Source organism: uncultured Pontibacter sp. (assembly GCF_947502515.1).
Taxonomy (GTDB): domain Bacteria; phylum Bacteroidota; class Bacteroidia; order Cytophagales; family Hymenobacteraceae; genus Pontibacter.
In genome coordinates, this window is sequence record NZ_CANNAI010000001.1 from 972,323 (window position 1) to 1,015,359 (window position 43,037).

At 49.1% G+C, this 43,037-nt stretch carries 38 protein-coding genes (1 of these 38 cut by a window edge); 18 read left to right on the forward strand and 20 right to left on the reverse strand.

What is annotated here, in order from left to right:
• The 4 genes from Q1A54_RS04575 to Q1A54_RS04590 form a co-directional block, all read left to right on the forward strand.
• Window positions 1-815, forward strand: partial view of a hypothetical protein gene (locus tag Q1A54_RS04575; RefSeq protein ID WP_299985377.1) — the 3' portion only. Its footprint begins 529 nt before the window's first position; only the last 815 of its 1,344 coding nucleotides appear in the window; the start codon falls outside the window, past its left edge; its stop codon occupies window positions 813-815.
• Window positions 816-855: 40 nt separating this feature from the next.
• A complete protein-coding gene (locus Q1A54_RS04580; RefSeq protein WP_299985378.1) occupies window positions 856-1,491 on the forward strand; it encodes a NeuD/PglB/VioB family sugar acetyltransferase in 636 nt (211 codons plus the stop codon).
• A gap of 262 nt (window positions 1,492-1,753) precedes the next feature.
• The gene (locus Q1A54_RS04585) at window positions 1,754-2,719 is read left to right on the forward strand and encodes a rhodanese-related sulfurtransferase (protein ID WP_299985379.1); all 966 of its coding nucleotides are present in this window, start codon (window positions 1,754-1,756) and stop codon (window positions 2,717-2,719) included.
• Between the two features lie 212 nt (window positions 2,720-2,931).
• Window positions 2,932-3,786 carry a nucleoside phosphorylase gene (locus Q1A54_RS04590; protein WP_299985380.1) on the forward strand — a complete coding sequence of 285 codons (855 nt, stop codon included), beginning with the start codon at window positions 2,932-2,934 and terminating at the stop codon, window positions 3,784-3,786.
• A 131-nt stretch (window positions 3,787-3,917) separates the two neighbouring features.
• On the opposite strand, the gene Q1A54_RS04595 is transcribed toward Q1A54_RS04590, so the two are convergent.
• Together Q1A54_RS04595 and Q1A54_RS04600 are read right to left on the reverse strand one after the other, a co-directional pair.
• Entirely contained in the window at window positions 3,918-4,217 is a 300-nt protein-coding gene (locus Q1A54_RS04595; RefSeq protein WP_299985381.1) for a hypothetical protein, read from the reverse strand.
• Between the two features lie 102 nt (window positions 4,218-4,319).
• Complete coding sequence (locus tag Q1A54_RS04600) at window positions 4,320-5,330, reverse strand: acyl-CoA reductase (protein WP_299985382.1); 1,011 nt, start codon at window positions 5,328-5,330, stop codon at window positions 4,320-4,322.
• Between the two features lie 108 nt (window positions 5,331-5,438).
• Between Q1A54_RS04600 and Q1A54_RS04605 the strand changes: the two genes are divergently transcribed.
• Window positions 5,439-5,789, forward strand: coding sequence for a 4Fe-4S dicluster domain-containing protein (locus Q1A54_RS04605; RefSeq protein ID WP_007652581.1), 351 nt, complete (start codon window positions 5,439-5,441; stop codon window positions 5,787-5,789).
• Window positions 5,790-5,866: 77 nt separating this feature from the next.
• Window positions 5,867-6,439: a pentapeptide repeat-containing protein gene (locus tag Q1A54_RS04610; protein ID WP_299985383.1), complete on the forward strand. Its 573-nt coding sequence runs from the start codon at window positions 5,867-5,869 to the stop codon at window positions 6,437-6,439.
• Window positions 6,440-6,445: 6 nt separating this feature from the next.
• Here the strand turns inward: Q1A54_RS04610 and Q1A54_RS04615 are convergent, their stop codons facing one another.
• Window positions 6,446-7,054, reverse strand: coding sequence for a hypothetical protein (locus tag Q1A54_RS04615; RefSeq protein WP_299985384.1), 609 nt, complete (start codon window positions 7,052-7,054; stop codon window positions 6,446-6,448).
• A 291-nt stretch (window positions 7,055-7,345) separates the two neighbouring features.
• Here Q1A54_RS04615 and Q1A54_RS04620 point away from each other — a divergent pair, with 291 nt between their 5' ends.
• Complete coding sequence (locus Q1A54_RS04620) at window positions 7,346-9,973, forward strand: valine--tRNA ligase (protein WP_299985386.1); 2,628 nt, start codon at window positions 7,346-7,348, stop codon at window positions 9,971-9,973.
• Between the two features lie 58 nt (window positions 9,974-10,031).
• On the opposite strand, the gene Q1A54_RS04625 is transcribed toward Q1A54_RS04620, so the two are convergent.
• The 4 genes from Q1A54_RS04625 to Q1A54_RS04640 form a co-directional block, all read right to left on the reverse strand.
• Window positions 10,032-10,628, reverse strand: coding sequence for a hypothetical protein (locus Q1A54_RS04625; protein WP_299985388.1), 597 nt, complete (start codon window positions 10,626-10,628; stop codon window positions 10,032-10,034).
• A 51-nt stretch (window positions 10,629-10,679) separates the two neighbouring features.
• Window positions 10,680-11,195 (reverse strand): hypothetical protein, encoded by a 516-nt coding sequence (locus Q1A54_RS04630; RefSeq protein WP_299985390.1) that lies wholly within the window; start codon window positions 11,193-11,195, stop codon window positions 10,680-10,682.
• Between the two features lie 176 nt (window positions 11,196-11,371).
• Window positions 11,372-12,742 (reverse strand): dihydrolipoamide acetyltransferase family protein, encoded by a 1,371-nt coding sequence (locus Q1A54_RS04635; protein ID WP_299985392.1) that lies wholly within the window; start codon window positions 12,740-12,742, stop codon window positions 11,372-11,374.
• Window positions 12,743-12,858: 116 nt separating this feature from the next.
• On the reverse strand, window positions 12,859-14,118 hold the full coding sequence (locus tag Q1A54_RS04640) for a competence/damage-inducible protein A (RefSeq protein ID WP_196114536.1): 1,260 nt from the start codon (window positions 14,116-14,118) through the stop codon (window positions 12,859-12,861).
• Between the two features lie 146 nt (window positions 14,119-14,264).
• On the opposite strand from Q1A54_RS04640, the gene Q1A54_RS04645 reads away from it, so the two are divergent.
• Together Q1A54_RS04645 and Q1A54_RS04650 are read left to right on the forward strand one after the other, a co-directional pair.
• Window positions 14,265-14,996, forward strand: a complete 732-nt coding sequence (locus Q1A54_RS04645) for a DUF4197 domain-containing protein (RefSeq protein WP_196114537.1) — start codon at window positions 14,265-14,267, stop codon at window positions 14,994-14,996.
• Between the two features lie 148 nt (window positions 14,997-15,144).
• Window positions 15,145-16,425, forward strand: a complete 1,281-nt coding sequence (locus tag Q1A54_RS04650; protein WP_299985396.1) for an erythromycin esterase family protein — start codon at window positions 15,145-15,147, stop codon at window positions 16,423-16,425.
• Window positions 16,426-16,627: 202 nt separating this feature from the next.
• On the opposite strand, the gene Q1A54_RS04655 is transcribed toward Q1A54_RS04650, so the two are convergent.
• The 7 genes from Q1A54_RS04655 to Q1A54_RS04685 form a co-directional block, all read right to left on the reverse strand.
• Window positions 16,628-17,590: a calcium/sodium antiporter gene (locus Q1A54_RS04655; RefSeq protein ID WP_040574074.1), complete on the reverse strand. Its 963-nt coding sequence runs from the start codon at window positions 17,588-17,590 to the stop codon at window positions 16,628-16,630.
• A gap of 84 nt (window positions 17,591-17,674) precedes the next feature.
• On the reverse strand, window positions 17,675-18,382 hold the full coding sequence (locus Q1A54_RS04660; RefSeq protein WP_007655898.1) for a YebC/PmpR family DNA-binding transcriptional regulator: 708 nt from the start codon (window positions 18,380-18,382) through the stop codon (window positions 17,675-17,677).
• 118 nt (window positions 18,383-18,500) lie between these two features.
• The gene (locus Q1A54_RS04665; RefSeq protein WP_007655897.1) at window positions 18,501-19,151 is read right to left on the reverse strand and encodes an ATP-binding cassette domain-containing protein; all 651 of its coding nucleotides are present in this window, start codon (window positions 19,149-19,151) and stop codon (window positions 18,501-18,503) included.
• Window positions 19,141-19,932: an acyl-ACP--UDP-N-acetylglucosamine O-acyltransferase gene (lpxA, locus tag Q1A54_RS04670; RefSeq protein ID WP_076420337.1), complete on the reverse strand. Its 792-nt coding sequence runs from the start codon at window positions 19,930-19,932 to the stop codon at window positions 19,141-19,143. Before lpxA ends, Q1A54_RS04665 begins: the two co-directional genes overlap by 11 nt.
• Window positions 19,929-21,323, reverse strand: coding sequence for a bifunctional UDP-3-O-[3-hydroxymyristoyl] N-acetylglucosamine deacetylase/3-hydroxyacyl-ACP dehydratase (locus Q1A54_RS04675; RefSeq protein WP_196114539.1), 1,395 nt, complete (start codon window positions 21,321-21,323; stop codon window positions 19,929-19,931). Before Q1A54_RS04675 ends, lpxA begins: the two co-directional genes overlap by 4 nt.
• 160 nt (window positions 21,324-21,483) lie before the next feature.
• On the reverse strand, window positions 21,484-22,506 hold the full coding sequence (lpxD, locus tag Q1A54_RS04680; protein WP_196114540.1) for a UDP-3-O-(3-hydroxymyristoyl)glucosamine N-acyltransferase: 1,023 nt from the start codon (window positions 22,504-22,506) through the stop codon (window positions 21,484-21,486).
• 138 nt (window positions 22,507-22,644) lie between these two features.
• Window positions 22,645-23,877, reverse strand: coding sequence for an HD domain-containing protein (locus tag Q1A54_RS04685; protein ID WP_299985402.1), 1,233 nt, complete (start codon window positions 23,875-23,877; stop codon window positions 22,645-22,647).
• A 168-nt stretch (window positions 23,878-24,045) separates the two neighbouring features.
• Here Q1A54_RS04685 and Q1A54_RS04690 point away from each other — a divergent pair, with 168 nt between their 5' ends.
• From Q1A54_RS04690 to Q1A54_RS04700, 3 genes are read left to right on the forward strand one after another with little or no spacing between them, the layout of a single operon-like run.
• Window positions 24,046-25,608 (forward strand): PglZ domain-containing protein, encoded by a 1,563-nt coding sequence (locus Q1A54_RS04690; protein ID WP_196114542.1) that lies wholly within the window; start codon window positions 24,046-24,048, stop codon window positions 25,606-25,608.
• On the forward strand, window positions 25,601-26,047 hold the full coding sequence (gene tsaE, locus Q1A54_RS04695; protein ID WP_299985404.1) for a tRNA (adenosine(37)-N6)-threonylcarbamoyltransferase complex ATPase subunit type 1 TsaE: 447 nt from the start codon (window positions 25,601-25,603) through the stop codon (window positions 26,045-26,047). Before Q1A54_RS04690 ends, tsaE begins: the two co-directional genes overlap by 8 nt.
• A gap of 2 nt (window positions 26,048-26,049) precedes the next feature.
• Window positions 26,050-27,276, forward strand: coding sequence for an alanine dehydrogenase (locus tag Q1A54_RS04700; RefSeq protein ID WP_196114543.1), 1,227 nt, complete (start codon window positions 26,050-26,052; stop codon window positions 27,274-27,276).
• Between the two features lie 84 nt (window positions 27,277-27,360).
• Here the strand turns inward: Q1A54_RS04700 and Q1A54_RS04705 are convergent, their stop codons facing one another.
• Window positions 27,361-28,677, reverse strand: coding sequence for a M20/M25/M40 family metallo-hydrolase (locus tag Q1A54_RS04705; RefSeq protein ID WP_299985407.1), 1,317 nt, complete (start codon window positions 28,675-28,677; stop codon window positions 27,361-27,363).
• A 111-nt stretch (window positions 28,678-28,788) separates the two neighbouring features.
• Between Q1A54_RS04705 and Q1A54_RS04710 the strand changes: the two genes are divergently transcribed.
• Entirely contained in the window at window positions 28,789-29,892 is a 1,104-nt protein-coding gene (locus Q1A54_RS04710; protein ID WP_299985409.1) for an AI-2E family transporter, read from the forward strand.
• Here Q1A54_RS04710 and Q1A54_RS04715 read toward each other — a convergent pair.
• Entirely contained in the window at window positions 29,858-30,454 is a 597-nt protein-coding gene (locus tag Q1A54_RS04715; RefSeq protein ID WP_299985411.1) for a GNAT family protein, read from the reverse strand. The genes Q1A54_RS04710 and Q1A54_RS04715 overlap by 35 nt on opposite strands.
• 134 nt (window positions 30,455-30,588) lie before the next feature.
• Between Q1A54_RS04715 and Q1A54_RS04720 the strand changes: the two genes are divergently transcribed.
• A complete protein-coding gene (locus tag Q1A54_RS04720; protein WP_299985414.1) occupies window positions 30,589-31,188 on the forward strand; it encodes a porin family protein in 600 nt (199 codons plus the stop codon).
• Between the two features lie 78 nt (window positions 31,189-31,266).
• Here the strand turns inward: Q1A54_RS04720 and Q1A54_RS04725 are convergent, their stop codons facing one another.
• Window positions 31,267-32,097 carry an NYN domain-containing protein gene (locus Q1A54_RS04725; RefSeq protein WP_299985416.1) on the reverse strand — a complete coding sequence of 277 codons (831 nt, stop codon included), beginning with the start codon at window positions 32,095-32,097 and terminating at the stop codon, window positions 31,267-31,269.
• 323 nt (window positions 32,098-32,420) lie between these two features.
• Here Q1A54_RS04725 and Q1A54_RS04730 point away from each other — a divergent pair, with 323 nt between their 5' ends.
• The 3 genes from Q1A54_RS04730 (at window position 32,421) to Q1A54_RS04740 (ending at window position 36,598) form a co-directional block, all read left to right on the forward strand.
• On the forward strand, window positions 32,421-34,007 hold the full coding sequence (locus tag Q1A54_RS04730; protein WP_299985418.1) for a DNA mismatch repair protein MutS: 1,587 nt from the start codon (window positions 32,421-32,423) through the stop codon (window positions 34,005-34,007).
• Window positions 34,008-34,071: 64 nt separating this feature from the next.
• Complete coding sequence (locus Q1A54_RS04735) at window positions 34,072-35,067, forward strand: DUF1028 domain-containing protein (RefSeq protein ID WP_299985420.1); 996 nt, start codon at window positions 34,072-34,074, stop codon at window positions 35,065-35,067.
• 148 nt (window positions 35,068-35,215) lie between these two features.
• A complete protein-coding gene (locus Q1A54_RS04740; protein ID WP_299985459.1) occupies window positions 35,216-36,598 on the forward strand; it encodes a M20/M25/M40 family metallo-hydrolase in 1,383 nt (460 codons plus the stop codon).
• A 129-nt stretch (window positions 36,599-36,727) separates the two neighbouring features.
• On the opposite strand, the gene Q1A54_RS04745 is transcribed toward Q1A54_RS04740, so the two are convergent.
• The 3 genes from Q1A54_RS04745 to Q1A54_RS04755 all read right to left on the reverse strand — a co-directional run bounded on the left by Q1A54_RS04745 (window position 36,728) and on the right by Q1A54_RS04755 (window position 39,121).
• Window positions 36,728-37,942 carry an S-adenosylmethionine:tRNA ribosyltransferase-isomerase gene (locus tag Q1A54_RS04745; RefSeq protein WP_299985422.1) on the reverse strand — a complete coding sequence of 405 codons (1,215 nt, stop codon included), beginning with the start codon at window positions 37,940-37,942 and terminating at the stop codon, window positions 36,728-36,730.
• A 216-nt stretch (window positions 37,943-38,158) separates the two neighbouring features.
• Window positions 38,159-38,560, reverse strand: a complete 402-nt coding sequence (locus Q1A54_RS04750) for a DUF2721 domain-containing protein (protein ID WP_299985424.1) — start codon at window positions 38,558-38,560, stop codon at window positions 38,159-38,161.
• A gap of 21 nt (window positions 38,561-38,581) precedes the next feature.
• The gene (locus tag Q1A54_RS04755; protein WP_299985426.1) at window positions 38,582-39,121 is read right to left on the reverse strand and encodes a hypothetical protein; all 540 of its coding nucleotides are present in this window, start codon (window positions 39,119-39,121) and stop codon (window positions 38,582-38,584) included.
• A gap of 575 nt (window positions 39,122-39,696) precedes the next feature.
• On the opposite strand from Q1A54_RS04755, the gene Q1A54_RS04760 reads away from it, so the two are divergent.
• On the forward strand, window positions 39,697-43,037 hold a 3,341-nt coding region (locus tag Q1A54_RS04760), incomplete at its 3' end, for an SBBP repeat-containing protein (protein WP_299985428.1).

Sequence of the window (43,037 nt, forward strand, 5' to 3'; positions counted from 1 at the left end):
AAGAAAGTGTGCTGATGGGAGGAATGGGGCTGTTGCTGGGTAGCAGTCTATACCTGCTGTTCGGAAAGCTGAAACGCAAACCGGTGCTATACCTTTTGCTGGCCTTACTGGGGCTATACCTGATCTGGCTCGTGAAATACTTTATAGCAGTGGCCCTTGCGCTGACGGTGGCTTTAGCGCTGCTTCTGAAACTGATCTTCTATAACCCGAAACTGGCCCACATCCACTGGCTTATTAAGGGACTTGCCTTGCTGTTGCTGTTCTCAGGTATAGCCTGGCTGGGTACGCAGCTAAATCCGAATCTGAACCTGGAAGGCCTTCCGGATGTGGTTTATGGCAATTACCAGGTCAGCCTGCTGGCCTCGCAGGGCAAACCCCGTATCGATTTCCCGTTTTTGGAGCCTACCTATCTGAGCTTTGCGCTGCACTCACAGTTGGCTTTTATCGGCATGTTGTTCCGGCCCTTTATCTGGGAGGTATATAACGTGCGCACTTTTGCGGCTGCTCTTGAAAATACATTGTTGCTATTGCTGGCCTTTGGTTTTGTCCGCGACTTGTTCGAGGCGGGACGTGTGAAGTGGCGCTATGGTTACTTGCTCACGGCGGTGCTCGTTTATGTATTTGTGATGGGCGTTTTGCTGGCGTACAGTATGCCAAACCTGGGTACGCTCAACAGGTATAGAGTGGTTGTGCTGCCCTTTGTGGTCTACCTGCTGCTACTCTGTAAAACCAATAGCGACCTGCTCCGCTACCTTTTGCCTGTTCGTAAGCGTGAGCAGGAAGAAGACGAGCCTGCACAAATCGCAGCAGATTAGCACTATTCTTTGTACCTTTGCACCTTATTTGAAATAGGCTATGCAAAATCCTGTAATTATACTTGGTGCCCAAAAATTGGGTACAGCAGCTCTCGATATATTCAACAGCAACAATGTGGTAGTTTACTGCTTCCTCGACGACAGCAAGGAACTGCAGCAGCAGGAGCTGAACAACGTGTCGGTGATGAGCAGCACGGAAGACAGTGAATTCCTGAAACTGATCGGCAAAAAATGCGACGTATTTGTGGCCGTGGAGGATTCCGCCGCCCGCAAAGGCCTCATCAAGATGCTGAAAGACGAGTACAAAGTGGTACCTGTGAATGCGATTCATAAGTTCAGCGCTGTATCGGAATTTGCCTGGTTGGGCCACGGCAACATGATCGGGGCGGGTGCCATCGTGAATAACAATGCGAAGATCGGCAACTACAACGTGATCGAATCCCGTGCGCTGGTTGATACCAAAGCCGAGATTGGTGATAACGTGCAGATTGGTGCAGGTGCTGTCATCAATTCCGAAGTGATAATAGAAGACGGTGCCTTCATTGGTACAGGTGCAGTGATCGTGTCAGGCGTGAAGATCGGCAAGAACGCCCGCGTAGGTGCAGGCTCGGTAGTGGTAGCTAACGTACCTGCTAAAGCGACTGTATTCGGCAACCCAGCGGCTCCGGTGAAATAAACTTTTCTGCCTGTATCTGCTGTTTCAAAACTGACATAGGTCATTTTTAGGTATAGCAGCAGGTTGTACCTTTGGATTTTTGAATGAGTGATTGAGTGGGGGAGAGATTGGTTTCTGAATTTCCAGAAATTAATCTTGTTAGCTTGCAGTTAGTGGCCCTCCAAATTAATCCTCAGTACCCAGGTTTAACAATTTAACAATAGCCCCGCAGGGGCAAACAATTAACAATCAAATTTTAACACTTAGCTGAAACTAAGCAGTTATGAACAAGCCATACAGCATATTACTGTACTACTGCTACGCACCGATAGCAGATCCTGAGGGGTTTCGGGAGGAGCACCATTTACTTTGTCTCGAGCTGAATCTGCTCGGCCGTATCATCATCTCTAAGGAAGGACTGAACGGTACCGTGTCGGGTCTGAAAGAAGACTGCGAGAAGTATATGGAGATCGTGAAAGCCGATTCTCGCTTCGCTAAAGTCGACTTTAAAGTAGACGAATCAGACAAGCACGCCTTTGCAAAACTTCATGTGCGCACCAAAGCTGAGATCGTGCACTCTGGCCTGCTACACATCGACCCGAACGTGCGCACTGGTATACACCTGGAGCCGAAAGAATTCAAGGAAATGAAAGACCGCGACGATGTGGTAGTGATGGACATGCGCTCAGATTATGAGTACAGTGTAGGTCGCTTCAAAAACGCCGTGACGCTGGACATCGAGAACTTCCGTGAGTTTCCGGAGAAGATCGACGCCCTGAAAGAGGAGCTGAAAGGCAAGAAAATCCTGACCTACTGTACAGGCGGCATTAAGTGTGAAAAAGCCAGTGCCTTCTTACTGGAGCAGGGCTTTGAAGACGTGTACCAGCTGCATGGCGGTATTATCAAGTATGGCAAAGAGGCTGGCGGCGAGGATTTCGAAGGCAAATGCTATGTATTCGACAACCGTGTGGCAGTGGATGTGAACTCTGTAAACCCTACGGTGATCTCCAAATGCCATGTATGTGGCACTGTGGAAGACCGCATGGTGAACTGCGCCAACCCGGTGTGCAACCTGCATGTGCCGATCTGTGAGAAGTGTGGCTGGGAACTGGAAGGCGCCTGCTCAACGGAGTGCAAAGAACACCCTGAGAAGCGCCCATACGACGGCACAGGCTATTACCAGAAGAACCTGAATGGCTACAATCCACTAAAAGGATTCAACCGTCGCAAGACTTCTAACGTATCTTAATAAGTATTCTCTAAAGCTCAGAAAAGCGTGCGCCCTACAGCCACGCTTTTCTTTGTTTATAATTCCCCTATTTAATTACTTGACAAAGCATAGCTTGATCAAAAGACAAAGGACTTTCGTTAAATCGCTGGTTAGTGGTTTTTCCATCTTTTGTCCATTGGCAAATAGTCTTTCGTCCAGAAGCAGTATTTACTATGCTAAAACCAAAACCTATGGCAATTCCAGAATCAGAACTGATCATCAATAAGAACGGCACGATCTACCACCTCAACCTGCAGCCGGAGCATATCTCAGATACCATTATTACGGTTGGAGATCCGGATCGTGTAGCGATGGTAAGTAAGTATTTCGACGAGATTGAGGTGCAGATCACCAAGCGTGAGTTTGTGACCCACACCGGCTACTACAAAGGCAAGCGCATTACGGTCATCTCAACAGGTATGGGTACTGATAACATTGATATCCTGATGAATGAGTTGGATGCGCTGGTGAACATCGATTTTCAGTCACGTGAGCCGAATGAGGAGAAAATATCGTTGAAGATCGTTCGCATTGGCACTTCCGGTTCTTTGCAGTCTGATATTCCGCTGGGCAGCCATCTTGCCTCGCAACATGGCATTGGCCTGGATTCACTGATGGAGTTCTACCCGCTGGAGCAGGACGAAAATGAGCAAAGCATTACCAAAGCGTTGCAGGAGCAATTAGGTGTAGGTTTCCGACCTTACTGCGTAAATGGCTCTAAGAGTCTGATCGAGAAGATTGCGTTCGATATGATTCCGGGAAATACGCTAACCTGTCCAGGTTTCTATGCGCCACAGGGACGTGTGTTACGTGGTGGACTGCGCAACCCTGACCTGCTGAAGGTTTACCAGGATTTCAAGGTATGCGACTTCCGTATCACCAACTTTGAAATGGAGACAGCCGGCTACTACGCCATGGGCCGTCTGTTGGGTCACGAAATGCTTTCACTCAATGCTATCGTGGCTAACCGCATTTCGCAGGAGTTCGCTACCAATGCCGAAGAGGTGATCGATAGCCTGATTGTGAAAGTGCTGGATAGGATATAGCCCAGCTAGGTATAATAATAGAAATAAAACAGCCCGCAGCGGAGTCTTATCTTCGTGTGCGGGCTGTTACGCTTTTAATGGATTTCGTTTACAGGTAAAGCAGTAAGTCAGGTGAGTAAGTGGATATGCCATTAGCTGTTCTCAATCTTAAGGATGGATTTTAGCGGCAGAAACGTTCCCGATTTCAGCAGCACAAACTTATCGTCATAGCACCAGACAGTGGTCTCTACGCGTTTCATATCGCCATCCTCCGTACAAAAGGTAATAATCGCTTTGTTGTGGTAGGCGTTACCCAGAATGGTGGCGCGATTTGCCTCGTAGTTGCGTATACTACGGGCAGTGGGGTCCTTCAGCACATCCTCCTGGCCGAAATGGAGCATCGGAATGCGCTCCTTCTCAATTAGACTGGCTCTCTTCTCGGTCCTCTTCATAGTTATCAAAATTTAGTGTTGGCAGGTGTATAACTAGAAAACATGCCACACTATTATTTTGGTTCTAGGAAGAAGCCGATTTTAAGAGCCTAATGCTATACCCTACAACTTCTGCAAAAACGCCATCGTATCTACGCCATCAGCATAGTCCCAAGGCATTGGGCATTGGGCATCGCCGAAAGGGATGCTGCCCTCAAGCCAGCCATGCGCGGAAACGACGCACTGTGTCTTTTCCTTTACTGCAGCCAATTTGTGACGCAGGTCAGGCAGGGAAGTAAAGGTCTCGTAAAACAGAACTGAAATAGGGGATACCAGTTGCTCACTTGGCTGCACCAGTAGGAAGCCATTGTCGAAGTGCGGCACACGGTTTACAAGCAGGATCGACTTGTTGTAGTCGTAGTTGTTCTGGTATTTGTGGTGGTCCAGAATGGTTTTGTGGTGCTCGTTAGCCTCATACAGTTTGTCGAAGGTATAGCCCTCAGGTACGTATACCTTGGAGACGTTGCGGCAGCCCAGCCCGTAATACTGGAAAATATCGTTGCCCAGCGCTCGCAGGTCTTCTTCCTCTTCGTGGCCTGTCAGCACGCCAATGCTGGTGCGGTTCTTACGGATGATGTGCGGACGCTTGGCAAAGTAGTACTCGAAGTAGCGAGCCGTATTGTCAGAGCCAGTTGCGATAATGGCATCGGCCTCTTTGAGCATATCTACGAATTCAAACTGGTTAGCAAAGGCTGGTTCTATACCTACCAGCATACTGGCAAGGCGGCGCATCAGTACATCGTCGTCGGAGCTCAGCTTGGCCAGCAGGAAGTGACCGCTCAGCAGCACCGACATAAAATCGTGGAAACCGACCATCGGGATATTGCCGGCCATCACTACGCCAACCTTTTTAGGTGTAACCTGTTTGAGGTGGTAAGGGTAAAGCCATTCACGGAGGTATTGCTCATTGAGCAGGGTGATAACACCCTGAAGAGCGGCAGAAACGCTGGCCTCGTCGAACCAAGGGTTTTTAGCTTGTGCAACAAAAGACAGGGCTTTGCGCTCATCAGGCGTCATGTCCTGCAGTTGTTTCCCTAACTTCACGAAAGCTTCGATTCTGTTCTCTAATGTCATGGCAAACCGCTGTGTTAAAATTTATTTGATACGGATACTTAATGTTCCTAATTTTGTTCGATAAATAAAGCGATACAAAAGTACTAAAAATATACAGGAGATACGATTATGGCGATAATGATCACTGATGAATGTATAAACTGTGGCGCCTGCGAACCAGAATGTCCGAATACTGCCATATACGAAGGCGGAGCGGAGTGGACCTGGGGCGGTGGCACGGAGCTTAAAGAAGTAGAGATCGACGGTGGTGAGATCATCCCCGGCGATGCGGCCCAGCCTCCTATTTCGGACGAGTTCTATTACATTGTGTCAGATAAGTGTACCGAGTGCATGGGCTTCCACGAAGAGCCTCAGTGTGCCGCTGTCTGCCCGGTTGACTGCTGCGTCGATGACCCAGACTACCGCGAGACAGAAGAAGAGCTATTGGCGAAAAAAGATTGGCTGCACCAGGCCAGCTAGGTATAGCCAACACTAATAGCACAAAAAACCTGTCTTTCACGGCAGGTTTTTTTATTTCATCTTAACAAGCTATACCTATGGAAGAGCAACTACATCAGGATAAAACATTCGAAAAGATCACATACCCAGGCAAAGCCATCAAAGGGCGTGAGTTTGAGAACTGTGTGTTCCGAAACTGTGAATTCTCTAACAGTGATTTCTCCAACAATCGTTTTACTGACTGCCAGTTTATAGGCTGTAACCTGGCCATGCTGAAACTGAACAACTCAACGCTGAACAACGTGACGTTCAAAGAGTGCAAGCTTACAGGTATAAACTTCAGCGAATGCGAAGAGTTTCTGTTTACGGTGGGGTTTGAAAACTGCCTGATGGACTATACCTCTTTTCTGAGGCGCAAAATGCCGAAAACCAATTTTGTTGATTGTTCCTTAAAGAATGCGGTTTTGGAACAGGCGAACCTCACGAAGGCCAAGTTTGACAATACCGATCTGGCGGGAGCTGTTTTTGAAAGAACGCAGCTCAACGAAGCTGATTTTAGCACTGCCTATAACTACACGATCGACCCTGAACTGAACTCCATCAAGAAAGCCAGGTTTTCGCAGGATGGGCTAGTAGGTTTGCTAACAAGGTATGATATCCGAGTCGCGTAAGGAAGATCACCACGTAATTGGATAGGTAGTCATGGATTCTTCTCGCCCGCTTTCGTAGCGAATGCGCACGGTAAATGTCCGTTCATCGGGGCTAGCGGGCTTTTCCGGAAGCACAAGGGTACCTAATCCCATTTGCATATCATCATAATAGTTAAGCGTATTGATGTTGCTAATGGCTTGCTCAAGTGTCAGGATCTGGTTTCCTAAGTAATGGTAAACCAGCACCTTTTCCGTCAGGGGTTTACCTGCTGCTATAGCATTAAAAGTTTTGTCGCTGTATACTTCCACTTCTGCCACTTTATCTTTTAGAGATGTGAAGTTTGGCTCATTATCGCAACTCCAGGCATAAGAAGCAGAATAGGGCGTAAAAGCACTCCTTAGCTTCGCCTGCAATGCAGTAAATGTAAGTTCGAGAAGCAGGGTGTCGCCCACATAGACTTCGTTGGAGATCAGGTAGGAAGGATTAGGCTGCATACCTCTGTGCATGTAGCCACTTTTGTGAGGAGTTATATGGTAAAGCTTTAGTTGATAAGGTCCGGATGGATTCTCAGGGCAGCAGGCGAAAGGTATAATACCGGTGAGGATAAGCAGTAGGAATACTGTTTTTCGGATCATGAGCATGCAGATTACTTGAGACCAGCGAATTTTACTCAATCTAACGAATATATAGGTATAAAGTGGTGATAGTTTGTTTGTTTGAATGTGAAACTTAGAGGTGCGTAAGATAAACAGCCGATGCAGGAAATGAAGAGCATAACAAGCCTTTGGCAAAACGCTATACCTGATTTGTGTCTGAACAACAATCTTAAAGCTTACTGCATAACAATCTATAATTAGCAACCAACAATTAAATCAAAATCCCTAATTTTGCCAATTAGCGCAAAAAGCAGAAAAAACTAGTCTAAGATGTCGATTTCAACTAAATATAACCCCAGAGAAGTAGAGGAGAAGTGGTACAGCAGCTGGATGCAGCGCGGCTTCTTCCGTTCTACGCCTAACCCGAAAAAGGAACCTTATACCATCGTGATTCCGCCGCCAAACGTAACTGGCGTGTTGCACATGGGGCACATGCTCAATAACACGATTCAGGATGTGCTGATTCGTCGTGCGCGCATGAAGGGCAAAGAGGCTTGCTGGGTGCCGGGCACCGACCACGCTTCCATTGCCACGGAGGCGAAGGTGGTGGCTATGCTGAAAGAAAAAGGCATCAACAAAGCAGACCTGACCCGCGAGGAGTTCCTGGAGCATGCCTGGGAGTGGAAAGAGAAATATGGCGGTATCATTCTGGAGCAGCTGAAGAAACTGGGTGCTTCCTGCGATTGGGACCGTACCCGCTTCACGATGGAAGACGACATGAGCGCTGCCGTGATCGAGGTGTTTGTGGACCTGTACCGCAAAGGCCAGATCTACCGCGGCGTTCGCATGGTAAACTGGGATCCGCAGGGTAAAACGGCTCTTTCTGACGAAGAGGTGGTGCCAAAAGACACCATGGCCAAAATGTATCACTTGAACTACGAAGTAGTAGGTGCTGCAGAGCCAACTTATATCACCGTAGCGACTTCGCGTCCGGAGACGATCATGGCCGACGTAGCCGTGGCGGTAAATCCAACTGACGAGCGTTATACCCACCTGCACGGGAAATCAGTGCGTATTCCGTTGCTGGGCAAAGAAATTCCGGTGATTCTGGATGAGTACGTGTCGATTGATTTTGGTACTGGTGCTCTGAAAGTAACACCGGCGCACGACCTGAATGACTACGAACTAGGTCAAAAGCACCAATTGCCGACCATCGATATCCTGAACGATGACGGTACACTGAATGAAAAAGCACAACTATACGTAGGGCAGGACCGCTTTGCGGCTCGTCGTAACATCGTGAAAGACCTGCAGGAAGCTGGTTTGCTGGTGAAGATAGAGGAGTATGCGAGCGTACTGCAGACTTCTGAGCGAACCGGTGCTGTAATCGAGCCGCGCTTGTCGATGCAGTGGTGGTGCAAAATGGATAAAATGGCGAAGCCGGCACTCGAAGCCGTGATGAACGATGAGATCCGTCTGCACCCACCGAAGTTCAAGAACATGTACCGCTCCTGGATGGAAAACGTGCACGACTGGTGTATCTCGCGCCAGCTGTGGTGGGGACAGCAGATACCTGCTTACTACCTGCCGGATGGCTCGTTTGTGGTGGCTACCAGCGCTGAAGAGGCATTGAACCTGGCCCGCAAGCAGAGCGGCAATGATAACCTGCAGTTGAGCGACCTGCGTCAGGACGAAGACGTGCTGGATACGTGGTTCTCTTCCTGGTTATGGCCAATCTCGGTATTTGATGGTTTCAAAGATCCGGACAACAAAGATATCCTTTACTATTATCCGACTAATGATCTGGTGACCGCCCCTGAGATTCTGTTCTTCTGGGTGGCGCGTATGATCATGGCCGGTTTCGAGTTCCGCAATGAGTCGCCTTTCCGTAATGTATACCTGACTGGTATCGTGCGTGATACACAAGGACGTAAAATGTCGAAGCAGCTGGGTAACTCACCGGATCCGCTCGACCTGATCGACCAGTACGGCGCCGACGGTGTGCGTGCCGGTATGCTCTTCAGTTCACCTGCTGGTAACGACTTGCTATTCGACGAGAAACTGGTAGAGCAAGGCCGTAACTTTAGCAACAAGATTTGGAATGCCTTCCGTCTGATCAAAGGTTGGGAAGTGGACGAAAACCTGCCATGCCCGAATGAAACGGCTATGCAGTGGTTCGACTCCCGCTTCAACGAGGCTTTCGTGCAGATCGAAGATCACTTCACGAAGTTCCGTATTTCGGATGCTTTGCTGGCAGTCTACAAACTGGTTTGGGACGACTTTTGCTCGAGCTACCTCGAGATGATTAAGCCTGCCTATCAGCAGCCAATCGATAAGCAGACGCTGGATACAACAATCGTATACCTGGAGAAGGTGCTGAAAGTGCTCCATCCATTCATGCCGTTCATTACAGAAGAGATCTGGCAGGACCTAAAAGAGCGTAAGGACAAGGACTTCCTGATCGTGGCGGCTTGGCCGAAGCAAGACAAGTTTGACAAGCAGCTGACGGAGAAAATGGAGAGTGTGCTTAAGATTGTAGCCGCGATCCGTAACATCCGTAACTCGAAGAATATATCACCGAACAAGTCGCTTGATTTGGCTATCAAGGTGATGAACCAGGACGGCTACGAGGACTTCATCAGCATCATTCGCAAGCTGGCGAACATTGACGAGATCTCGCTAGTGCAGGAGAATGTGGAAGGCGCTATCAGCTTTGTAGAAGCCGGCGACGAGTTCTTCATCCCGATGGAGGGCAATATCGACGTAGAAGCAGAGCGGGATCGTCTGCAGAAGGAGTTGGAGTATACCAAAGGCTTCCTAAACTCAGTGGTGAAAAAGCTGAGTAACGAGCGTTTCGTAAGCGGTGCACCGGAAGCAGTGATTGCCAATGAGCGCAAAAAGCAAGCAGATGCTGAAGCCAAGATTCACGCGATAGAGCAGAGTTTAGCTTCGCTGTAAGGTATAAGCTTTATTAAAGACAGCGGCCGTTCTCGTGAGGGAACGGCCGCTGTTGTTTTTATTCCTTACTCAGCTCCACCACAAAACGATCCAACTCGTCTTTTACTTTCGGCATGATATCACTTAAGCCTTGTTTCTTCTTCGGGTACATGAGTTCCACGTGGCGGTCGTCGATCTTATACTCGAGTAAGCCTTGCTCATCCTCCGTGAGGTAGTAGAGCTTGATCAGCGCATCTGTAGTAGAAACTGCGTATGTACGAAACTTGAAATTGTTTTGGATGCGCTGCTGGGTGGGGGCTCTGTCTTCCAGATAGCGTTGCGTTACGACTGTGTCAAGTGCCATAGTCGTTTCAATCTGGTGTATAGCTTTGATGTCGCCCTCGCTGAAACGCCAGGTCTGTATATGGTGCTTGCCTTGTTGTCTTGCGCTGTATTTGCTTTGAGATAGGTTGATGCTAGCCATAACATAGAACAGCTCCAGATCACTTTCGATAGTCCGCATGGAGGGGCTCAATGTTGCATTATCGCTGATGAAGACGGAGGTGTTAGCAAGTATCCGAGCGTCCTTGTTAAGATCCTGGCCTAGCTGCAAGTTACTGTCCTGGCTGAGGATGAAGGCGAAGAGTACAGGAAACAGAAAAGAAAGTGGCGTCATAGTGCTTTGGATTTATACCTGTTTTCCTATACTCAAATATCGTGCAGAAGGCTACAAACTGGAGCTATCCACCACTTTCCAGGTGATGTTGCCATTGTTCACTTCATAACGCAATATCATATAACCGCCGATGTGGCCGTCTTCATAATAGGCCATGGCGTAGCGGTCGTTCAGGATACGGCTGTCGCGAATTGTCATCGTACCGCCCACTATGCCCTCTTTAGGTATAAGCTGCCCTTGCTTGCGGCTCAGATCATTCATCAGGTCCACTTCGGGGTTGCGGAGGCCTTTTTTGCGGAGCTTTTGTATGTCGCTTTCGCTCAGGCTGCCCATTTCGTCTACAAATTCCACGCCGCTGGGAGGTACTACACTCATGGTATCAGGAGGCAGCATCATGTCTTCCAGCGAGTCGGCTTCAGCTTCTTCCTGCTCCAGTTGCTGACCGGTCTCGGCCAGTTTGTTGTCAGCTATACGCAGGCGGCTTTCAGCATCATTTTTCTTCCAGTAAAAATACACGGCTGCAAACAGGAAAACGGCAGCCAGAATCCAGGCAATGGCAACTCTCATAGTTTTGGTGATCGGTTATACTTCCACATAAACGGAAGCGAAATAAAACAGATGTATCAATATTAGTAAAAAGGTATATGGAATGCTACACCTACAAAAAAGCCTGCCCCAATTTATTAAGGCAGGCTTTCTGTTTATACCTGAAGTCTTTCGTCGAAAAACTCCTTTGTCAAAAATTAGATCGTCTGGTTTACGTCGAAGTTCTCGAGGTAGTCGGCTACACGGCGCACGAACATGCCACCCAGTGAGCCGTCTACAACACGATGGTCATAAGAATGCGACAGGAACATGAAGTGACGGATACCGATCAGGTCGCCTTCTGGCGTCTCGATTACAGCAGGCTTCTTCTTGATAGCGCCCACGGCCATAATAGCCACTTGCGGCTGCATGATGATCGGTGTGCCCATCACGTTGCCAAATGAACCCACGTTCGAAACGGTATAAGTACCGCCAGACAGATCGTCCGGAGTCAGTTTGTTCATACGGCCACGATTAGCCAGGTCGTTCACCTTCTTAGTCAGACCGTTCAGGTTGAGCTGATCCGCGTTCTTGATGTTCGGCACGATCAGGTTGCCGCTTGGCAGGGCCACGGCCATACCGATGTTGATATCTTTGTGACGGATGATATTGCCACCGTCCACAGACACATTGATCATCGGGAAGTCTTTGATCGCTTTGGCAATCGCGTCGATGAAGATCGGGGTAAAGGTCAGGTTTTCACCTTCACGCTTTTTGTACTCGTTCTTCCACTTGTTACGCCAGTTCACGATGTTCGTCACATCGGCTTCCACGAAAGAAGTCACGTGTGGCGATACGCGCTTGCTGTCTACCATGCGGTCAGCGATCATTTTGCGCATGCGGTCCATCTCGATGATCTCGACGTTTCCGCTGTAAGAGGCTGCTGGCTTAGAAGCGGCAGAGGCAGCCTGTGGCTGTGCGGCTGATGCCGGAGTGGCCTGTGGTTGCGGTGCTGCAGCAGGAGCTTGTGCCTGAGGCTGAGCTTGCGGAGCAGCAGCTTGCTGTGGTGCGTTTTTGCGGCTCTCTACGTAAGTCAGGATGTCTTTTTTAGACACACGGCCTTCTTTGCCGGTACCTGGAACGTACTCCAGTTCCTGCATCGAGATGCCTTCTTCGCGAGCGATGTTAAGCACAAGCGGAGAGTAGAAACGGCCGGAAGCTGGCTGGTCGAGTTTGGCTACAGCAGCGTCAGAAGAGGCGGCTGCAGGCTGTGCATTTGCCTGAGCGGCTGGTGCAGCAGCTGGTGCTTCAGCAGTGGCCGGAGCAGCAGGAGCGGCAGTGTCTTCGCCGTTGGTAGAGATGATAGCGATCGGGGCGCCCACAGCTACCACGTCACCTTCCTGTACCAGTATCTCCTTCAGTATGCCGCCCTGGATGGCAGGTACTTCCGTGTCCACTTTGTCTGTAGCTACTTCCAGCACCGATTCGTCTTGCTCGATGGAGTCACCCACGTTTTTGAGCCATTTCAGAACGGTACCTTCCATGATACTCTCGCCCATCTTGGGCATAACCATTTCTACAAGTGCCATATTTTATTTATTCGTTGTTCTATTAAGGGACAGTTTTTTGGGCCGAAAGACACAGAACAGCAAAGCCACGCTATACCTGGCGACCCGAATTTGCAAACAAAGTTAATGATTTTAGCCTATTCCTCAACCGCTATATTCAAACTTTGGCGTACGAGGTTGAGCACAGCCAAGGCAGTATACTCAATATTGAGCTGACGGTTTTTGTTGTATTGTAAAAGTTTTGCGCGGCTGCCGTGCTGGTCGGCATAGGCAATCCAGATCGTGCCGACGGGCTTTTCGGCTGTGCCGCCGTCGGGCCCGGCGATACCACTGGTGGCCACTCCAATGTCGGTATTTAGCTTCTCGCGCACGTTTTGGGCCATCTCCAGCACCGTGGCTTCGCTCACAGCGCCATGCTGTTGCAGGGTTTCGGACTTCACGCCCAATAGCTGCATTTTCACGCTGTTGTCGTAGGCCACTACACCACCCATAAAATAAGCCGAGCTGCCCGGCACACTCGTGATGCGGTGCGCCAGATAACCACCTGTGCAGCTTTCGGCTGCGGCGATGGTCAGGCCCCGTTCTTTTAGCAAAGCGCCTAAAGCTTCTTCCAAAGGCACTTCGCCATAGGCAAAAATGTGTTTCGGTACGAGAGTCGATAGTTTGCCAACTTCGGTTTTCAGTTCTGTTTCCAGCTGTTCGGCATGGTCGCTGGTACCAGTCAGGCGCAGGCGCACGCCGCCGAGGTGGGGCAGGTAGGCCAGCCGGATGTGCGCAGGCAGGCTCGTTTCCCAGTCTTCCAGCTTCTCCGCGAGCATCGACTCCGGTATACCTACCGTCTGGATGACCTTATGGATGATATGTGGGGTTTTGAAGTAGGCCTTGAGTTGTGGCAGCACCGTGTCCTCCATCATGCGCTTCATCTCAAACGGTACGCCGGGCATCGACACAAACACTTTGCCCGCATCCTCAAACCACATGCCCGGCGCGGTGCCCAGCACGTTGCGTACCGGGGTGCAGGAGGCCGGCAGAAAAGCCTGTTGCCGGTTCAGCTCCGTCAGTTCATAGCCGCGGCTCTTGAATAATTCGGTTACGTCAGCCAGCGATTGCTCGTCTAGCTGGAGCTCGGTATGAAAGTAGTCAGCCAACACGTTTTTGGTAAGATCGTCTTTGGTAGGACCAAGGCCGCCGGTAATCAGGATGATGTCAGCGCGACTGCGGGCATAATCCAGTGCCTGCACAATGTGGCTTGCTTCGTCCGAAATTGAGGTGATCTGCTTCACCCGTACACCTATTTTGGTGAGCTCCGTCCCCATCCACGCAGAGTTGGTGTCCACTATCTGCCCGTACAGGATCTCGTCGCCTACCGTAATGATTTCTGCATATACCGCTTTCATAAAATTAATTTTGGTCTGATTTGTGCGTTGCCAAGTAAAACTCATTCAAGTTAAAGATGTTCGGGCGATTTGGCGCAGGACAAGCATTATTTTCCGTAATTTTAGCCGATGCGCAGGTATAGCCTGACAAACAAAAAGCACAATCCATGAAAAAATTACTCTACACCTCACTCGTAGCCCTCACCCTGGGTGCCTCAGCCTGTACGGTGGCCGACATTCAGCGTACCGTAGATGGCGTAATGGCCGGAACCGGTGGTGGTGCTGTTACCCAGAACGAAGTAGCTTCCGGCCTGAAACAGGCGCTGGAAGTGGGCATTACCAAAGGCTCGAACCAAGCCTCGCAGACGGACGGTTTTTATAAGAACTCCCTGATCCGTATACCTTTCCCTCCGGATGTGCAAAAGGTTGAGAACACGCTTCGTCAGGTAGGTCTAGGCAAAGAAGTGGATCGCTTCGTGATGACGCTGAACCGTGGAGCTGAAGACGCAGCAAAAAGTGCTGTGCCTATCTTTGTGAACGCAATCAAGCAAATGTCTATTGCCGATGCCTGGGGCATTTTGAAAGGCGACAAAGATGCCGCCACGCAGTACCTGAAGCGTACTACCTCTACGCAGCTGCAAAATGCCTTTATGCCGGTCATCCAGCAATCACTGGAGAAGACCAATGCAACACGTTACTATACTGACCTGGTGACCCAGTACAATCAAATTCCGCTGGTGCAGAAAGTAAACCCGAACCTGGATGAGTATGCCACCCAGAAAGCCATGGATGGTTTGTTCCTGCTAATTGCACAGGAAGAGGCGAATATTCGCGAGAATCCGATCGCCCGCACAACGGAGTTGCTGCGTAGGGTGTTTGCCAAAGAAAATCAGTCCTAAGCTATACCTGTTATACCGCTTCAGAAAGCCCGTTGTATCATTTGGTACGGCGGGCTTTCTTTTTTGCAAAACATTAAAACCGGATTGAAAGTACAATACACAAAATTTTAAGAGTGAGTTAGATACGCGCATAATCCCCCTGACAGGTATGGAAAACAAACACTTCAAATACAGCCCAATCACGAAAGAGAAGGACCTTGACGAGCTTATAGAAGAAATTGGTGACGCCAGGGTAGTGATGCTGGGAGAGGCATCGCACGGCACTTCTGAATACTATACCTGGCGTACGGCTATTTCAAAGCGGCTCATCGAAGACAAGGGCTTTACTTTCATAGCCGTGGAAGGTGATTGGCCGGAGTGCTATACCGTGAACCGCTTTGTGAAGGGCTATCAGAACTCGGGCCGCAAGATAGCCGATGTGCTGGGCGTATACCGACGCTGGCCTACCTGGATGTGGGCGAACTGGGAAGTGGCCGCATTGGTCGAGTGGGTCCGTGACTTCAACCACATCCGCAATGCACAACATAAAATAGGTTTCTATGGGCTGGATGTGTACAGTTTATGGGAGTCCCTGGATCAGGTGCTTAAATATATGGAGCGGCACGATGGTAAAGCCGCAGAGGCTGCACGAGTCGCCGTACAATGCTTCGAACCCTTCCACCGCGATCCGCAAACTTATGCCCAAGCTACAGCCTTTGTGCCGACCGACTGCGAGAATGAAGTGATTCAAATGCTGGAGCAAGTAGCAAAGCGTGTCGTATACCCGGACGATCCGGAGCACGAGTTCAATACTACTCAAAATGCGCTGGTGGCGGTGAATGCCGAAAAGTACTACCGTGCCATGATCCGGGGAGGAGTTGGCTCCTGGAACGTGCGTGACTCACACATGATGGAGACGCTGGACCGTTTGCTGGAATTTCATGGGCCAAATGCCAAAGCCATCGTTTGGGAGCATAACACGCACATCGGCGATGCCCAATACACCGATATGGCGGATGACGGCATGTTTAACATCGGGCAGCTGGCCCGCGAAAGGTATGGCCGTGATCAGGTGAAATTAGTGGGCTTCGGAACATACCAAGGTAACGTGATTGCCAGCCGATCTTGGGGAGCGCCTATGCAAAAAATGGATGTGCCGGCTGCCAAGGAGGGAAGCTGGGAACACATGCTGCACGAGATGAGCACCGATGATAAGATCATTTTTTCGAAGGATCTAAAAGAAGTGCCGGAACTGCAATGCCGCATCCCGCACCGTGCCATTGGCGTGGTCTATGACCCTAAAGTAGAACATCTCGGTAACTATGTACCTACTCTTATACCTGATCGCTACGATGCTTTCCTTTACTTCGACGAGACGGAGGGTGTGCACCCGCTCCATATGAAAACCCGTGGCGCCAGAGAGCCAGAGCTATACCCTTGGAATTACTAAGAGTTTGAGAAGTAAGAGTTAGAAAGTTTGGGAGTTACAGAGAAAGTGTGAAGAGCTTCCCAATTCGTGTCGTATAAACAGCAAAGGCCCGTCATTAAAGCGGGCCTTTGCTGTTAGCTAAGATAGGTCTGATTTTTCGCCAGGAGTGAGTATAAAGGAGGATAAACTTTATAACTCTTACTTCTCAAACTCTTTAACTCCCTTATCCCCTCTGTATCAAAAACACAATGTAGGCAACGTAGATAGCCAAAAAGAAAATACCGTTCCACCGGTCGATCGTGTTCTTTTTGCCAATAGGGATAACCACCACCAGCAGCGTACTGGCGAAGATCATCACCATGATATCGGAGTTACTTACTACATTAAAGGGGAGGGGATTGATCACGGCGCTTATACCTAATATCCAGAGCAGGTTGAAGATGTTGGAACCGATCACGTTGCCAATCGCGATGTCGATGTTTCTGCGGAATGCGGCCATGGCAGAAGTAACAAGTTCCGGGAGAGAGGTACCTATCGCCACAATAGTTAAGCCAATAAAGGATTCGCTCAGGCCAAATGACTGTGCAATGGATACGGCGCCGTCCACTACCCACTTACCTCCTAAGAATAAACCCACGCCACCAAGCACCATGTACAGCACCGACTTTGGTATACTCATCATCGGCTCATCGTCTTCCTCAATCACCTCATCCTTGTTGGTTTTGGCAATGTTGTAGATATAAGCCATAAAGAGCACAAAGAAGAAAAGCAGGATGCCGCCATCGACTCTGCTGATGAAGAGGGAGGTCTTGTCTCCGAACAGCACCGCATTGGCCAGAAATCCTACCAGTAAAGTGGCAATGAGGGAAAAAGGAATTTCGGTGAGGATGGTATTGCGCTGAATGGGCAGCGGACAAATGATGGCCGTGACCCCGATGATCAATAGCAGATTGGCCACATTACTACCAAACACGTTGCCTATCGCCAGCTCTGACTGCCCCTGCATACTCGACATGATGTTGATGATCAGCTCCGGAAGAGAGGTGCCGAACGAAACAATCGTCAAGCCGACAACCATGTCCGAAATATTAAAGCGCTTGGCTACAGACGATGCACCTGACACCAGCATGTCAGCCCCTTTAATCAAAAACACAAAACCAAGAGCGAATAGTATGTATAATAGCATAGGCAGGTAGCAGTATCACAAAAAGAAAGGCTGTCTATACAACGACAGACAGCCTTCCACTATACTTTAAAGCGCAGTGAGGGGTTATGCCATGTTGTGGTAAACCGCCTGCACGTCGTCATCCTCTTCAATCTTCTCCACCAGGTTTTCGATCTCCTCGGCTTGCTCGTCTGTCAGTTCCATGCGGGTGTTCGGTACGCGCTGCAGTTCGGCACTGATCACGTTCAAACCTTTCTCTTCCAGTGCTTTTTGCATTGCTCCGAAGTCTGTGAAAGCAGTTTCCACAATGATCTCACCTTCGTGCTCGTAGATGTCTTCTGCACCGGCATCGATCAACTCCAGCTCCAGTTCCTCAATATCAAGGCCCTCAGCGGCAATCTTAAAAATACCTTTGCGGGTGAAGATAAAGTCCAGGGAACCTGTTTTGCCCACAGCACCACCTGCACGCGAAAAGTATACACGCATGTTGGCAATGGTGCGGTTGAGGTTATCAGTTGCGGTCTCTACCAGGATGGCGATACCATGCGGACCGTAGCCCTCGTATACTACTTCTTCGTAATCTTTTTCTTCTTTGGATGAGGCACGCTTAATGGCCGCTTCTACGCGGTCTTTCGGCATGTTCACACCTTTGGCGTTATTGATGGCCGTGCGCAGGCGGGAGTTGGTTTCCGGGTTAGGACCAGCTTCCTTCACTGCCATTACGATCTCTTTGCCGAGGCGTGTAAAGGCCTTCGACATCTTGTCCCAACGCTTGAACTTACGGGCTTTTCTAAATTCAAATGCTCTTCCCATGGTATCTGGCTAAGTATTATGTCTTACAAATTTAGGGAGCTTAACTGTAAATTGGTAGAGCTACCCGAAAAACCTTGCACTATTTACCAGTTCGGCTATACCTATACCTTCAGCGAAACTACTGTCTCGCTGGTTTCGGTTGCCTGGCTGGGGCATGATAGTCTGTTATATAAAGGTGCTGGTCGCAGAAACTGTACTCGTGCACAATGTTGGAGCCCACGATGATCAGCCTTCCTTCCTTGTTCGCTGCCACATGCTCCTGGTACCAACTCACTCCTTCCTGGTCGAGGTTGGTAGTAGGCTCATCGAGCACGAGCAGTTTAGTGTCAGAGTAGATGGCCAGCCCCAGTTTCAGGCGCTGCTTCATACCTGATGAGAAGTCCTTCACATACTTGTTACGTGATTTCTGCAGACCCATACGCTCTACCAGTTCTTCGTGCGAAAGGTTGTTGCGCAGCGGCTTAAAGCGGGTATGGAAGGCAATCATTTCAAGGAGCGTCAGCTCCTCCACCAGCTCCAGGTAGGGTGCTGTAAGTGAGAGCTCACGATAAGCTTTGTCCGGAGCTACTGCCTTGCCATCCAGCAGGTAGGTGATTTCGCCTTCGGAGTGCAGGTTGTGACCTGCTATAACAGTAAGAAGAGTGGATTTCCCGGACCCGTTATGCCCTAATATGGCATAAGAGGTGCCTGACTCTAAGGTATAGGTCAGGTTCCGGAAAATCCACTCGTAATTGTAACGTTTACCTAAGTTGCTTAGGTTAATTTGCATCTTTAGAGAAATAACTCTTAATAATACCGCGACCGGAGTTACGAACAAAATTGATGATTTCGTCGCGTTCACGGCTAGGGGCCATCTCCAGTTCAATCTTGTCCAGGGCCTCCGTGGTATTGTTACCGCTCATGAACAGGATGCGGTAGATTTGCTGTACCTCGTTGATCTGTTCGCTGTTAAAGCCTCTGCGGCGCAGGCCGATAGAGTTGATACCGGCATAGGTTAGCGGCTCACGCGCTGCCTTTACAAAAGGAGGCACGTCTTTTCGAACCAGTGAACCGCCCGAAACCATGGCATGCGCTCCGATCTTTACGAACTGGTGCACAGCGCTCGAACCACCGATGATAGCGTAATCGCCCATCTCCACGTGACCAGCCATCTGCACGGCGTTCACCACAATGCAATTGTTACCCACGATGCAGTCGTGCGCAATATGCGCGTAGGACATGATCAGGCAGTTGCTGCCAATCACGGTCTTCATCTTATCGATGGTGCCACGGCTCACCGTCACGCACTCTCTGATAACCGTGTTGTCACCGATAATGGCAATGGTGTCTTCGCCGGCGAACTTCAAGTCCTGGGGCACCGAAGAAATAACGGCGCCAGGGTATATTTTGCAATTCTTGCCAATGCGGGCACCTTCCATGATGGTCACATTGGGACCAATCCAAGTGCCTTCTCCAATCTCTACGTTTTTGTAAATAGTGGAAAAAGGCTCTACGACCACATTCTGGGCAATTTTAGCCTCTGGGTGGATGTATGCTAACGGCTGATTCATGCGTCTTTCTTTACTATACTTGCCGACATCTCTGCCTCCATTACCAGTTGGCCGCCCACGAAGGCCTGACCAGACATCTTGGCAATACCCCGCTTTACAGGGGCAAGCAATTCACATTTAAATATTATGGTATCACCCGGAATTACCTTGCGCTTAAAGCGGCAACGGTCTATACCCAGGAAATAAGTCCAGTAGTCTTCCGGATTCTCCACGGTGTTCAGCACCAGGATGCCGCCTGTCTGGGCCATTGCCTCTATCTGGATCACGCCCGGCAGCACTGGGTTGCCTGGAAAGTGGCCCTGGAAGAATGGCTCGTTCATGGTCACGTTCTTAACGCCCGTTACCGTGGTTTCGTCTAAGTGTATGATTTTATCTATCAGCAGGAAAGGGTAACGGTGCGGCAAGGTGGCCGAAATCTGGTTGATATCCATTACCGGTGGCTTCTTCGGGTCGTAAGTTGGTACGGTCTTGATAGAAGCTTCCTGTATCAGTTTCTTTACACGGCGCGCAAAAGCAATGTTGGCCGCATGTCCCGGTCTAGCAGCCAGGATCTGTCCCTTTATTGGACGACCGATCAGGGCAAGGTCACCCATCAGGTCCAACAGCTTGTGGCGGGCCATTTCATTTTTGTAGCGGAGTTCTGTGTTGTTCAGAATACCCTCCTCTTCCACGGTTACTTTTTTCTTGCCCAGCAAGTCAGCCAGGTACGACAGTTCACCGTCTTCTACCACACGATCCACGATCACGATGGCATTGTCCAGGTCACCGCCCTTGATGAGGTTTTGCTTATAAAGGGCCTCCAGTTCATGTAGGAAACAGAAGGTGCGGCAAGGCGCAATCTCTTCTTCAAACTGGCTCATGTCCGTAATAGAGGCGTGCTGGCTGCCCAGTACAGGCGAATTATAGTCTACCATTACGGTCAGGCGGTAATCGTCAAGCGGCAGGGCGGCGATCTCTACACCACGGCTGTCGTCTTTGTAGCTTACCCCTTCAGTTATCTCGAAGTAGTTGCGCAGGGCATTCTGCTCCTGAACACCCACTGAAAGAAGCGCCTTTACGAATTCAATAGAAGAACCATCCATGATCGGAGGTTCCGGGCCATCAAGTTCTATCAGCACATTGTCAATCTGCAGGCCTACCAGCGCTGCCAGCGTATGCTCCACTGTGTTCACACGGGCGCCATTTTGCTCGATGGTAGTGCCACGTGAAAGGTCCACCACATTGTCCACGTCTACGTTCACAGTCGGCTGACCCTCAAGGTCAATGCGCTGAAACTTGTAGCCATGGTTTGCAGGGGCGGGCTTAAAGGTCATATTCGATACAACGCCCGTATGCAATCCAATGCCCGATACAGTTACCGGAGCCTTGATAGTGTGCTGTTTATAATTCATTTAATGTTTCGTTGTTAACTTATTGCGATACTTTCGCTGCTGTAGCGCACAGAGTATGAGCGGGCTTACAGCGGAGGGAGCATTGCGACTGCAAACTTAAGATTTTATATACTGCCTGCCAATTTTAATTGATAGCACAGGGCAGCAGAGGCATAAAACCTTAATTCTTCTCTTTCAATTCGTCTAATACGCGCTGTAATTCCGGCAATTTGCGGAAAACGGTGATGGCTTTGAGGTTTTGCTTGTAGTCGAAGGCAGGGGAGCCCTGTATGATGGTGCCTGACTCTTTCACGGACTTAGACACGCCTGACTGTGCACCGATGGTGGTTTTGTCAGCTATGCTGATATGGCCCACGATACCCACCTGCCCGGCAATCACACAGTTATTACCGACTTTGGTAGAGCCGGATATGCCTGTCTGTGAGGCAATTACTGTATTTTTCCCAATTTCTACGTTATGTGCCACCTGCACGAGGTTGTCTATTTTAGTGCCTTTACGGACGATGGTAGAGCCCATGGTGGCGCAGTCGATGGTAGTATTGGCGCCGATGTTCACGTCATCCTCTAGCACCACATTGCCGATCTGCGGCACATTTTTGTAAGTGCCGTCAGGCTGAGGGGCAAAGCCGAAGCCGTCGCTACCCAGCACCACACCGGCATGCAGGGTGCAATTAGCACCCACCACTGTGTTGGCGTATAGTTTCACTCCTGCGAAAAGGGTGGTATTGTCACCAATGGTTACATTGTCGCCGATGTATACCTGCGGGTAAATGCGCACATTCTGGCCTATTTTGCAATTGTTGCCAATATAAGAGAAAGCACCACGGTAATGGCCTTCGCCTATCTCGCTGCCGCTGCCGATAAAGCAAGGCTCCTCAACACCCACTTTAGAGGCGAGCACGGCCTGTTGGTAATAGGCTAATAGGGTTGAAAAACTGGAGTAAGGATCGGATACACGAATAAGAGAAGCGGAAACGGGCTTTTTAAGCTCCAGTTTGTCCGACACGATCACCGCGCTTGCTCCGGTTGTATAAAGATATGGTTCATATTTTAGATTAGACAAAAAAGCAAGTGCTCCAGTCTGGGCTTCTTCAATTTTGGCTAATGTGCTGACCTTTACTGTACTGTCTCCTTCAACTTCTCCCTTCAAAAGGTCCGCAATCTGTTGAATAGTGAATTCCATCTTGTAAAATTAGAGCAAAAAATAAAATGTGCTACCCATTGGGGGCGCAAACTTAATAAAAACTTTACGCTGCACCGCCACATTCTGCAGCAGATTATGGACAGGTCAAGCAAATCCCGTGCAAATCCTATAGTCGGTTTATAAGGCGGCTACCTCTTTGGGGTAACACACGAAGTATTTTTCTACTTTATTACTCAATGCCTGTATATTAGGCAAATCCGAGGCATCGGCTACGTTCACCACATAACCGGTTTTGGTAAGCACATCAATCGATTGGCCTTCAGCCATATAAGCACTGTTGCTGATGCGGCCCGAGATCATCAGGTACTTCACGTCCTCGAGGTGTACCTGAAAGCGCTCCTGCACCAGTTCGCTTATACCCAGCATCATCTCTTCATCAATTGGCTTGCTGGAGATGTATACCTTGAACAGCTTGCGATTCAAAATGCTTTTGGAAAGATAGGAGATAACAGGGTCAGGGTGCATTGCCCATTCTTTAATGCCGCTCCATACGTCATGGTCGTCCAGCGAAACAAAGCGCTCTAAAATAGAATTATCTCTCTGGAAGTCCTCCATAGTGAGATTGGAGGAGAGGAAGAACTTGAGGCAAGGGCTGGCCGGTACGTCTATACCCTGCTGAATCAGCTCGCGGGCACGCTGCACGGTACGCAGCACCATGTGCTCGGCACTGATCACGGTTTTGTGCAGGTATACCTGCCAGTACATCAGGCGTCGGCTTACCAGAAAGTTCTCGATGCTGTAAATGGCTTTCTCTTCTACCACCAATTTGTCGTTAGCTACGTCCAACATCTTAATCAGACGGTCGGCACCGATCTTTCCTTCGTATACACCTGTATAGAAGCTATCGCGGTTGAGGTAATCGAGGCGGTCTACATCCAACTGGCTCGAAACCAGTTGGTGGAAGAAGCGACGTTCATAAGTGTCTGTGAAGATTTTAATGGCAAGGCTTAATCTGCCTCCAAATTCTTCGTTGAGCAAGTGCATGATGTGCAGCGAGAGGTGCTCGTGGTGTACTTCTTGGAAAATAGCCGTTTCCAGCGCATGCGAGAAAGGCCCGTGGCCCACATCGTGCAGCAGGATGGCGATGAGGGAGGCCTCAAACTCGGCGTCTGATATTTCATTGTTCTTGCCGCGCAGCGTGTTCAGGGCCAGGTTCATCAGGTGCATGGCCCCCAGGGCGTGATGAAAGCGGGTATGCAGAGCACCCGGATATACCATTTCGGTTAGTCCCAGTTGCTTGATCCGGCGCAGACGCTGAAAGTAGGGGTGGTCGATGATGTCGAACAACAATTCAGACGGCACCGTGATAAAGCCGTATACAGGGTCGTTTAATATTTTTTTCTTATTCACAAAAACCGAGGTTTTTAATTGTTAAATTGCTAATCGTTAACTGTTTGCTCTGCTACGAACCAAATTAGCCCGTACAAGTAACCGCAATCTGCAAGGCAATGTTTGCGTTGAGGTAGAGTAATCAATTAACAATGAAGCCATTTAAAACAGCGCGCAACAAATAAAACTATGCAAAGATATACGATTTTATGGGCCGATGACGAAATCGACCTACTCAAGCCACACATTCTTTTCCTCGAAGAGAGAGGCTACGACATTACCCCGGTAAACAGTGGGGCTGACGCTATCGAGAAGGTACAGGAACAGGCCTTTGACGTGGTATTTCTCGACGAAAACATGCCTGGCATCAGCGGATTGGAGGCTCTGAATGAGATAAAAACCATCCGTCCGGCTATGCCCGTGATCATGATCACCAAGAGTGAAGAAGAGCACATTATGGAGGAGGCGATCGGTTCCAAAATATCCGATTACCTGATCAAACCGCTCAATCCAAGTCAGATACTGCTTTCTGTGAAAAAGACGCTGGAGAATAAGCGTCTGGTATCCGAAAAAACCAACATGAGCTACCAGCGCGACTTCCGTCAGCTGGGTATGGCCTTTGGAGAGCGACTGAGCCCGGGAGAGTGGGCTGACATCTATAAAAAGCTGGTCTATTGGGAGCTCGAGATCGACGAGACCGAGAACAAAAGCATGGCTGACGTGATCAACATGCAGAAGGACGAGGCCAACTCCAATTTCGCCAAGTTCATCATGGACAATTACGAGGACTGGATCAATAAGGAATCAGATGATGCGCCGCTGATGTCGCACCAGTTGTTCAGGGAGCGGGTAATTCCGATGATGAAGGAGTCGGACAAGCCGGTGTACTTTGTACTGATCGACAACCTGCGCTACGATCAGTGGAAGGTACTGGAGCCGCTTATTTCTGAATACTTCACAGTAGACACGGAGGAGATGTTCTATTCCATCCTGCCTACTACCACTGCGTATGCCCGTAATGCAATCTTCTCTGGTATGATGCCGACCGAGATCATCAAAAAATACCCGAACCTGTGGGTAAGCGATGACGAAGAAGAAGGCAAAAATCTGCACGAGCAGGACTTCCTGGAAATTCAGCTGCAGCAAAACCGCATCACGGACAAGCACAGCTACCATAAGATCACCAACCCGGCTGCCGGAAAGGACCTGAACGGTAAGTTCAACAACCTGGACAACAACAAGCTAAACGTAATCGTGTACAACTTCGTGGATATGCTCTCGCATGCCCGTACGGACAGTAACATGGTACGCGAGTTGGCACCGGACGAGTCGGCTTACCGCTCTATCACGCGTTCGTGGTTCATCCACTCGCCACTTTTTGAGATGCTAAAGCTGATCGCCGATCGTAAAGCCCGCCTGGTTATCACGACCGACCACGGCACGATCCGGGTGAAGCGTCCGTTCAAGATCATCGGTGACCGCCAGACCAACACCAACTTGCGGTACAAGCATGGTAAGAACCTCGGTTACACGGACAAAGATGTGTTCACGGTGCGCAAGCCGGAGCGATTTTTCTTGCCAAAGGCCAACGTTTCCACTACGTTTGTATTCGCGATCGAAGACTACTTCTTCGCCTACCCAAACAACTATAACTACTACGTGAACTACTACAAAGACACCTTCCAGCATGGGGGCGTGTCGCTGGAGGAGTGCATTATACCGTTTGTGACACTGACGCCTAAGAATGTATAACACAGGAGTTGAGAAGAAAAGACTGAAGATGTCGTCGTTGGCTGACCTGCCGGCGGCGGCTTCTGTGCTTTTGGAGGAGGCCCTTGATGAGCCCATTATTTTGTTTGAAGGCCCTATGGGAGCCGGAAAAACGACATTGATAAAAGAGCTCTGCCGCCAAATGGGCGTGAAAGAGAACGTGAGTAGTCCCACTTTTGCCCTTGTAAACGAGTATGAAACGTCCAAAGGGAACCTAATCTATCATTTTGACTTTTATAGGATTAATGAGGAGCGTGAGGCGCTTGGCATTGGAGCACTGGAGTATTTCGACTCCGGCCGTACCTGCCTGATCGAGTGGCCCTCCATGATCCCAAACCTGTTGCCGGAGCATTACCTGTTGGTAAAGCTGCAGCCCGCCGCTGAAGGCGAGGAGCGCACCATGACTATAAACCGTGTATGAGCATGACGGAGAGATTCGCCGTTGAATTAGGAAAGCTGGCGGCCAGCCAGGCCCTTTACCCAAAGGAGTCCATGCTGGCTGTGGAGGAGCGATACAAAAGCCTGTTTATCGGGCTTCCGAAAGAGTCATCGTTTCAGGAAAACCGCATTGGCCTCACCCCGGATGCCGTGAAGCAACTCACCGATCAAGGCCATGAAATATGGGTCGAGGCCGGAGCAGGTGGTCCCTCCAAGTACTCTGACAACGACTACTCTGAGGCTGGAGCCCGTATTGTATATTCTACCAAAGAGGTATACGAAGCCGGAATCATCCTTAAAATCGCACCTCCTACCTACGACGAAATTGAGTATCTGCGCCCCGGCCAGACATTGATCTCCGCCCTGCACTTCGGCAACCTGACTTCTGACTATGTCAATGCCCTTCAACGCAAAAAAATCAACGCCATCTCCTTCGAACTGATCCGTGATAAGTCGGAATCAAAGCCGGTGGTACGTGCTATGAGCGAGATTGCCGGCAGTTCGGTGATGCTGATCGCTGCTGAGTACCTGAGCAGTAGCAACGATGGCAAAGGCGTTATATTAGGAGGTATAACAGGTGTGGCACCATCTAAAGTAGTGATCATGGGAGCAGGTACTGTGGCAGAGTTTGCTGCCCGCGCCGCTTTAGGGCTTGGGGCTGAGGTGAAGGTATTCGATAACCACATCTACAAACTTCGCCGCCTGAAACATAATATCGGGCAACAGATTTTTACTTCTACGCTGGACAAAACCATTCTGTACAACGAGCTCAAAAATGCTGATGTGGTGATTGGTGCTTTGGTGGCTGAGGAAGGCCGGATGGCCTGCATGGTAGAGGAGGGAGTTGTCGGACAGATGAACCCGGGCTCCATTATCATCGACGTGTGCATTGACCAGGGAGGCTGTTTCGAAACGTCAGAACTGACCTCACACAGTCGTCCGATCTACCGCAAATACGACATCATCCATTACTGCGTACCGAATATCGCCTCACGTGTACCCCGCACGGCTTCTACGGCCCTCAGCAACATCTTTACACCAATCTTCACGGAGATCTCCAAGTTTGGAGGCATTAACGAGGTGCTGTTCATGAATGAGCACTACCGCAGCGGTGTGTACATCTACAAAGGCAGCCTGACGAATTCGCAGATCGCGAAGAAGTTTGGAATGCGGTATAAAGAACTGGGACTGATGATTGCTGTGAGGAATTAAGGAATAAACAAGGTATTAAAGCAAAGGCCCCGCTTATACCTAAGCGGGGCCTTTGCCTTTTCTGCGCTGTAAGGACTGACTTGTCTACTTAACCAACGCCTTATCAACCCGCATCGGCGTATCCTCACCCGTTACAACTCCCTGCGCGGCGAGTGCAATCGCGCGGATCATGCTGGTGAAATGCGGCATGTCGAGCAGCTCGAACTCGTCTTTTACGGTGTGGTAGGTTTTGTCCTGATCAATCTGAACCGACGAGATGGTATGTGCCGGTACTCCCAAACGAGCCAGAGTAGCATTGTCGGAACGATAAAACAGGTTTTGCTCTGGGTAAGGGTCAGGGTGGATGCTGTAGGTAGTGCCTTCCAGGCGCTTCTGCATCATTTTACCTAAGTCAGACTTCTCGTAACCCGTGAGGTAGGCGCTGTTCGGACCGAATTTAGAGGGCTTGCCCACCATCTCAATGTTAAACATGGCCATGATCTGGTCGGGGTTGAGCTGCTCGGAGAAGTAGCGGGAGCCGTGGCCACCTATCTCTTCGGCTGTGAAAGCGGTAAAGATCAGGGTGCGCTCTGGTTGCGGCTGTTGCTTGTAGTAGCGGGCCAACATCATCATAGCGGTAGTGCCGGAGGCGTCATCGTCAGCGCCGTTGGCGATGCTGTCGCCGTCAATGGTTTTGTGGAAGCCGATGTGGTCGTAATGGCCGGAAAACACGACAAATTCATCTTTGCGCTTGCCCTCGATCATGCCAACTACATTGGAGAGCGATAGCTTTTCAACCTGATTGGCGAACTTCACTTCATACTTCTTTGGCGCAGCCTGATCGGTGAGCACATATACCTTGCTTGGGCCGGTGCCTACCTCTTTCTTTACGGCACCTCTTGAGAAATAGCCTCTATAAGAGTTGAAGGCTTCGGCATGACTCGGATGAATCAGCACGATCGCGTCCTGCTCAAGCGAGTTAGCCTTTGCAAAAGCATTCCGGAAATTCTCGCCTTCAGGGATAGAGATAATATTGATCTTGTTTTTGTGTTTCCACTCAAGTTTCTCCTGTGCTGTGTTGACGAACAGGTGCTCCGGAGCTATTTTCTTTTTGCCTAGCGTTACCTCCACTTGGTTAGGAGTGAGACGGTGCACATAAAAAGTTTGGCGATAAGAGGGGGCTTGGCTCGAGCTGTTGCCGTTGAGGGGCACAAGGCCTGCAGCATGAAATTCTGCTTCGATGAAATCAGCGGCTTTCTCTATACCTGCTGAGAAGGCGGCGCGTCCCTGCATGTCGTCGTGGCTCAGCGTCTGAAGGAGGCGGGTAGCTTCCTGCTGGTTGATCACTGAAAGGTCCTGTGCTGAGAGCGAAGCGCCGAAAAGGAGAGAAAAGGCAGTAGCAAAAAGCTTATGGCGTGTCATAGGTATAGCGGTGTATACGATTAGGAAATTGATGTAATATTTGGGAATATTGTTGAGGTAATTGCTGTCCTGAAGTGCATCAGCACAAACGGGAACCCAATATAGTGAAATATGGAAAAGAGCTCCAAAGTTAACTGGCTAAAGTTGCTGCAATACATCTTGTTGGTGGCGGCTTTGCTATACTTTGGGCGTACACTTTTTGTTCCGCTCAGCTTCTCGCTTCTGATCAGTTTTGTGCTGTACCCTGTTGTAAAGTGGATGGAAGATCGTGGCTGGAGCCGCTGGAGCGCTATTTTGCTTTGCCTCTTAACGCTTGTGCTGCTGGTAGGGGCACTGAGCTGGCTGCTGGTGCGGCAAATGATCAGTTTTGGGCAGGAATGGCCCGTGCTGCAGGAAAAGCTGCTGCAGGCATGGTACCAGTTCGGGCTATACCTGGAGCAGCAGTTTGGTGTGGACGATGTGCAACGCAGCAGTTGGATGGAAGGGCTTGTAAAGGACGCTGCCTCCACTGTGCTGAACGTAGTACAAGGCGTGCTCTATGCCTCCGTGACAACGGTTGTGCTCGTTTTGTTGATTCCCCTTTATGCTGCCCTTATTCTTTATAACCGGGAGCAGCTGGCGGCGGCGCTTTTCTCCATGTTCCCGAAAGCAGAACACAGCAAGATCCGCAGCATTCTGCACGAAACTATTACGACTTACTACAACTTCATCAAGGGAATGATCATTGTGTATGCGGTAGTGGGCTTGCTCAACAGTGTCGGACTTTTGCTACTAGGTATACCGCATGCTATTTTCTTTGGGATTGTGGCCTCTATCCTCACATTTATACCTTATGTGGGCATCACGATCGGGGCGATTTTGCCGATGGCCGTGGCCTGGATCACATACGACTCTGTGTGGTACCCGGTTGGGGTGATTATTGTGTTTTCGGTAGTGCAGTACCTGGAGGCTAACCTGATCTTCCCGCTGGCAGTGAGCTTCCGTTTGCAGGTCAACATGCTCTTTACACTGCTGGCCATTGTGGCGGGAGGTATACTTTGGGGAGCATCCGGCATGATACTGTTCGTGCCTTTTGTGGCTATTATGAAACTGATCGCCGATAAGCACGAAGAGCTGCGGCCGGTATCACTCCTGCTGGGTACAGGTATGGCGCCAACCAAGTCTACATCTAAGCCCGGTATCAGGATTGGTCGTTTCCGCCGGAAGCAAAGCTAGCAGGGCTCGCCTGCCATTCCCGCTTCAGTAAACTGTATACTTCCAGGTCGATAAACCGGCCGCGCAGCCACTCACCGTCCCGCTCTATACCTTCCAGCTTGAAGCCCAGCTGTTTCGGAATGTTACTACTCTTACTGTTTCCTACGCCCACTTTTACCTGAATGCGGTTCATGCGCATCTGCTCAAAGGCGTTTGCAACCAAAGCAGCGCAGCTACGGATCATGATGCCTTTTCCCTGGAATTCCTCTCCCAGCCAATAGCCGATCTCCAGCTTGCTGTTTACCCTGTCAATGGCTTTGTAACCAATAATACCCGCTTCTTTTTCCTGAAACCGGATCGTGTATACCTGCTCCTGCAGATTGCCAGGCGCCGTGACAGTTTGCAGGAACAACCTTGTATCGCTTGCAGAGAAGCTGCTGTCTATAAAAGGGAGCCACTCACGCAGGTATAGCCGACCCTGGTCAATTAGCTGATAGAGGGCTGGGGCGTCACTTACCTGCGCTTCGTGCAATTTAATGTCAGGCGTTACGATCAGGGGTTGTAATGTGGATGCAGATCTCATTGAATCGGGTTGGGAGGCGTTATTGCTGAGTTCTAAAAAGCTGAATACTAAACATACGGGTCCAAAACACAGTTAAATAGATAAGAGTATGGTAATGTTACTCTAGTATGAACGCATATATTGTACACAAGACTATGAAAATTAAACTACTACTCCTGATCTTTTTAAGCGTTATTTTTACAGCTAGTGCGCAAGACTCTAACATTGATCTGGGTGCCAAGTTCGGTTTCAATGTGTCCAACATCAGCAGTGATCCTACTTTAGTAGAAGAGTCGGCCGGGGTGGGAACTGAGTTCGGTGCCTTTGCCCGTATCGGTAACCGCTTTTATGTACAGCCTGGGGTTGATTTTGTGAATAACAAAGTGACCATACAGCGTACAGTCCAGCCACGATCCGGAGAGCGTGATGAAGTGCGCTTCCGCTACTTCCGGGCGCCGGTGCTACTGGGTTTTGAAAGTTCCTATGTCAAACGCAGAGGCGGCTCCATCCCTTTTCGAATAATGGCAGGACCTTCCTTTGCCTACAACATTGGCGTAAGCGACAACAACCTGGACGTGCGCCGTCGAAATGTGCGCAACGCTCAGTTTGCGCTGCACGGCGGTGTGGGAGTCAAGCTGCTCCGCTTTGTCGAACTGGACCTGATGTATAACCACGGACTAACGAGCGTGTTTAACGACAATAGCGCAGACGGGAAGTTCAGGAATTTTTCATTGACAGTGGGCTTTAGTATATAAGGTACAGATCTGCACAAAAAGTACAGCCTTCTATTGCGCGTGCAGTAGAAGGCTGTACTTTTTGTGCCCTGAAGGAGTTTAGTTGCTGCTTTGTTCTTCTTTGGCAGCAGGTTTTACTGATTTCTCTTTTTCTTTCGCAGGTTTACGCCGCTTCGGGCTGCTACGACGCTTCACGTATACCGCAGATGAGCCTTTGTCGTCTTCTTTGCGAATGGTGAATAAGTCCTTGTGCGCCTTAATCAGCTGGATCAGCTGGCTGTATCCAAAAGTTCGCGGGTCGAAAGCTGGGTCGAGCAGGCGGAGGCTTGTGCCAATGGCCCCGAGATGCGCCCAACCATCTTCACCCACAGCCATCTGAAAAGCCTCTTTCAGCATCGGCACTGGATTAGGCCGCGGATTCTCCTGCCCGTTAGGGGTAGATTTGTCTGCTACTGCTATTTGTTTCTCGTCAATGTCGTCAGTCAGGTTTTCAGTGTAGATAAAGATGTTGCAGGCGTTCACAAAAGGCTTAGGCGTTTTGCGCTGCCCGATGCCCATCACAAAGATGCCTGCCTCCCGGATGCGGGTCGCCAGTCGGGTATAGTCGCTGTCTGAAGACACAATGCAGAAGCCATCTACCAGGTGACTATGCAGCAGGTCCATCGCGTCAATGATCATAGCGCTGTCGGTGGCGTTTTTACCGACGGTATAGCGGAACTGCTGAATGGGCTGTATGGCGTGGTTGTTCAGGCAGTCTTTCCAGCCGTTCATCTGCGGCGTAGTCCAGTCGCCGTAGATGCGGCGGATCGTGGTCTGCCCGTATTTGCCAGCTTCGGCCAGTATTTTGACGATAAGGGTCGGTTGCGCATTGTCGCCATCTATCAGCATGGCCATGCGCTGTTGTTTTTTCTCGTTGAAGGGTTTGCTCATAAATTGGTTTGCGCCGAGCGGTTGGTGCCCGCGCTGAATTTGGTATGTTATACTTCTGAAATGAAGATGGGTTGTAAATAGGTAGGGAATTTACTATATAAGGGGAGAATGGTTATATTGGGGTGGGGTTGAGGTAGAAAATAGATAAGAGGGGTGAACGTTTCAGGTTTCCCAAGAAAGTCTAAAAAACTTACTCACTTGGGGTGTATTATTTAATTAGGTAGTGGCTGTAAATTATACGGATGAATTTCATTTACATCGTATCTCTTTTATTTATTCCGCTTTTCGGAGTTTTCTATATCCGTCATCGACATCTAAAAAAGATGAAACAGGCAGAAGAAGACTTGCATGCTAAATGGTCGAAAGCAAAGGAAGAGCAGTATTTCAATTTTCCTTTGATCAAAAAGTACTTCAAAAATAAGCTCAGGAGAGGTTTAGATTCTTTTCAGGTCATTCCAGACAAAGTTAGCGAAGACTTGTATCTCGATGAGGTTTTCGAGTTTGTTGATAGGACTGTGTCTAAAGTGGGACAGCAATTTCTATACTACAAACTCAGAGTGATCTCAGGTGATATCGAAGAGTTGCGACACTTCGACCGTTTGGTTGATAATTTCTCACAGAATGAAGAGCAAAGGAAACATTGTCAGTTAACACTAAGGACACTTGAAAAAGGGGATTCGTTTTATTTAGAAGAGCTGATTCACGGTGAGCCGATAAAACCGCCCAAGTGGTATCCATTGGTGTATGTTCTGACTTTTTCTGTACTGGTACTCACCATACTTGCTTTTATCTTTCCTGTTTTGCTATTCTTCTTACTGCCTTTATTTGTTGCTAATATCTTGATTCACTACTGGAATAAGGAAAATATCAATTACTACCTTATCGCTCTAGGAGAATTTAGTAAAGCTTATAATGCAGGGGTAAAGCTTTCGAACGTCGGGCTTATCAAATCACATTTTGCAGATACAGGTTTTTTGCAAAGGCTTATACCTCTGAAAAAGAAAATGAGATGGGTGAGCCTGAATAACAAATTGGAGGATGAAACGACGACAATATTCTACTCCCTATTTGAGCTTCTGAAAATGGCCTTTAATCTAGAGATTATATTTTTCTTTTCTTTAATAGAAGATGTAGAGAAAAAACGAACTGCACTAGATGAGTTGTTTCAGTTCATAGGAGAGATAGACGCTGCGATCTCCACGGCATCTTATCGTGCAGGCTTGGAGGTGTACTGCAAGCCATCTTTCTGCGAGCCAAAGCAACTAAAGATAGATAGTCTGACGCACCCACTTCTTGCAAATTGTATACCTAATGATTTACAGTTATCACAAAAAGGTTTGCTGTTGACTGGTTCAAATATGTCAGGCAAGACGACATTTATCAGGTCTGTCGGAATCAATATGCTTTTGGCTCAAACAATATATACTTGCACCGCCAGCAACTTTATCGCACCGTTTTCCAGAATATTTACTTCGGTCAAAATTTCCGATGACTTGCTAACCGAAAAGAGTTATTATTTTGAGGAAGTAAGCACCATCAAAGCTTTCATTGATAGTTCACATAACAGCGAACCTGCCATATTTATACTGGATGAAATCTTCAAAGGTACAAACACGGTGGAGCGTATTTCAGGTGGGAAAGCCATATTATCGTACTTAGCAAAACGTAATCATCTTGTTTTTGTGTCTACGCATGATATTGAGTTGACCGAGCTATTACAAAGGGAATTTGACCTGTACCATTTTTCTGAATCCATTCATAACACACAGCTCGTATTTGACCATAAACTAAAGTTCGGACCACTTAGGACAAGAAACGCAATAAAAATTCTGCAAATCAGTGGCTACCCATCAGAAATAGTAGAGGAGGCGAACAGTATTGTAAGTAAAATTGAAAATGTATCTGGCTGATTAACATTCTATTGTTTCAATTCTGAACTGTCACAACCCAACCCACTAAACCCCAGTACTCTCCATGAAAAAACTATTCTCCATACTAACCCTCCTTTTAACCGTGACACATTTCTCCGCACAGGCCCAAGTGTTTAAAAGTGAAGAGCCCCTTGCCCATACCTATTCGATTGTAGCCCGTGATGCGAAGACGGGCGAAATGGCCGTTGGTGTGCAAAGCCACTGGTTTTCGGTGGGCACCGCTGTGCCCTGGGTAGAGGCAGGCGTTGGCGTGGTGGCTACGCAGTCTTTCACCAACAAATCATTTGGTTTGCGTGGGCTTGCTTTGTTGAAAGAGGGGAAGTCGCCGCAGGAAGCACTGGATATTTTGCTGGCCGATGACGAGGGGCGGGAAGTGCGACAGGTGTCGATCCTCGACGCGCAGGGACGTGTGGCGACACACACGGGCAAGCAATGCATTCGCTATGCGGGGCACACCATCGGTACCAATTTTTCGGTGCAGGCCAACATGATGCTCAGCGACAAGGTATGGCCAGCCATGGCGAAGGCATTTGAAACGAGTGCAGGTAAGCCCCTGGCCGAGCGGGTGGTCTTGGCCATGCAGGCAGCTGAGCGGGAGGGAGGAGACATCCGCGGCAAACAATCGGCAGCGCTGGTGGTGGTGCGCGGCGAGGCCACAAGCCAGCCCTGGGACGACCGCACCATCGACCTGCGGGTGGACGACCACGATAAGCCGCTTGACGAACTGGAGCGTCTGCTCAAGGTATACCGTGCCTACGAGCACATGAACAACGGCGACCTGGCCGTAGAGAAGGGGCAGATGGCCAAAGCCATGGAAGAGTATGGCAAAGCCGAATCTATGTTCCCGGATAACCTCGAAATGAAGTACTGGCACGCCATCACGCTGGCTAACAACGGTGACATAAACGGAGCCACCAAACTTCTCAAAGAGGTATACAAGAAAGACAAAAACTGGAAAGAACTGACGGAGCGCCTGCCCGAAGTTGGCTTGCTTACTCTGAGTCCGCAGGACCTGCAGAAGTTGCTGCAGGTGAAGTAGGCTAACGTGTTTTGTGTCAATAGTTGTCTATACCTCAAATAGATTGCTTATATTAAAGCCACAAACAATCTAAAACTAAATTTCAAGCATTATTCACCTGAAGATGTTAATAAAGCACAAACTACGCGCTTTCGTGGCCGGAGCTGCCATGCTGGCTGCTATACCTGCCATGGCGCAGCAAAACACCTACAAGTCTGACTCCACCGTCATCCGTAAGTTTTACGACGACGCTCTCACCAGCTACGAGAGCTACGAAAACCTGCGCTACCTCACCAAAAACATAGGCGCCCGTCTGAGCGGTTCTCCGCAGGCCGCAGCCGCTGTGGAATGGAGCCGACAGGTAATGGAAAACATGGGGCTCGACCGCGTATACCTGCAGGAGGTGATGGTGCCTTACTGGGTGCGTGGCGATAAAGAAATCGGCCGTATTCTGAGTGGCCGCAACGGCAGTCAGGAGGTAAATATTCTGGCGCTGGGCAGCACAGTAGGTACCGGTACACAAGGCCTGAGTGCGCAGGTGGTGGAAGTGCAGAACTTCGAAGAACTCGAGAAACTGGGTAAAAAGAAAGTAAAGGGCAAGATCGTCTTCTTCAACCGCCCATTTGACAACAAACACATACAGACAGGCAGCGCCTATGGTGGTGCCGTGGATCAGCGTGGCGGCGGTGCAGTAGCAGCGGCTAAACTAGGTGCAGTAGGCGTATTGGTTCGCTCCATGACCAACGATGTACAGGATGTGGCCCATACCGGCAACATGCGCTATGAAGAAGGTGTGGATAAAATACCGGCAGCAGCCATCAGCACCAAAGGAGCCGATGAACTAAGCGCGATGTTGAAAAACGATCCGGAGCTGAAGTTTTATATGCGCATGACCAGCGAAACCCGTCCAGATGTGCTTTCCTATAACGTGATTGGTGAGATCAAAGGTTCTGAGAAGCCTGATGAGATCATTGTGGTAGGCGGCCACCTGGACTCTTGGGATGTAGGTGAAGGCGCACATGACGACGGTACCGGCTGTGTGCAGTCTATTGAGGTACTGCGTCTGTTCAAAGAGCAAGGTATACGCCCGAAGCGCACCATTCGTGTGGTGATGTTCATGAACGAAGAGAATGGTCTGCGCGGCGGACGCAAATACGCTGAAGAGGCTAAGGCAAAAGGGGAGAAGCACGTAGCGGCTCTCGAGTCTGACTCAGGTGGCTTTACACCACGTGGCTTCGGTATTGACGGCAACGACCAGCAATATGCCAAGATACTTTCCTGGAAGCAACTGCTGGCCCCTTATGGTCTGCACGAACTGAACCGCGGCGGCGGCGGCGCTGACATTGGTCCGCTCAAAGGTCAGAACAACGTGGTACTGATCGGCCTGCGCCCTGACTCGCAGCGCTACTTCGACTATCACCATACTCACATCGATACCTTTGAGACTGTGAACCGTCGCGAAATGCAGCTGGGAGCCGCAGGTATGGCTGCACTCGTATACCTGATTTCGGAGCATGGTCTGAATGGCGGTGATGCCAAGGCTGGAAAGTAGCCGACTTTAAATCATCAAAAAGCCAGTTCTATACCTGATATAGAACTGGCTTTTTTTGTTGGAGTTGCCAGAAAAGGTGCTCAAAAGACCTCACAGTGTCTCCCAGACCTGTGAGGTCATCGCGCGACTTCATGGTAGCAGCAGCGAACTATCGCCGTAGCTCAGGAAGCGGTAGTCATTGTCCAGGGCGTGTTGGTATACCTGTTTCCAGTCGCCACCGATAAGGGCAGATACGAGTAGCAGGAGTGTGCTTTCCGGCTGGTGGAAGTTCGTCACGAGTCCGTTGCAGATCCGGAAGGTATAGCCTGGCGCGATGATAATCTGTGTGCTGGCATGCAAATGTTCAACCTGGTACCGCTCCATGTATTCGAGCAAAGTCTGCAGTGCTTCGGGTGTGGCAGGAGGCGTGTTGGTATCGTAAGGTAGCCATTGGGTTACATGCAGCTCTTCTGGTTTTAACCCAGGCTGCTGTTGAAGCAACGTGCCCAGCCAGTATAGACTCTCGAGGCTGCGCATCGAAGTTGTCCCGACAGGTATAATGGGCTTGCCCAGGTGTTGCAACAGTTGCTCCACCACCTGCTTCGAGACCATAAGTTGCTCCGCGTGCATTTCGTGGTCTTCCATGGTGTCAGCTTTCACAGGCTTGAAAGTACCGGCGCCCACGTGCAGGGTCAGGTAGGTGCTCTCTATACCTTTGGCTTGCAAAGATGCCATTACCTGGTCTGTAAAATGAAGTCCGGCAGTAGGTGCAGCTACAGCACCTTCGTTGCGGGCATAGATGGTCTGGTAGCGGGTGCGATCTTCAAGTGTAAGTTCGCGGTTCAGGTAAGGAGGCAGCGGCAAGCGTCCGCAGTGCTCCAGTACTTCGGCAAAAGTAAGCTCGGCGGGTGTCCACGTGAAACGGATCAGGAAATGACCTTCTTGCTGTGCTTCCCGCTCGGCTGTTACAACGCCACCTTCAAAGAATATTTTCAGTACACCTTCTTTCCAGCGCTTGTTGTTGCCTACCAGGCATTTCCACGTGCAACTGCGTGTCTGCTGCATAGCCAGCTGCACCTCGCGGTGGGGCTTAACCGGCTCCAGACAGAAAATCTCCACTGCACCACCTGTTGGTTTATGAAAGATCAGGCGAGCCTGGACCACCTTCGTATTGTTGAACACCAGCAAACTGCCGGCAGGCAGTAGGTCCGGCAAATCAGTAAAAGTATGATCGGCTATGTTGTGGCTCTTATAATAGAGTAGCTTCGACTGATCGCGCTCTGGCAGCGGGTACTTGGCTATACGCTCATCTGGCAGCTCGTACACAAAATCCTTAATGGCCAGATTTTTCGGGTTAGCGGTCATTTGTTTGAAATAAGAGTCTATAGTTATTCGTCAGAAATTGTTCGAGAGGGCTGTCTCACTTTAAGTTCTAACTCTAAGCTAAATAGCCACAAAGGTAAGCAATGATGGGTAAAGTTATACCTCCCTGTTGTGTTGGAGATATGAGAGTTGCAATCAAAACGACTACAAGGGGCAATTATAGGATAGAGATACTTTTGTCAGCATGTAAACTTCAGGCTATTGTGCCGAAGTCTCCTCCAGGTCATTCAACTCTAGTTCCAGCGCCTTCACCGAGATTTGAATTTCGCGGATGGCAAGTGCCAGCGAGATCATAAGCAACAGCAAACTCAGGCCGAAGGTGTACTTGCCGACAGTGTTATACCCTGCAAAAAGAATGAACATGCAAAACACGCAACCAAACATACTGGCAATGCCAAAGGCCTGCATGTTCCGGATCAGGACCAGGCGAATACGCAAGTTCTCGATTTGCCCGTATACCAGATGGCTGTGCGTGGAGGCATAGCGGCTTTTCAGGCTCCTGATCAGGTTAGCGAGCGCCATAAACCGATTGGTATAGGCGAGCAGCAATAATGAAATGGCCGGAAACAGCAGGGCAGGGGTGGTCAGCGTGATCTCCATAGACCTAATGAATGGGTAATATTACTGTATACTTTTCAGGAAGTCTTCGTCAAGCGGCTCATCGTCATCGTCTTCATGATGGGCTGCTTCAAAATCGATATCCTGCAGTGCTCCCAGCCCTTCGAGTATCAGTTCATCAATTTCCTCTTTTGAAGTCGCATCCAGCGTCTGTTCGAACATAGCCAGCAAATGCTCACGTTGTTCGTTCACAAATATTTCGTGATAGAGGTTGTCGAACAGGCTGATTTTCTTCTGGATGATCTTATCGATTTCGCGGGTGTTTTTGGCATTAACAGCTTCCAGTAGCAATTTCAGTACATCTTTTGCGCCTTCGTTGTCAGCCAGTCGGGCATAAGCCTTTATAAAAGCAATCGCTACACCTAGCCGCAGGCGTTCGAACCGAAATCCAATCTCGTCTCCCGCTTGCCCTCCTTTTAAGCGTGCATTCTTGAGCGCTTGCTCCAGTTGTTGGTATACAACAGCAGCCTGCACCTCAAAAACTTGCGGTGTTTCGGGGGCGAAGGCAGTATCAAGTAATAGCTCAAAGCTTTTGGCGCTCATATCAAAATCTATCTTAAGTGAGAGATGCTGCAAAGGTAATGGTTTATACTGGCATTTTCGAAGTACGAATATTGTAATTTAAGTAAAATATTGAATGATTTAAATGAGAAAATTGCAAATACTGATTTGGAGTTTTTAAATATATGGGAAACGTAATTTTGTATTGTTTTGCATACTATTTTTTTGCTTTATTTACAGGCTGAAATTTCTGTTTGCTGAATAAGCCGCTGAAAATTAGTTATAAAGGACTTTTTGATGCCTTTTTCAATCTTTATGATTTGTAAGGATATAGATAAAAAGTAAAGCATTTAAAATGTTTATTTTATTAATTAAATAGTACTATTTATAAAGGTGTATAAAAATATTACAGCATACGCTTAAGCAAATAGCACACATGATAACAACATCGTTCACTATAACCCCTATCGCATGACAACAAACTTTACACACTCTTTCTCATTTATTGACAACTGATAGAGTAGGCTACGCACTGTGGTCTACTTGTATGTGTTTCACCACGCCGCCTGATTCTACAAGCCGGTCAGAAAATCTATTTGTAATTTATTGATTATTATATGAACAAACTTCTACAGTTTATTCTTGCGGTTGCTCTGTTGATTAGCAACAGCACGATTGCGTCTGGGCAGGACATAAATTGGGTGAAAACGGTCGGGGGGGCTTCCCACGATCACGGTCGGTCTATCCAGGTAGACGGTGCCGGCAGCTTATACGTGCTTGGGCATTTTTCTGCTCCTTCTGCCGAATTCGGATCAACAACGCTTAATGCCTCAGGTATAGGGACTTATCTCACAAAGTATAGCAACGCAGGCAATTTTGTGTGGGCTCGTAAGATATCCGACACCAACCTGACAGACGAAGGCGCACTGAAAACGGACGCAGCCGGAAACAGCTATGTTGTGACCTCGTTTACAGGCTCCACCCAATTAGGCAGTACAGCGCTGACCAGTAGTGGTTCCAGCGACATTGTTATTGTTAAGTATAGCACAAGCGGTAATGTGGTTTGGGCAACCAAAGCAGGAGGTGGCGCTGCAGACAGAGGAACAGGTATAACAATAGACGCATCCGGGAATAGCTACATCACGGGTAGCTTCACGGGTACGGCTAGTTTCGGAAACACCTCTTTTGCAAGTGCCGGCAACACAGACGGCTTTGTAGCGATGCTGAATGCAAACGGCGTTTTTGTCTGGGCGCAAAAGATCGGCGGCACTGCAGCCGACGAAGGCAGAGGCATTGCGATTGACGGCAGCAACAATATATATGTGGCCGGTAACTTTAATGAGGATTTCACGCTTGGCATTACGCCACTTTCACATTCGGGCAACCAAGACATATTTCTTGCATCTTATACCAACAGTGGTGCTATAAGATGGGCACAGAAAGCCGGTGGAAATGGCGCAGAAAAAGTAACCGCATTAGGTATAGATGGTGCTGCTAACTTGTATCTGGGCGGTAATTTCTCAGCAAGGACTACTTTTGGCTCAATCTCTTTTAACAACAGCGGATCTAGTCAGGATATCTTTCTGGCAAAGTACTCTAATACAGGCACAGTTATATGGGCGAAAGGAGCAGGCGGAAACGCTGCTGACGAACTTGGAGGCTTGTCTGTAGATAGAGATGGTAATTTGTACCTGACTGGTAGCTTTGGTGGTAGTGCCAACATTGGCGGAAGTCCTCTGTCAACAACGGGTGCGCTTGATATTTATGCGGCACACTATGATGGGAATGGCAACGGCGTATGGTCTATTGGAGCCGGTAGTGCACGCGATGACCGTGGTTGGGGTATTGCGTCAGATGCGGCTCAGAATGTATATGTTACCGGTTACTTTCAGGAAAATACGCCAAACTTTGGTGGTATTGTGATTGTAAACAGAGGCGGTGAAGAAACATTTATCTCCCAACTGGTGCCTCTGTTGAGCACAACTAGTGTCACTGCGGGCCCTTACTGCCCTGGGCAGGCTGTGACTGTACGTTATAACACTTCCAGAAATCTTGGGAATGGTTACAGAGCAGAGCTTTCTGATGCTAATGGCAGCTTTGCAGACCCCATTATCATTGGCTCTATTAGCAATAATGCCGGTTCAATTAGTGCAATCATCCCTGATAATATACCAGCAGGAGATAAATATAGAATTCGGGTGTACTCAAATGGATTAAGGAGAGCTGGCACTGACAATGGCACCGATCTTATCATTAATGCTAAGCCTCCAGTGCCTGAACTGACAGCCAGTAGTCCAAGTGTTACTGGAACACTCTATTTGTCTGCGACGGAAATACCCGGAGCTACCTACTCTTGGGCGGGTCCGAACAACTTCACTTCCACTCTGCGGGAACCAACCCGACCTAATATGAGAACCAGTGATGCAGGCACTTATACCCTCACTGTCAATGTGAACGGATGTACCACTACAGCTACTATAGCAGTAGTGCTCGCAACTGTTCCGACCTTTGATGTGGATCTGCGCGGAGAGCCTAATGGAGAATACACATCCCCACCAGTAAGTAGGAATGGTAGCGCTTGTAGAGATAATAATTGTATTCAGTTTAATGTAATACTGGATGAAAGGGCTGGCCAAATAGTTGTTACAGTTGATGGCGGCAAGGGTGCCATGGATTACACCATAAACTGTGGCCCAGAAACTAGAGTGGGCCAAGAAGTTTGCGCTCCTAATACGGGTATCTTTACGATCACTTTCTGTAAGCCTGGTGGTAATGCAACTACATATTCCATCAGGTCTATTGCTGCCTTTGAGCCGCAGGCCGATGTGTCTCTCACAGCAGGTTGCTCCGACATCTTGAAAGCGCCTGATACTTTTAATGAAGAAAGCATTGTATGGGAGGACCTGACAGGTAACGGAGCTTATCTTAAATACCTGAGTTTCCCGAATGGTAAAAAAGAGGCGATTGTAACAGGCGACGATGATGCCCCAGCTAGAGTGATATACCGTGTTCGGGGTAAAGCTTTCCAGAGTTCATGCTCCGACAACCTTTATTATGATGACATCGAAGTTACGTTTCATCGCAGGCCTGTTGTCACGATAGCGCCAACACCTGCTATTATATGCCCTGGTGGCGGTGGCGTAGTGCTTAGAGGCAATGTAACAGGCGGCGACCAGACCACTGGTTTTGATTATGTCTGGAAAAATGCTGCTGGTAATCAGGTAGGAAGCAACCTGAATTATACGGCTACAGCTGTAGGCACTTATAAGTTAATTGCTATACCTAAAGATTCAAGAGACTGCGAAGAGTTCTCTGCCACAGTGGAGGTGGTTTCCAATCTCACTGCCAACGCTGGCCCGGACCAATTGGTGTGCGCAGGCAGTACCGTTCAACTGGCAGGCACAGTTACAGCCGCCACAGGTGGCCGCTGGATAGGTGGTAACGGTACCTTCTCAAGCAGGACAGACCTGAGCGCTACCTATACTCCAACAGAGACAGAGTTAAATGCAGGTTCTGTTACACTGACATTAGAATCAACCGGAAACGGCGATTGTGGTCCGGTGCAGGACGAGGTGGTAATCTCATTCTACAGAATGGAAGTGACCCTGACAGGAACGCCAGTAATCTGTAATGGTACATTAGGAACGATCAGTGCTAATGTTACAGGTAGTCAGGGGGCTTTGAGCTATCGCTGGAGTTCCGGCGAAACTACTGCTTCTATTACTAATAAAGTTGCCGGTAACTACACCGTTACTGTAACCGAAGTTAACGGCTGCGCAGTCACTGTACCGTTTACCATCACACAAGTGCCAGGCCCTGCTGATTTTACAGTTGAGCTAAAGGCTACTACCTGCGGCGACCGTAACGGCGAGATCAAGGTAACGGGTGTGACGTCTTCAGGTAACCGAAGTTTTGAATACGCTATCAATGGGGGAGATTTCCAGACAGGCAATACCTT

Bases quoted from the DNA above. Each gene is read 5' to 3' on its own strand.
- Q1A54_RS04580 (WP_299985378.1), top strand. From the start codon at position 856: ATGCAAAATCCTGTAATTATACTTGGTGCCCAAAAATTGGGTACAGCA.
- Q1A54_RS04585 (WP_299985379.1), top strand. From the start codon at position 1,754: ATGAACAAGCCATACAGCATATTACTGTACTACTGCTACGCACCGATA.
- Q1A54_RS04590 (WP_299985380.1), top strand. From the start codon at position 2,932: ATGGCAATTCCAGAATCAGAACTGATCATCAATAAGAACGGCACGATC.
- Q1A54_RS04595 (WP_299985381.1), bottom strand. From the start codon at position 4,217: ATGAAGAGGACCGAGAAGAGAGCCAGTCTAATTGAGAAGGAGCGCATT.
- Q1A54_RS04600 (WP_299985382.1), bottom strand. From the start codon at position 5,330: ATGACATTAGAGAACAGAATCGAAGCTTTCGTGAAGTTAGGGAAACAA.
- Q1A54_RS04605 (WP_007652581.1), top strand. From the start codon at position 5,439: ATGGCGATAATGATCACTGATGAATGTATAAACTGTGGCGCCTGCGAA.
- Q1A54_RS04610 (WP_299985383.1), top strand. From the start codon at position 5,867: ATGGAAGAGCAACTACATCAGGATAAAACATTCGAAAAGATCACATAC.
- Q1A54_RS04615 (WP_299985384.1), bottom strand. From the start codon at position 7,054: ATGATCCGAAAAACAGTATTCCTACTGCTTATCCTCACCGGTATTATA.
- Q1A54_RS04620 (WP_299985386.1), top strand. From the start codon at position 7,346: ATGTCGATTTCAACTAAATATAACCCCAGAGAAGTAGAGGAGAAGTGG.
- Q1A54_RS04625 (WP_299985388.1), bottom strand. From the start codon at position 10,628: ATGACGCCACTTTCTTTTCTGTTTCCTGTACTCTTCGCCTTCATCCTC.
- Q1A54_RS04630 (WP_299985390.1), bottom strand. From the start codon at position 11,195: ATGAGAGTTGCCATTGCCTGGATTCTGGCTGCCGTTTTCCTGTTTGCA.
- Q1A54_RS04635 (WP_299985392.1), bottom strand. From the start codon at position 12,742: ATGGCACTTGTAGAAATGGTTATGCCCAAGATGGGCGAGAGTATCATG.
- Q1A54_RS04640 (WP_196114536.1), bottom strand. From the start codon at position 14,118: ATGAAAGCGGTATATGCAGAAATCATTACGGTAGGCGACGAGATCCTG.
- Q1A54_RS04645 (WP_196114537.1), top strand. From the start codon at position 14,265: ATGAAAAAATTACTCTACACCTCACTCGTAGCCCTCACCCTGGGTGCC.
- Q1A54_RS04650 (WP_299985396.1), top strand. From the start codon at position 15,145: ATGGAAAACAAACACTTCAAATACAGCCCAATCACGAAAGAGAAGGAC.
- Q1A54_RS04655 (WP_040574074.1), bottom strand. From the start codon at position 17,590: ATGCTATTATACATACTATTCGCTCTTGGTTTTGTGTTTTTGATTAAA.
- Q1A54_RS04660 (WP_007655898.1), bottom strand. From the start codon at position 18,382: ATGGGAAGAGCATTTGAATTTAGAAAAGCCCGTAAGTTCAAGCGTTGG.
- Q1A54_RS04665 (WP_007655897.1), bottom strand. From the start codon at position 19,151: ATGCAAATTAACCTAAGCAACTTAGGTAAACGTTACAATTACGAGTGG.
- lpxA (WP_076420337.1), bottom strand. From the start codon at position 19,932: ATGAATCAGCCGTTAGCATACATCCACCCAGAGGCTAAAATTGCCCAG.
- Q1A54_RS04675 (WP_196114539.1), bottom strand. From the start codon at position 21,323: ATGAATTATAAACAGCACACTATCAAGGCTCCGGTAACTGTATCGGGC.
- lpxD (WP_196114540.1), bottom strand. From the start codon at position 22,506: ATGGAATTCACTATTCAACAGATTGCGGACCTTTTGAAGGGAGAAGTT.
- Q1A54_RS04690 (WP_196114542.1), top strand. From the start codon at position 24,046: ATGCAAAGATATACGATTTTATGGGCCGATGACGAAATCGACCTACTC.
- tsaE (WP_299985404.1), top strand. From the start codon at position 25,601: ATGTATAACACAGGAGTTGAGAAGAAAAGACTGAAGATGTCGTCGTTG.
- Q1A54_RS04700 (WP_196114543.1), top strand. From the start codon at position 26,050: ATGACGGAGAGATTCGCCGTTGAATTAGGAAAGCTGGCGGCCAGCCAG.
- Q1A54_RS04705 (WP_299985407.1), bottom strand. From the start codon at position 28,677: ATGACACGCCATAAGCTTTTTGCTACTGCCTTTTCTCTCCTTTTCGGC.
- Q1A54_RS04710 (WP_299985409.1), top strand. From the start codon at position 28,789: ATGGAAAAGAGCTCCAAAGTTAACTGGCTAAAGTTGCTGCAATACATC.
- Q1A54_RS04715 (WP_299985411.1), bottom strand. From the start codon at position 30,454: ATGAGATCTGCATCCACATTACAACCCCTGATCGTAACGCCTGACATT.
- Q1A54_RS04720 (WP_299985414.1), top strand. From the start codon at position 30,589: ATGAAAATTAAACTACTACTCCTGATCTTTTTAAGCGTTATTTTTACA.
- Q1A54_RS04725 (WP_299985416.1), bottom strand. From the start codon at position 32,097: ATGAGCAAACCCTTCAACGAGAAAAAACAACAGCGCATGGCCATGCTG.
- Q1A54_RS04730 (WP_299985418.1), top strand. From the start codon at position 32,421: ATGAAACAGGCAGAAGAAGACTTGCATGCTAAATGGTCGAAAGCAAAG.
- Q1A54_RS04735 (WP_299985420.1), top strand. From the start codon at position 34,072: ATGAAAAAACTATTCTCCATACTAACCCTCCTTTTAACCGTGACACAT.
- Q1A54_RS04740 (WP_299985459.1), top strand. From the start codon at position 35,216: ATGCTGGCTGCTATACCTGCCATGGCGCAGCAAAACACCTACAAGTCT.
- Q1A54_RS04745 (WP_299985422.1), bottom strand. From the start codon at position 37,942: ATGACCGCTAACCCGAAAAATCTGGCCATTAAGGATTTTGTGTACGAG.
- Q1A54_RS04750 (WP_299985424.1), bottom strand. From the start codon at position 38,560: ATGGAGATCACGCTGACCACCCCTGCCCTGCTGTTTCCGGCCATTTCA.
- Q1A54_RS04755 (WP_299985426.1), bottom strand. From the start codon at position 39,121: ATGAGCGCCAAAAGCTTTGAGCTATTACTTGATACTGCCTTCGCCCCC.